42 protein-coding genes and 1 riboswitch (2 of these 43 running past the window's edge) are annotated in these 57,671 nt (G+C 55.2%); of the genes, 15 read left to right on the forward strand and 27 right to left on the reverse strand.

All coding sequences use genetic code 11. The features are described 5' to 3' along the window. Window positions 1–1,176, forward strand: partial view of a DEAD/DEAH box helicase gene (locus J2Z18_RS04750; RefSeq protein ID WP_210094243.1) — the 3' end only. It extends 1,785 nt beyond the left edge of the window; the window shows 1,176 of its 2,961 coding nt (coding positions 1,786–2,961); its start codon lies beyond the left edge, outside the window; the stop codon is at window positions 1,174–1,176. Between the two features lie 356 nt (window positions 1,177–1,532). Here J2Z18_RS04750 and J2Z18_RS04755 read toward each other — a convergent pair whose 3' ends face one another. Next, window positions 1,533–2,378, reverse strand: coding sequence for a helix-turn-helix transcriptional regulator (locus J2Z18_RS04755; protein ID WP_210094244.1), 846 nt, complete (start codon window positions 2,376–2,378; stop codon window positions 1,533–1,535). Window positions 2,379–2,516: 138 nt separating this feature from the next. Between J2Z18_RS04755 and fabF the strand changes: the two genes are divergently transcribed. From fabF to J2Z18_RS04775, 4 genes are all read left to right on the forward strand, one after another. Then, window positions 2,517–3,761 (forward strand): beta-ketoacyl-ACP synthase II, encoded by a 1,245-nt coding sequence (gene fabF, locus J2Z18_RS04760; protein ID WP_210094245.1) that lies wholly within the window; start codon window positions 2,517–2,519, stop codon window positions 3,759–3,761. A gap of 201 nt (window positions 3,762–3,962) precedes the next feature. Further along, window positions 3,963–4,475, forward strand: a complete 513-nt coding sequence (gene sigV, locus J2Z18_RS04765; RefSeq protein WP_210094246.1) for an RNA polymerase sigma factor SigV — start codon at window positions 3,963–3,965, stop codon at window positions 4,473–4,475. Beyond that, window positions 4,475–5,359: an anti-sigma-V factor RsiV gene (gene rsiV, locus J2Z18_RS04770; protein WP_210094247.1), complete on the forward strand. Its 885-nt coding sequence runs from the start codon at window positions 4,475–4,477 to the stop codon at window positions 5,357–5,359. The genes sigV and rsiV overlap by 1 nt, the downstream gene beginning before the upstream one ends. Window positions 5,360–5,561: 202 nt before the next feature. After that, complete coding sequence (locus J2Z18_RS04775) at window positions 5,562–6,686, forward strand: stalk domain-containing protein (RefSeq protein WP_210094248.1); 1,125 nt, start codon at window positions 5,562–5,564, stop codon at window positions 6,684–6,686. A gap of 194 nt (window positions 6,687–6,880) precedes the next feature. Here J2Z18_RS04775 and J2Z18_RS04780 read toward each other — a convergent pair whose 3' ends face one another. Then, window positions 6,881–7,300: a hypothetical protein gene (locus J2Z18_RS04780; RefSeq protein ID WP_144869610.1), complete on the reverse strand. Its 420-nt coding sequence runs from the start codon at window positions 7,298–7,300 to the stop codon at window positions 6,881–6,883. A 65-nt stretch (window positions 7,301–7,365) separates the two neighbouring features. Continuing rightward, entirely contained in the window at window positions 7,366–7,995 is a 630-nt protein-coding gene (locus tag J2Z18_RS04785) for a carbohydrate-binding family 9-like protein (protein ID WP_210094249.1), read from the reverse strand. A gap of 198 nt (window positions 7,996–8,193) precedes the next feature. Here J2Z18_RS04785 and udk point away from each other — a divergent pair, with 198 nt between their 5' ends. Continuing rightward, the gene (udk, locus tag J2Z18_RS04790; protein WP_007130673.1) at window positions 8,194–8,829 is read left to right on the forward strand and encodes a uridine kinase; all 636 of its coding nucleotides are present in this window, start codon (window positions 8,194–8,196) and stop codon (window positions 8,827–8,829) included. A 158-nt stretch (window positions 8,830–8,987) separates the two neighbouring features. Here the strand turns inward: udk and J2Z18_RS04795 are convergent, their stop codons facing one another. The 17 genes from J2Z18_RS04795 to J2Z18_RS04875 form a co-directional block, all read right to left on the reverse strand. Continuing rightward, complete coding sequence (locus tag J2Z18_RS04795) at window positions 8,988–11,306, reverse strand: histidine kinase (RefSeq protein WP_210094250.1); 2,319 nt, start codon at window positions 11,304–11,306, stop codon at window positions 8,988–8,990. Continuing rightward, window positions 11,303–11,932, reverse strand: coding sequence for a potassium-transporting ATPase subunit KdpC (gene kdpC / locus J2Z18_RS04800; protein WP_373872012.1), 630 nt, complete (start codon window positions 11,930–11,932; stop codon window positions 11,303–11,305). The genes J2Z18_RS04795 and kdpC overlap by 4 nt, the downstream gene beginning before the upstream one ends. A gap of 95 nt (window positions 11,933–12,027) precedes the next feature. Further along, window positions 12,028–14,061 (reverse strand): potassium-transporting ATPase subunit KdpB, encoded by a 2,034-nt coding sequence (kdpB, locus tag J2Z18_RS04805; protein WP_210094252.1) that lies wholly within the window; start codon window positions 14,059–14,061, stop codon window positions 12,028–12,030. A 23-nt stretch (window positions 14,062–14,084) separates the two neighbouring features. Continuing rightward, entirely contained in the window at window positions 14,085–15,764 is a 1,680-nt protein-coding gene (gene kdpA, locus J2Z18_RS04810; RefSeq protein ID WP_210094253.1) for a potassium-transporting ATPase subunit KdpA, read from the reverse strand. A 31-nt stretch (window positions 15,765–15,795) separates the two neighbouring features. Next, window positions 15,796–15,873 carry a K(+)-transporting ATPase subunit F gene (kdpF, locus tag J2Z18_RS30990; RefSeq protein WP_083832632.1) on the reverse strand — a complete coding sequence of 26 codons (78 nt, stop codon included), beginning with the start codon at window positions 15,871–15,873 and terminating at the stop codon, window positions 15,796–15,798. 155 nt (window positions 15,874–16,028) lie between these two features. After that, window positions 16,029–16,439 carry a hypothetical protein gene (locus tag J2Z18_RS04820; RefSeq protein ID WP_007130680.1) on the reverse strand — a complete coding sequence of 137 codons (411 nt, stop codon included), beginning with the start codon at window positions 16,437–16,439 and terminating at the stop codon, window positions 16,029–16,031. A 129-nt stretch (window positions 16,440–16,568) separates the two neighbouring features. Further along, window positions 16,569–16,743: riboswitch (cyclic di-AMP (ydaO/yuaA leader) on the reverse strand. A 568-nt stretch (window positions 16,744–17,311) separates the two neighbouring features. Next, window positions 17,312–18,232 carry a proline dehydrogenase family protein gene (locus tag J2Z18_RS04825; RefSeq protein ID WP_007130681.1) on the reverse strand — a complete coding sequence of 307 codons (921 nt, stop codon included), beginning with the start codon at window positions 18,230–18,232 and terminating at the stop codon, window positions 17,312–17,314. Window positions 18,233–18,507: 275 nt separating this feature from the next. Beyond that, window positions 18,508–19,947, reverse strand: a complete 1,440-nt coding sequence (locus J2Z18_RS04830) for a serine hydrolase domain-containing protein (RefSeq protein WP_007130682.1) — start codon at window positions 19,945–19,947, stop codon at window positions 18,508–18,510. A gap of 54 nt (window positions 19,948–20,001) precedes the next feature. Further along, on the reverse strand, window positions 20,002–20,763 hold the full coding sequence (locus J2Z18_RS04835) for a ChbG/HpnK family deacetylase (RefSeq protein ID WP_007130683.1): 762 nt from the start codon (window positions 20,761–20,763) through the stop codon (window positions 20,002–20,004). Continuing rightward, window positions 20,760–21,596, reverse strand: a complete 837-nt coding sequence (locus tag J2Z18_RS04840) for a carbohydrate ABC transporter permease (protein ID WP_007130684.1) — start codon at window positions 21,594–21,596, stop codon at window positions 20,760–20,762. Before J2Z18_RS04840 ends, J2Z18_RS04835 begins: the two co-directional genes overlap by 4 nt. Then, on the reverse strand, window positions 21,596–22,471 hold the full coding sequence (locus tag J2Z18_RS04845; RefSeq protein ID WP_007130685.1) for a carbohydrate ABC transporter permease: 876 nt from the start codon (window positions 22,469–22,471) through the stop codon (window positions 21,596–21,598). Before J2Z18_RS04845 ends, J2Z18_RS04840 begins: the two co-directional genes overlap by 1 nt. Window positions 22,472–22,763: 292 nt before the next feature. Next, window positions 22,764–24,026, reverse strand: a complete 1,263-nt coding sequence (locus tag J2Z18_RS04850; RefSeq protein ID WP_007130686.1) for an ABC transporter substrate-binding protein — start codon at window positions 24,024–24,026, stop codon at window positions 22,764–22,766. Between the two features lie 164 nt (window positions 24,027–24,190). Continuing rightward, the gene (locus J2Z18_RS04855) at window positions 24,191–25,150 is read right to left on the reverse strand and encodes a LacI family DNA-binding transcriptional regulator (RefSeq protein WP_007130687.1); all 960 of its coding nucleotides are present in this window, start codon (window positions 25,148–25,150) and stop codon (window positions 24,191–24,193) included. Window positions 25,151–25,419: 269 nt separating this feature from the next. Continuing rightward, the gene (locus J2Z18_RS04860) at window positions 25,420–26,244 is read right to left on the reverse strand and encodes an alpha/beta fold hydrolase (RefSeq protein ID WP_007130688.1); all 825 of its coding nucleotides are present in this window, start codon (window positions 26,242–26,244) and stop codon (window positions 25,420–25,422) included. A 15-nt stretch (window positions 26,245–26,259) separates the two neighbouring features. Further along, entirely contained in the window at window positions 26,260–26,769 is a 510-nt protein-coding gene (locus tag J2Z18_RS04865; protein WP_007130689.1) for an SRPBCC family protein, read from the reverse strand. 69 nt (window positions 26,770–26,838) lie between these two features. Beyond that, the gene (locus J2Z18_RS04870; protein ID WP_100085238.1) at window positions 26,839–27,171 is read right to left on the reverse strand and encodes an ArsR/SmtB family transcription factor; all 333 of its coding nucleotides are present in this window, start codon (window positions 27,169–27,171) and stop codon (window positions 26,839–26,841) included. 265 nt (window positions 27,172–27,436) lie between these two features. Next, window positions 27,437–29,104: a glutathione ABC transporter substrate-binding protein gene (locus J2Z18_RS04875; protein ID WP_210094254.1), complete on the reverse strand. Its 1,668-nt coding sequence runs from the start codon at window positions 29,102–29,104 to the stop codon at window positions 27,437–27,439. A 227-nt stretch (window positions 29,105–29,331) separates the two neighbouring features. On the opposite strand from J2Z18_RS04875, the gene nikC reads away from it, so the two are divergent. From nikC to J2Z18_RS04895, 4 genes are read left to right on the forward strand one after another with little or no spacing between them, the layout of a single operon-like run. Further along, on the forward strand, window positions 29,332–30,234 hold the full coding sequence (nikC, locus tag J2Z18_RS04880; protein WP_007130692.1) for a nickel transporter permease: 903 nt from the start codon (window positions 29,332–29,334) through the stop codon (window positions 30,232–30,234). Window positions 30,235–30,250: 16 nt separating this feature from the next. Next, window positions 30,251–31,174 (forward strand): ABC transporter permease, encoded by a 924-nt coding sequence (locus J2Z18_RS04885; RefSeq protein ID WP_028404120.1) that lies wholly within the window; start codon window positions 30,251–30,253, stop codon window positions 31,172–31,174. A 33-nt stretch (window positions 31,175–31,207) separates the two neighbouring features. Next, window positions 31,208–32,224 (forward strand): ABC transporter ATP-binding protein, encoded by a 1,017-nt coding sequence (locus J2Z18_RS04890; protein ID WP_210094255.1) that lies wholly within the window; start codon window positions 31,208–31,210, stop codon window positions 32,222–32,224. Next, window positions 32,214–33,239 (forward strand): ABC transporter ATP-binding protein, encoded by a 1,026-nt coding sequence (locus J2Z18_RS04895; RefSeq protein WP_007130695.1) that lies wholly within the window; start codon window positions 32,214–32,216, stop codon window positions 33,237–33,239. Before J2Z18_RS04890 ends, J2Z18_RS04895 begins: the two co-directional genes overlap by 11 nt. A 256-nt stretch (window positions 33,240–33,495) precedes the next feature. Here J2Z18_RS04895 and J2Z18_RS04900 read toward each other — a convergent pair whose 3' ends face one another. Together J2Z18_RS04900 and J2Z18_RS04905 are read right to left on the reverse strand one after the other, a co-directional pair. After that, window positions 33,496–34,815 carry an FtsW/RodA/SpoVE family cell cycle protein gene (locus J2Z18_RS04900; protein WP_007130696.1) on the reverse strand — a complete coding sequence of 440 codons (1,320 nt, stop codon included), beginning with the start codon at window positions 34,813–34,815 and terminating at the stop codon, window positions 33,496–33,498. Between the two features lie 2 nt (window positions 34,816–34,817). After that, a complete protein-coding gene (locus tag J2Z18_RS04905; protein WP_210094257.1) occupies window positions 34,818–35,147 on the reverse strand; it encodes a PadR family transcriptional regulator in 330 nt (109 codons plus the stop codon). 254 nt (window positions 35,148–35,401) lie between these two features. On the opposite strand from J2Z18_RS04905, the gene J2Z18_RS04910 reads away from it, so the two are divergent. The 4 genes from J2Z18_RS04910 to J2Z18_RS04925 all read left to right on the forward strand — a co-directional run bounded on the left by J2Z18_RS04910 (window position 35,402) and on the right by J2Z18_RS04925 (window position 41,499). After that, on the forward strand, window positions 35,402–38,197 hold the full coding sequence (locus J2Z18_RS04910) for a glycoside hydrolase family 3 protein (RefSeq protein WP_210094258.1): 2,796 nt from the start codon (window positions 35,402–35,404) through the stop codon (window positions 38,195–38,197). Window positions 38,198–38,413: 216 nt separating this feature from the next. Then, window positions 38,414–38,947, forward strand: a complete 534-nt coding sequence (locus J2Z18_RS04915) for an RNA polymerase sigma factor (RefSeq protein ID WP_210094259.1) — start codon at window positions 38,414–38,416, stop codon at window positions 38,945–38,947. After that, entirely contained in the window at window positions 38,934–40,589 is a 1,656-nt protein-coding gene (locus tag J2Z18_RS04920) for a DUF4179 domain-containing protein (protein WP_210094260.1), read from the forward strand. The genes J2Z18_RS04915 and J2Z18_RS04920 overlap by 14 nt, the downstream gene beginning before the upstream one ends. Window positions 40,590–41,052: 463 nt before the next feature. Beyond that, the gene (locus tag J2Z18_RS04925) at window positions 41,053–41,499 is read left to right on the forward strand and encodes a carboxymuconolactone decarboxylase family protein (RefSeq protein ID WP_210094261.1); all 447 of its coding nucleotides are present in this window, start codon (window positions 41,053–41,055) and stop codon (window positions 41,497–41,499) included. Here J2Z18_RS04925 and J2Z18_RS04930 read toward each other — a convergent pair. Then, window positions 41,468–42,367, reverse strand: coding sequence for a sigma-70 family RNA polymerase sigma factor (locus tag J2Z18_RS04930; RefSeq protein ID WP_210094262.1), 900 nt, complete (start codon window positions 42,365–42,367; stop codon window positions 41,468–41,470). The two genes, J2Z18_RS04925 and J2Z18_RS04930, sit on opposite strands and share 32 nt — an antisense overlap. Before the next feature lie 143 nt (window positions 42,368–42,510). Next, window positions 42,511–43,830 carry an APC family permease gene (locus tag J2Z18_RS04935; RefSeq protein WP_210094263.1) on the reverse strand — a complete coding sequence of 440 codons (1,320 nt, stop codon included), beginning with the start codon at window positions 43,828–43,830 and terminating at the stop codon, window positions 42,511–42,513. A 397-nt stretch (window positions 43,831–44,227) separates the two neighbouring features. On the opposite strand from J2Z18_RS04935, the gene J2Z18_RS04940 reads away from it, so the two are divergent. After that, complete coding sequence (locus J2Z18_RS04940) at window positions 44,228–45,580, forward strand: sodium-dependent transporter (RefSeq protein WP_210094264.1); 1,353 nt, start codon at window positions 44,228–44,230, stop codon at window positions 45,578–45,580. A gap of 383 nt (window positions 45,581–45,963) precedes the next feature. Here J2Z18_RS04940 and J2Z18_RS04945 read toward each other — a convergent pair whose 3' ends face one another. The 3 genes from J2Z18_RS04945 to J2Z18_RS04955 all read right to left on the reverse strand — a co-directional run. Continuing rightward, window positions 45,964–50,958: a pullulanase gene (locus J2Z18_RS04945; protein ID WP_245255847.1), complete on the reverse strand. Its 4,995-nt coding sequence runs from the start codon at window positions 50,956–50,958 to the stop codon at window positions 45,964–45,966. Window positions 50,959–51,471: 513 nt separating this feature from the next. Further along, window positions 51,472–54,159: an alpha-L-rhamnosidase gene (locus J2Z18_RS04950; protein ID WP_210094265.1), complete on the reverse strand. Its 2,688-nt coding sequence runs from the start codon at window positions 54,157–54,159 to the stop codon at window positions 51,472–51,474. 45 nt (window positions 54,160–54,204) lie between these two features. Continuing rightward, on the reverse strand, window positions 54,205–57,671 hold the 3' portion of the coding sequence (locus J2Z18_RS04955) for a DUF5722 domain-containing protein (RefSeq protein ID WP_276824972.1). 358 nt of this gene lie beyond the right edge of the window; only the last 3,467 of its 3,825 coding nucleotides appear in the window; the start codon falls outside the window, past its right edge — the gene reads right to left on this strand; it ends in the stop codon at window positions 54,205–54,207.

The raw sequence follows: 57,671 nt of genomic DNA on the forward strand, positions 1-57,671 counted from the left end.
ATCGTGCTGACCTCCTATGCGACCGCCACGCTCGACCAGGAGCTGTTAAGGGACGTCAAGTGGGAGTCCATCGGCATCGACGAGGCCCAGAACATCAAAAACGCAGACACCAAGCAATCCGCCGCTGTCCGCAGCTTTCCCGCAAGGCACCGCGTCGCCTTGACCGGTACGCCGATCGAGAACCGCCTCTCGGAGCTGTGGTCGATCTACGATTTCATCAATCCGGGATATCTCGGCAGTCTCCGCGGATTTACCGTGCGGTTCATTCAACCAATCGAGAAGGACAAGAACGAGCAGCGCATGGCGGAGCTGCAGAAGCTGATCAAGCCGTTCATGCTCCGGCGCAAGAAGAAGGATCCGGCCATTCAGCTCGACCTGCCGGAGAAGAACGAGATGAAGACCTATATTCATCTGACCGCCGAGCAGGGCGCCCTGTACGATCAGACGGTAAGCGGACTGCTGGAGCGGATGCAAAAGCTCGAAGGCATCGAGCGCAAAGGCGCGATCTTGGCCGCCTTGACGCAGTTCAAGCAGCTCTGCGACCATCCTGCTCTGCTGACGAAGGAGCCGCTTCCCGAATTGCCGGGAACGGGCGGGCTTCTCGACACCGAAGCGATCGTGAGCAGATCTGCGAAGCTGGAGCGGCTGCTGTCCATGGTGAAGGAGCTGCGGGAAGAAGACGAGCGCTGCCTGATCTTCACCCAATATATCGGCATGGGCGATATGATGCGCCAGGTGCTGGAGCAAGAGCTTGGCGAGCCGGTGCTGTACCTGAACGGAAGCACGACCAAGCGGGCCCGGGACAGCATGATCGAGCGGTTCCAATCCCGGTCGCTGCCCCCAAATGAACAGCCGAATGTGATGATCCTGTCGATTAAGGCGGGCGGCGTCGGTCTCAACCTGACCGCCGCCAACCACGTGTTCCACTTCGACCGCTGGTGGAACCCGGCCGTTGAGAATCAGGCAACGGACCGGGCCTACCGGATGGGCCAGACCAAGGATGTCCAGGTGTACAAGTTCATCTCTATGGGAACGCTCGAGGAACGGATCGATGAGATGCTGGAGAGCAAGCAGATGCTCAGCGATCAGGTCATCTCAAGCAGCGAAGGCTGGATTACCGAGCTCTCCACCGATGAATTGAAGGAGCTGTTCACGCTGCGGCGGGACTGGGTGTAGGCGAGCAGGAAGTTTGGGGTGTGATCGACTGACCTAAACTATAGTACACCGTTTGTCGCAGATTATTGGAATTTACTGGGACAAGCGTTTTATTATGATGCTATACTCATCTACAAGGACAAAGTGCGGTGGAGTGATCACGGCGTTAGCCTCTTGTTAAAGGGGATGATGCCATGATCACCCTTGTGGAGCTGCTGAACATTCTCAAAGGTGTTGCCGCCGTGTTAAGCATTCTGCTTAGTGCACGGAAGCTGTACCGCTGAACTGCACCCCTAATGTTGGACACCATCTAACATATTGGGGGTGCAGTTTTTGTATGGCTAAATTTAATGCCGAAAACAGACCCAGACCCTAACTCACCCCCCCATCTCCTCCATCAGCTGCCGCAGCTTCGCTTCCGTATTCGTGTCCTGTGCAGGCGTGTAGATGCTGCAGCGCAGGTCGGCATTCCCGTACACCTTCAGCGAGGTGAGCTCGTACACCATTTTTCCGGCCTTCGCATGCCTGAATTCCAGATGCACCTCCGGCGCGTAGCTGACCTGGCTCTCCTCCCACATCCGGGTAAAATCCGGATTCTTCCGTTTCATTTCTTCCAGAAATCGGTCATACCATTCATCTCCGACATATTGTCCGTAGTAGGACCGGAACATCGCCAGATAACCGCTGGCGAACTGCTCCCAGTTCACGGCCAGCCGCCGGAATTCGCGGCGTGTGAACAGCAGGCGGATCATATTCCGTTCCTCCGGCGGAATCCGGTCGAAATCCAGGAATACGAAGGCTGCGGCCCGGTTCCACCCGACGATGTTGCACATCCGGTCGGAGATCACGACAGGGCACAGCTTGAGCTCTGTCATGATCTTCTGCAGCGAAGGACTGATCTGAACGGCTTCCTGCTGAACGGGGTACACTTCCCCACCCCCCTCAAATGCCAAAGAGTACAAATACCGCCGCTCATCCGCATTCAGCTGCAGCGCATTCGCAACGCAATCCAGCACGGACGAGGACACCTGAATGTCCCGTCCCTGCTCCAGCCATGTATACCAGGTGGTGCTAACGCCGGCCAGCTGTGCCACTTCTTCCCGGCGCAACCCCGGCGTTCTTCTGCGCGTACCTGGCGGCAAGCCGACGGATTCCGGCGATATTTTGGCCCGCTGGCCTTTCAGGAACGCCGACAGCGCCTGCAGCCTGACTTGAGAGTTCATACCTGTCCCCCCTCGCTATCCAGCTCAGGATAGCAGTAATTATACTAGGATAAACACTATCTTGTAATAGGATATAACTAGTGACATTATAGCCTTAAGCAAGACAAGATATAAAGTCTTAGAGGAGGCTGACATCTTATGGAAAGAGTTGTGATTACGGGCATGGGCGTCATTTCGCCGCTCGGCAATGACACCGAAACCTTCTGGGCGAGGCTGTCCCGGGGCGAGTCCGGCGTTTCGCCTATCGATACATTTGATACCTTAAAGCATAAAGTGAAAATAGCAGGCACCGTCAAAGAATTCGATCCAAACGAGCGATTCGGCGCGAAAGAAGCCCGCCGCATGGACCGCTTCTGCCAGTTTGCCCTGGCAGCGGCCGATCAAGCCGTGTCCAGCTCCGGGCTGGACCTGACCCAGGTCAACCGGGAACGCATGGGCGTCTACGTCGGCTCCGGCATCGGCGGCATCCAGACACTCATGAATCAAAGCGAAACGTTGGCCTCACGGGGGCCGGAGCGAATAAGTCCTACGCTCGTGCCGATGATGATCCCCAACATGGCTGCCGCCATGATCAGCATTCGGTACGGGACGTTAGGGCCGACGCTCGCTCCGGTGACCGCCTGCTCGATCGGGAACACCGCCATCGGCGAGGCCTTTTATCACATCCAGGCTGGCCGCTCGGATGTCATCATTGCAGGTGGTACGGAAGCGGCTCTGACCGGCATATCCGTCGCCAGCTTCGCGAACGCAACCGCCCTCTCTACCCGGGAAGGCGATCCCGCCCGCGCCAGCCGTCCGTTCGACGCGGATCGCGACGGCTTCGTCATGGCGGAGGGCGCCGGCATCCTGATCCTGGAGTCGCTTACGCATGCCAAGCGCAGAGGCGCTCCCATCCTTGGCGAAGTGATCGGCTACGGCGCCAGCTCGGACGCCTATCATATGGTTGCTACTCCTGCGGATGGCGAAGGAGCTGCCCGGGCGATGAGAGCTGCGCTTGCCGAGGCACGGCTGTCGCCAGCCGATATCGATGTCATCAGCGCCCATGCCACGAGCACCGTCATTGGCGACCGTTCGGAAACAGCGGCCATTAAGCAGGTATTCGGGGAGCATGCGTACCGGATTCCGGTGACGGCCAACAAATCGATGACCGGCCATATGCTTGGCGCCTCGGGCGGCATCGAGGCGATCGCGCTCGTCAAATCACTGCAAGAGGGCGTCATTCCGCCCACCATCAATCTGGAAACGCCAGACCCCGAGTGCGATCTCGATTATGTACCGAACCGGGCCAGACGCTCCGATGGTCTGCGGATCGGCATCTCCAATTCGTTCGGCTTCGGCGGGCATAATTCCGCGATTATTATCCAAAAATGTGAAGGTGAATAGAAGTTAGCGTCAGGACCCCGGTGAAGCTGGGGTCTTTTGCTTGTTGCGCGGCTTTCTCTGCCTGCTAAATCGTGGACGGTCGCAGCAGACCAAAATTTTTTTTAAGCTAATCAAACTTTTCAAACCACTCGCACGTCTTGCTTCCGTAAGGCAATTGCAATTGATGGTTACCCGCGCGGGCCCAAAGGAGTGTCTGATTACATGAGAGGCGGCCGGAAGCTGGAGAAGCTTCTAATCCAATGCATCACCGAAAACCAGGAAAGGGCGTATCGACTGGCTTACAGCTATGTCCGCAACAAAGAGGATGCCCTCGACATCGTACAGGACGCCATCCACAAAGCGTTCATGTCCATGGAAAACCTAAAGTATACGGGTTCATTAAAAAGCTGGTTTTTCCGGATCGTTGTGACAACATCCCTGGATTTCATACGAAAACAGAAAAAAGTCCAAATCATGGACGATGAAAAACTGGAGGTCGTGCTGCCAAGCAGTCAAGACCATTATCCGAATCTGGACCTGGCAAGATCACTGGATGAACTGCCGGACAAATACCGGATCGTGATTATCCTCCGCTTTTTTGAAGATATGAAGATCGAAGAAATTGCCGAAGTGCTCCATGAGAATCTCAGTACCGTGAAAACAAGGCTCTATCAAGGACTGCAGAAGCTTCGGGTGAACATGAGCGAGGAAGACCAAGAGGAGGAGCGACGATAATGCATGACAAGCTGAATAGGATGAAGCAGGAGTATGAGTCCATTCCTATTCCCGATGAATTAAACGAGATGGTGAACAGAACGATCGCCTCCCGGCGAAAAAAAATAAAGGCCATGCCCTGGCTCGCCAGCGCCGCGGCTGCATGCATCCTGCTGTTTGCCGGCGTAAACGCCAGCCCGGCCTTCGCCCAGGCGCTGTCTGAAGTGCCGGTGCTCGGGAAGATCGTCAAGGTGATCACCATCCGGGAATATGCCGAGCAGAACGAAAACACCGATGTGCATCTTAAAACGCCCGGCATTGCCGGCACCGGCGATCCTGAGCTGGAGCAGTCCCTAAATACCAAGTATTTGGAGGAAAACAGGAGGCTGTACGAGGACTTTAAGGATGAAGTGGCTCAGCTGGAAAAAGGCGGGGGCGGACATCTCGGGCTGGAAAGCGGCTATGAAGTCGTCACCGATACGGATCGGCTGCTGACCCTCTCCCGTTATGTCGTCGAATCGGCCGGATCATCCGCCGAATCCCGCAAATACGATACGATCGATAAAATCAATCACATCGTCATCACGCTGCCGAGCCTCTTCAGCGACGACCGCTATATCCAAGCGATCAGCGACAATATTAAAGAGCAAATGCGTCAGCAGATGAAGGACGACCCTAACAAGGTCTACTGGGTTCAGCAGCCGGGCATCGAACCCGATATGCCGGAAGAGGAGATGTTCCGAAGCATCGCGAAGGATCAGAACTTCTACATTAATCAGGACGGCAAGCTGGTCATCAGCTTCGATGAATATGACGTAGCGCCGGGCTACATGGGCGTTGTGGAATTCACGATTCCGACGGAGGCGATCCAGGACTTGCTCGTCAGCAACGAGTATATCAACTAACTAATAAGAAGCCGTTTTGTACCGCGCAATAGCTCCACAGTGTACGGTGTGGCGTCACATGTCGGGAAATCAACCACATGAATGGCGCCGCGTAAGGGAGCAGGAAATCGCCTCGGGCGAGCCCGGCTGGGCATGATTCCAATGTAACAACTAACAACTACTGTACGACTATATCCTTTTTTAACACCAGGAGGTAATTACGATGAAAACGATGCAGCATACAACAAAATGGACCAAAACCTTGGTTGCGGCCGGCTTGGCAGGCATTCTGATGGTGTCCGCTTCCGGGCTTCCTTTCGCTCATGTCCATGCACAGGCCCAGGCCGCTTCCGGCAACGGACGGATCACGGCTCCCGCGCTTGCCGCGCCGCTGGTTACCAGCAAGACGCTCCAATCCACCGAGAAATGGCTCGAGGCCGATATCACCATTCCCGTATTCCAAGGGCTCGCCGACACCAAATATCAGGATCAGCTGAACGATATCATTGAATCCCATGCCTTCAAGGATCTCGCAATATGGGAACAGGAGGCCGCGGCATCCGCAGCTCTGGCCCAAAAGAACGGCTACGCCATGCATCCCTACCAGCTGCTGATTCAATATGAGCTGACATCAGACGGCTCGGACAACGGTCTGGTCTCCCTGAAAATCACGACGGAGGGGACCGGCATGAACAATCCGGATACCCGTATCGATACGTACAACTTCACGAATGAGGCCGAAGCGAAGCGCGTAACGCTTGCGGACCTGTTCGGCAGTAAGTACCCATCCATTCTGGATGCGCATATTAAATCCGCGATCGCTGCAGATCAAGAGCGCTATTTTGAAGGGGAGGACGGCTTTCAGGGTGTAGATCCCGAGCAGAGCTTTTACGTGAAGGACGGCAAAGCGTACATCGTGTTCCAAGAATACAGCATCGCCCCGGGATCGACCGGCACGCCCGAATTTGCCGTGAAGCTTCCGGACCGTAAGGAGGAAGTGCACGGAGCTGTCCAATCGATCATTCCTTCCGGCAAGCATTACATCGGCAAAGACGGCAAGATCATGGTGCCGTTGGCAAGCGCCCTGCGCCAGCTGCAGTTCGACGTTGCATGGAACGGCAAGCGCAAAGCCGCCGACATTTCGAAGGGTGCCCTTTGGAGCTCCATCAGCTTGAACAAGGACAGCTACTTCCTTGGAAAAAAAGCCCCCCGCAAGCTCGGTGCAGCACCGGAGATGAGAAACGGACACGTATACGTGCCGCTTGAGTTCCTGTCCGACATTCTGAATTTGAAGGTCAGCCAAGATAATAAGAACGGTCAGATCACAATCTCCGTCGCAGGAAAATAAAAAAACGCGCTTCAGTCCTTCTACACGCCCTCATATTACAGTACATTAAGAGACCGCCCGCATTCATTTGCGCGAGCGGTCTCTTTTTCACAGCCAAAATGCCTATTCTCTCGTCGAAGCGACGATGTTTAAGGCACCTTCCGAACCGTCATCATTATAAACATACAGATGGTATTCGCCCCATGACTGCTTCCCTACGCCCTTTTCAAATACTCCCGGTAGCCCCACAGGGCTTCATCCAGCTGGCCTTCGCCTTCCAGCAGCACCATGACCGCATAAGAGATCATGTCAATCCATTCCTCGATTGTTTCCTCTTGGTCGGCCGTCAAGAGCCCATTCCTCCGCAGCATCCCCTCCGGATACACCGCCCAGGCCGTTGCCAGTTGGCAGATGCTCCAGAAGCAAGCGATGATCTCCCGATCCAGCGCCGGTTGGCCAAGGTCATCAGCCAGCACCTCGATGATCTGCATCAACTCGTGAAAGTTCTCCTCCACCAGCTCGCCGTTGAACGGGCGCAGCATGCCGAGAAACCCGCGCTGCATCTTCGGATGCTCGAGGTCTTCATGCACGAAAGCGTGACATTTCAGAAGGAATACGGCATGCTCTCGATCCATTTTGTTTCACCCCATGTTGTTTATGTATAAAGGAGAGCCTTTTATCCGCTGAACCATTTAAGCCTCTATTCCTCAAATACGAGCTTGCCGAACCGGGACGGAATATGGTAATTCACCTCTCCCGTCGGGCTCCACGCCTGAAATTCCTGCAAGCCCTGGGGATCCTCGTCTATACGGTAAAAGTTGACGTTCCAGCTCCCGCCCGCACGAGGCGGATTCCCGAAATTGACGGCCGGGATCGCGATGTCGTATATTCTTCGACCTTTGTCATCCTGCGTTACGGTAGTTTCAAGTCCGGCCAAATCCCACGCCACATCACTGGCGGTAATCGACTTCATGCCGTCGTTTTGGATCCGGGCGTCAAAAACAACATTATGCGGGCTGACCTCAAGCTCGATATATTCGCGCCCCGCTCCCGTCTCATCAATGAACAGCTCGACCACATCCTGCTCGTACAGCGGATCATCCCTGTGCCGATATCGGGATACAACATGAGAGTCTTTGCAGATAAACCGGACATGAAACCATTCCGGGCTCCAACAGGCCTGGACGCTTGTCTGTTCCTTCACAGGCTTTCCCGTCACGGTATCGGTCAGCTCCACCGCTTCACAGCGCTCCCAATCGATTGCGGCGCCGTCCTCTCCTGCCCCCCTGTAAACCGCGCGCTTGCAAGGATAAATCGGTACTGATGCCATCCTTCATCTCTCCTGTCCATATGAGCATTTAGCTTTATGATAATCGATCCAGATTCTGTTAACCATTCCTTGGTTAGAATAATGATGAGAAAAATTCGAAAATCCCAGCTTTTACTCTGCGTCCTCATAGTGAAAAAAGGCGCATGCTGTGCTACAATAATGAAATTGTAAACTTCTAGGGAGGGTTATGGATTCGCCATGCTCATTATAGGTATCGCCGGCGGCACGGGGTCGGGCAAAACAACGGTTGCCCGCTCAGTCATCGACCGACTCGGCTCAGATAAAGTGACGTTCATTTCTCAAGATAATTATTACAAGGATCACCCGGAGCTCAGCTTCGAGGAGCGCGAAGCGATCAATTACGATCATCCGTTTGCCTTCGATAACGACCTGCTCATCGAGCATCTGGGCATCCTCAAGCAGGGCTTGCCGGCACAGGCGCCCGTGTATGACTTTACCAAGCATGCCCGCTTCAAGGATCAGACCGTAGAGCTTAAGCCCAACAACATTGTCATCATCGAGGGACTGCATGTGCTGTCCGATGAGAACCTTCGCAAGCTGCTGCACATTAAAGTATTCGTGGACACCGATCCCGATGTGCGCCTCCTCCGCCGGGTCGTCCGGGATATCGAGGACCGCGGCCGGACGATTCAGTCCATCCATAATCAATACCTGTCGACCGTAAAACCGATGCACGAAGCGTTTATCGAGCCTTCGAAAAAATACGCCGACCTGATTATTCCGGAAGGCGGACAGAATGAAGTCGGCATCCAGCTGCTATCCACCCTGACGGAAAAATATTTGACCGGCGACCGCTCGCTGTCCGGCGAATAGAAGCCCTTAAAAACGCATAACTGACCGTAGCTTTGCATAACAACAACGCCCGCATTTCCTATACAGGAAGGCGGGCGTTCTGATAACTGGAACACTATCGGCGGGTCATTGAGCGTATAGGGCATCATCGGCTATCTATCGCCTGAAGCAACCGCCCTTTACTGGCCGGTGTCGGCAATGACCAGCACATCCATATGCCTGGCCCGTCTCAGCAATTGCTTCACAAACCGCATTTGGGAGGAGCCAGGGAACCCTTTGCCCGGCGGCTGAGCAATAATAAGCTGGGTAGCCTTCACTTCATCAGCCGCCGCGATCAGAAGCGCAGGCAAGTCGTACGCTTGCTTTCCCTGCAGCTCCAGCGGACGAAAAATCCCCCCAAGCCGCTCCGTCATCGCCTGAAATGGATCCCTTCGTGCCGGCATGGACAGCTTGCCGTCTTCAGATCTATCCGGCAGCGGCGTTACATACCAGGCCGCCTTCAGCCGGTAGGCGATTCGAAAGCCGCGGCGAATGATTCGCTCCGACTCGGGACCGCTGCCGACGAGAACATAGATCACTTCCTCCCGTCGCCACGGTCCCCGCAGCGAGGCGCTTCGCTCAAGGGATTCCAACCGCTCATCCACGTCGTCGGCGATTTCCCTTAGCGCTAGTTCCCGCAGCGCAATCAGGTTTCCGGTCTTGAAGAAGGAGCCGAGCGCTTGCTGAATGTTCTCGGACGCATAGATTTTGCCCTCCCGCATCCTCTGCTGCAGGGTCTCGGGGGTGACGTCGATCAGTTGAACCTCGTCAGCCAGCTGCAGAATGCGATCAGGCACAGTTTCCCTGACGCGGACGCCGGTAACCTGCAGGACCGCATCGTTCAGGCTCTCCAGATGCTGCACATTCACGGTCGTAATGACGGAGATTCCGGCAGACAAGATATCAAGCACATCCTCATACCGCTTTTTGTTCCGGCTGCCGGGCACATTCGTATGGGCCAGCTCGTCGACCAGCACGACATCGGGCTTTCGCCGCAGGATCTCGTCGGTATCCATCTCTTCCAATCGCGTCCCGCGGTATTGCTTCGTCTTCCGCGGCATTACTTCCAGCTCGCCAACTTGAGATTGGGTTTCGGCGCGGCCGTGGGTCTCGAGGAGACCGACGATCACGTCCAGACCTTTTCGGCGCAGGTCGCCGCCTTCCCGCAGCATCGCATACGTTTTTCCAACGCCGGGGGCCGCGCCGATATACATCTTGAACCGCCCCCGCTTTGCCTGCTCGATCCGCTCATCGAGCTCGGTCCCGCTAAGCCGTTGAAACGCCCCTGCCCTCGGCGGATTCGGTTGAATCCGGGCGGGAATGATGCGCTCGCCGTTATTGGCTGTCCGGTCAGCCACCACGAGCAGGTCCACCCCTCGCATTTGCCGGAGCAGATCATGAATGACCGAGCCCTGCCACAGCTCTTGACTTCGGGTCTGCTTCGAATGTCCCAGCACGATCCGGGTGACATGCCGATCCAGTGCATACGTCAGGATCGCTCCTGCGAGTTTGCGCCGGGAGCGTAACGGAAGCTCCTCCAGGGTCGCTCCGATTCGCTCTGCCAGCTTCTGAAGGGAACTTCTGAAGGCGGCTTGCTCCTTCCCGAGCGTCGATCCGGGCTTCACGAACGTGACGACGAGCAGCTCGCCGTTCAGCCGCTTGGCAATCTGCTGGCCGCGACGCATATAGATGGATCCGTTCCAATGATACTGCGCTGCGACCAGGATCCGCTCGGCGGCGCCGGAAGGGCCTGTCAACCCACGCTCCCTCCGATGCCGCTCCAGCGAGCTGTTAACGCCCTCCGCTACCAGCCGAAGGGTAAGCTCTCTAAGCACGGCCAGATTGCCCCGCTCCCAAGCATCGCCGCCGGCAAGCAGACCGCTTTGCACCCGCTCCAGCATCGTCTCGGGCGTAACGTCGATCAGTACCACTTCGTCGGCGAACTCCAGCGTATCCGCAGGCAGCGAATAACCGGCCGTGACGCCCGTCAATCTGCTCGCGATATCGCCTACGTCCTTCAGCTCATAAGCATTGATCGTCGTAATAACGCTGATGCCGTGGCTAAGAAGAAAACGGATATCCTCTAGCCGGGTCTCGAACCTGGCTCCCTGGCGGTTCCGGTGCGCCAGACCGTCTACCAGCAGCACCTCCGGATTCCGCCGCAGCAGCCGTTCCAGATCCAGGTCCTTACGCTCATTCCCGCTTTCGAACCAGTGGATGCTGGACACCCGCTCCAACTCCCGGGCCTGCTCCACCGTATCAGGCCTCTGCATCGTTGATACGGCGGAGATGACAACATCGATCCCCTGCCGTTTCAGGCTCTGGCCTTCGCGGAGCATGTGATAGGTTTTGCCGGACCCGCTTACAGCTCCGATATAGACCTTGAGACGTCCTTGCCTCAGCTTTAAGATCGATCGCAGGATTTCCTCCGGCGATTTTCTTCGGTAGGGCTCAGTCAATGTTCCAAAAGCTCTTGCAGCGCCAGATTCAGCTTGAGCACATTGACACGGGGCTCGCCAAACACGCCGAAATCCCGCCCTTCCGTATGCTCCTTCACCAGTCGTTTCAACTCCGCTTCGGCAATTCCCGTCCGCTCGCTGACGCGCGGAATTTGAACTTCAGCCGATTTCGGCGTGATATGAGGGTCTAGTCCCGAGCCCGAGTTCGTGACGAGATCGATCGGAAGCTCTTGGACGGGAACGTTCGGGTTGTTCTTCTTCCACGCCTCGATCTCAGCCTTGGTCCGCTCCAGCATTTCCGGGTTTGACGGGGCATAGTTGTTGCTGCCGGATCCCGCCCCGTTATATTCGATGCTGGATAACCTGCCGTGGAAATATTTCGGATCCGGGAAGCTCTGACCGATCAATTCCGAGCCCACCACATTGCCGCTTCGATCCTCGATCAAGCTGCCATTGGCCTGCTTCGGCATCAGCAGCTGCGCGGCGCCTGTCGTTACGAGCGGGTACAGTAAGCCGCACAGAACAATAAAGACAAGGCTCGTTCTCACCGCAATCCCGACCGGAACGCGGGTCGCCTCGGTTTGAGCGGAAACACGTCCAAAGGCTTTTTGCACAGGATGCTTCATCATGGTTCTTCGATCCCTTCTGATTAGGTTCATCGCGATATTGCGACCGGCGGGCAAACTCTTCATCCCTTGATAGGACCACCAAGACGCTCGCCTTAAATCCATAGATGGACAATCATATCTATCAGCTTGATGCCGACGAACGGGACGATAACCCCGCCCAATCCGTAGACCAGCACATTGCGCTGCAGCAGCTTGGATGAGCTCATCGGCTTGTAGGACACGCCCTTCATCGCAAGCGGAATCAGCACTGGTATGATGATCGCATTGAAAATCAGCTCCGATAAAATCGCCGACATCGGGGAGCCGAGCCCCATAACATTAAGTGCGCCCATGCTTGGGATAGCCGCTGTGAACATGGCCGGAATAATTGCGAAATATTTGGCCACGTCATTAGCCACGCTGAACGTGGTCAAGGCACCGCGCGTCATCAGCAGCTGCTTGCCAATCGCAACCACCTCGATGATTTTCGACGGATCGGAATCGAGATCCACCATGTTGGCCGCTTCCTTCGCGGCAACCGTGCCGCTGTTCATGGCGAGGCCAACATCGGCCTGCGCCAGCGCCGGAGCGTCGTTCGTCCCGTCGCCGGTCATGGCAACCAGCTTGCCCTCCGCCTGCTCCCGTCGGATGACCGCAATCTTATCCTCCGGTTTGCTCTCCGCTATGAAATCATCGACGCCCGCCTCGCGGGCGATCGTCGCTGCGGTCAACGGATTGTCGCCGGTGCACATAATCGTCTTGATGCCCATCCGGCGCAGCTGCTCGAACCGCTCCTTCATGCCCGGCTTCACCGTATCCTTAAGATAGATCAAGCCGTAGAGCCGGTCGTCGACGGCGACAGCCAGCGGCGTGCCGCCCTCGGTGGCGATAGCATCGCTGCTTGGGATCAGATCTGCGGGGATTTCTCCTCCTTGTGCCTGCACCCAGGCTTTCACCGCATCCACCGCTCCCTTACGAACCTTCCGGCCATCCTTCAGGTCCATGCCGCTCATCCGCGTCTCGGCCTTGAATTCAATGCACTCGCCGCCGGACGCCGTCTCTTCATCGAAGGCATACCCTTCCCTCTTCATCAGCTCCAGCACGGAACGGCCCTCGGGCGTCTCATCCAGCAGGGAGCTGACGGCCGCCCACTGGGCAACGGAAGCCAGCGGTTCGCCGCCCACCGGGATGAACCGGCTAGCCATCCGGTTCCCGAATGTGATCGTCCCTGTCTTATCGAGAATCATCGTGTTGATATCTCCGGCCGCCTCCACCGCCTTCCCCGACATTGCCAGCACATTGAACCGGGTGACCCGGTCCATCCCCGCAATGCCGATCGCCGACAGCAGGCCGCCGATCGTCGTCGGAATGAGGCAAACAAGCAGCGAAATGAGCACGGGAACCGACAGCTCGATGCCTAGATACTTCGCAATCGGCGCCAGTGTCACCACCACGATCAGGAAGATGAGCGTCAGTACCGTCAGAAGCGTGTTCAGCGCAATTTCGTTAGGCGTCTTCTGACGGGAGGCTCCTTCAACAAGCGAGATCATTCGGTCGAGAAACGATTCTCCCGGATCGCTCGTAATCCGAATTTTGATCGTATCGCTGACCACGCGGGTGCCCCCGGTAACCGAGCTGAAGTCGCCGCCGGCCTCTTTGATGACCGGCGCCGATTCGCCAGTAATGGCCGATTCGTCGACGGATGCCAATCCCGCGATGACCTCGCCGTCGCCGGGTATCATTTCGCCTTGGGACACGATGACGATATCCCCTTTGCGCAGCTCGGTCGACGGAACCGCCGTGACGCCGCCTCCTTCCGTTACTTTATTGGCCGTCATCTCCTTCTTGGACTGCTTCAGGGAATCGGCCTGCGCTTTGCCGCGCCCTTCCGCCATCGCCTCCGCGAAATTCGCGAACAGCAGCGTAAAGAGCAGGATCAGGAACACGGTCAGATTGAAGCCGATGCTGCTCTCCGTCCCGAAATAGGACGGAAACAGCATCATCAGCAGCACCACGATCGTTCCGGCCTCCACCACGAACATGACCGGATTTTTCAGCATCAATACAGGATTCAGCTTCACAACGCTGTCCTTCAGCGCCTGACCGACCATCGCTTTGGTCATTAAACGTTGTTTGGGATTATTCATTTGTCTTAATTCACCTCTTCTATTTAACGGATCGTAAGATGCTCGGCAACCGGCCCGAGAACCAGTACAGGCAAAAAGGTCAGCGCGCCGATAATCAGCACGACGGCAATCAGGATGCCGGCGAACAGTCCGTTATCGGTCCGGAACGTTCCCGGCGTCTCCGGCACCCGCTGCTTCCGCGACAGCGATCCGCCGACCGCCAGCAATGCGATCATCGAAATATAACGGCCCAGCAGCATGACCAGTCCGGTTGTCACGTTCCAAAACGGCGTGTTATCGGCAAGCCCTTCAAACCCGGACCCGTTGTTCGCTGCCGAAGACGTATACTCATACAACACCTGGGAGATGCCGTGGAACCCTGCGTTCGTAATGCCTGATTGACCCGCATTCGTCATCAACGCGAGCGCTGTCGGTGCCAGGATGATGAACGGGTGCACCAGGATCACGACGGCGATCAGCTTCATTTCCTTCGCTTCGATCTTCCTGCCAAGAAATTCGGGTGTTCGTCCGACCATCAGCCCGGCCAGGAATACGGCCAGAATCGCGTACATGAGCATGTTCATCAAGCCGACGCCCTTCCCGCCGAAGACGGAATTAAGCATCATTAGCGCTAGCGGCGTGATGCCCCCAAGCGGGGTCAGGGTATCGTGCATGTTGTTGACCGATCCGGTCGTGGCCGCCGTCGTGACGGTCGTAAACAAGGAGGATTGCGGAATGCCGAAGCGGACCTCTTTGCCTTCCATGCTGCCTTGGGACGAATCAATCCCGAGCCGGTTCAGCGCTGGATTCCCGCTTGATTCGGCCGCATAGTTCAGGGATAGAAAACCGATGAACAGCGTCATCATGACAGAGAACACGATCCAGCCCTGCTTGCGGCTCTTGGCGAACAATCCGAACGTATAGGGCAGGGCAGCCCCGAGGCTCCACATGCACAATATTTCGATCACGTTCGTCAACGGGGATGGATTCTCGAACGGATGCGCGGAATTGGCTCCCATATGGCCGCCTCCGTTCGTTCCCAAGTGCTTGATCGATTCAAGCGCGGCTACCGGGCCGACCGCAATCTGCTGCTCTGATCCCGAAAGGGTCGTTACGCTCATGGTCGGCTTTAACGTCTGCGGCACCTGCAGTGCCACCAGCAGCATGGCAATAAGGAAGGCCGCCGGGATAAACACCCGGGTCATGGCCTTCACGAAGTCTTCGAAGAAGTTGCCGACCGTAGCGCCTTTCGTCGTCACGGCCCGGATAAAGGCGATGGCAACGCACAGCCCGGTGGCGGCGGACGTGAACATCATCATCATGATCACGGCCATCTGGGAAAAGTAAGAGAGGCCCGACTCCCCGCTATAGTGCTGCAAGTTCGTATTGGTCATGAAGCTGATCATTGTATTGAGCGACAACGTCGACTCCATGTTCTCGATGCCGTTCGGATTCCACGGCAGCACCTGTTGAAAACGGAGGATGGCATACCCTGCTCCGACCAGGATGATATTGGTGAGCAGGAAGCTGAGCGCATAGCCCTTCCAGCTCATCCCCCTGCGTTCCTTGAGTCCGATGAGGGCAAATATCGGGCGTTCCGCCCAGGAGAACCATTTGTCCGTGCCGCCGGGTTCATTGCGAAACACGAGATAGAGGTAGGTTCCAAGCGGCTTGACGAGCAGCAGCAGAACCAGGATGACGATGGCGATTTGTACGATGCCCATGATAAGCGGCTTCCTCCTTTATGTTGGAATCCTAAAATTTTTCCGGATGAATCAGCGCATAAACCAAATATAAAAATATCGCAGCGGTCAATATCAAAATCAGCGTCATGGCCTGTCACCCTCCGATTCTTGAATAACGCGGCCGCACCAGCTTATGAACAGCCGGAACAGCCCGTAGGCTGCACCTAGCAGAAGCAGCATATATACATCCTGCATTGTTATCCCTCCTTGGCGGTAAGCCGTAAAAACAGCTCTTTCCGGTAGCTAGTCTAAAAGCGCGGCGATCAGGAAATCGACGCGGTCATGATTCGTATGCAGCACGACATCCGCGCCAAGCCCTCTGTAAATCAGTCTCGGATTGCCGGAATTTGTAATAACATAGATCGAAGCCGAGGTCCATGTCCGGCATATTCGCAAGTAGCGGCAGCAGAGGTTCAAACTGTTCTCGAACAGAAACACCTTGCCGATCGGCCGTTCGGGAAGCACCCAGGTCTGCTCGTCTCTCGTGTCGATCATGATGACATCCTTGCATCCGAGCCTGCTCGCCCTCTCCCCCTCTGCAGGGTTGTTTGCCAGAACGGCGAACGGGATCTCCCTTAAGAGCAATTGGCGGATGAATGCCTCTCCGGCCTTGGTCGGCGCGGATATCAGAATCGTGTCTTGCTGTTTTTCCATACGTTCTCCTCCTCGTGTCCGTCGGAGAAGGCAACAAAAAAGAAGCCTCGGGAGGAGAAGAACTCTTCCCGCGGCTTCTTCCTAAAAGCGCGGCGAAAAACACCGCGGCTTCGTCAAGTCACGACAATCGTTGCCTCTCTCGATACGCTTACGAGGTTAGCTGACGGATTCGGGCGTGAGAGTCGCCCTACCCATAGACCGTTATCTTGTCTATGGGATTCACCCCGGAGAGAACGCGCGAAATCGCGTCTCCCGATTGGTTCCCCCGCTCCTTTTTCATTCAAGGACTCAGCGAAAATGAATCTAGCGAGCTGCATGTATTCGGTTAATGGTTGACCCTGATGTTTTCGAAAACTGTCAAAGCGGCCCGGCCGAGGGTCAAGCGGTGAGAGGCACTTGACGCAAGTACGAGCCGAAGGACCCCATGGCGGTCTCCGGCATACGCGCTTTTTTCCGATGGAAGGCCGCAGCTCCCACACTGGCCGGCTTCCACTGCGGTATCAGGCCGCCCTGCCAGCTTCCGGAAATCATCCGGTCAATTCATAGTTCGTATCATACGACCGGCGATTCGGGAAGTAAATGCAGACGAAAACCCGTGTAACGTATTATGGAACAGGTGCAATCCGGAAAGTCCTCTTCATCCCCGATTATCTTCTCCATACTCGATATCCCTCTCTATTTCGCCATTTCTTAGCAATAAAGCGATATAAGGCGATGGAATGGCAATAATGAATGCCATTCCCAAATGTACGCGCTTTCCTTCGCTGTTTTCACGTTTTTTCAGAAAATAACGGCCACAAATCGGAATTTACTTTTTCCGACCTTTCGTACCGTTTCCCTACCGAAATCGCCAGCGGTATTTCGCTTCCCAATCACTTGAACATATTCCTCAGCACCATCATCAGATTGGCCGGCTTCTCTGCAATGCGGCGGGTAAAATACGGGTACCACATCGTGCCGTACGGCATGTAGCATCTTATTCGATAACCGTCCTGCGCTAGCCGGGCCTGGTCCTTCATGCGCAGCCCATACAGCATTTGAAACTCGAACGCATCCTTCTTGATCCGGTTCTGCTCTGCAAATACTTTGACCCAATCGATGATGTTGTTATCGTGGGTCGCGACAGCGGTATAGGCTCCTTGGTCCAGCTGAAGCTTGATTAAATTTTTATAATTGCCGATGATCTCCTGCTTCTTCTGATACGCAATCGTTCCCGGCTCCTTATAAGCTCCCTTGACCAGCCGGAGTTTCACCCCTTCCTTCATTAGCATCCGGACGTCCTCCTCCGACCGGTACAAATAGGCCTGGATGACCGTTCCCACATTGGTCAGCCCCTCCTTATGAAGCCGCAGCGTCATATCGATCGTGGCCTGCGTGAATGGCGAGTCCTCCATGTCCAGCCGTACGAAGTTGCCATGCCTTTGGGCCGCCCGGACCACCGTTCTAATGTTCTCGTATGCTGCCTGCGGGTCGAGCGCCAAGCCCATCTGCGTCGGCTTCAGGGATACGTTCGATTGCACTCCCCGGTTGGCGATGCCCTCCACAAGCCGAATATATTCCTCCCGGTAGGCCGAAGCCTCCGTCAGCGAAGTAATGCCCTCTCCCAGATGGTCCAGCGTTACCAGGATTCCCTTCCCGTTCAGCCTTTCGATCTCATCGAGTGCCTCTTCCAGCGTATCTCCCGCAATGAATCTGCCCGCTAGTTTCTTGCCGTAACGAATCGAAAGCCATTTCACCAGCCGGTTCCCCGACACCGTCAACACGACTTTCCGGTAAAGCTCGGTCCCGTCCATGCATGCCTCACCCTCTTCTCGGAGTAAAATGCGCTCTACCTTAACTCATATGCAAAAAAGGTCGCATCATGCGAAGAGGACATTCCTTCGGCTTGGTGGGAGTTTCCGCTAAAATGGAAAAGCGACTTCGGAAGGGAAAGAAACACACGTTAAAAAACGCTCGGAGAAATCTCCGAGCGTCCAAGCGCGTTTCTTCATTGCTGACGTTACGGCTGTGCTTCAAGCAATTCTATGGTTCACGCCCCAATCTGCACTTGAGGGAGCGCCTAGCCTCATTACTGCCCTTCCCTTGCCTGACCCGTAATCGGCTTCAGCCCCGGGTCTCCAAAGGATACATTGAACGATTGGGCCAAATGAAGCCCGCCGTCCGTAAAGTCAGCCTCCATAGTCAAGCAGAACGGCGTCTCGACCGCTCGAAGCGTGATCACCAGGTTGCCCTTATCATTCCACGTCATGGAGGAGCATACCTTGCCTTCCTCCATCCGGAACAGTCTCGTCGTGCCTTCCACCCATGCGTTCCGGCCAAGCGTGAGCGATTCGAGGCCGTAGTGCGCTTCGATCTCCAGCAAGGCTTCTTCCTCCGAGAAACGAACGCAGAAGGTACGAAGCTTCTGCTCATTCTCCTCGAGCTCGAACACGATTCCGGAAACTTCCGGCTCCCGAGTGGAGGAAGCCTGGAGTTTCGGCGGCTGCACGTTCAGCGCTCCAAGCGTTTCGGTGAGCGAGACCGCCGCCCCTTCATTCTCCGGTAAAGCCTCCGGCTCAAAGGCCGGCAACAGATGCTCCCATACGCTGTTCAGGACGGCCTGCATATCATTCAAGCCCGAGGTGATGGCGATAACCGCCTCCAGCTCGGGGTGAACGATGCAGTATTGGCCGAATGCGCCATCGCCGCGATAGGCGCCGTGCCGGCATCTCCAGAACTGGTAGCCGTATCCTTCCGTCCAATCGGAGGAGCCGTCTGCCGGCCCGTTCGAAATCTGCTTCGACGTCGCTTCGAGGACCCACGCCTCCGGAATGAGGCGCTTGTCTCCCCAAACGCCCTTCTGCAGATACAGCTGACCGAATTTCGCAATATCCTCCGTCTTCAGCTTGAGTCCCCAGCCGCCGGCATTGATGCCCCGCGGACAACTCTCCCATGTGGCTCCGTGAATGGCGAGCGGTTCGAAGAGCCGGGGCTCCAAATACTCCAGCAGCGTCTTGCCGGTAATCTTCTGCAGGATCGCCGAGAGCATATACGTCGCCGCGCTGTTGTACACGAAGTGGGTTCCCGGCTCATGCTCTACGGGCTGCTTGAAGAAGTCGGCTACCCAGTCCTCGGATTCCAGCGCCGGTTCCGCCGCATGGCCGGTCCCCATCACGAGCAAATCCCGCACAGTCATCGCCGCCAGATTTTCAGATGGAGCCTCCGGCGCATATTCCGGAAAGAAGCCGATCACTGGATCCGTCAAGGCGATGCGGCCTTCCTCTGCGAGGAGTCCGATCGCAGTCGAGGTAAAGCTCTTGCTTAACGAGAACAGCATGTGCGGAAGCTCGGGCCCGTACGGATCCCACCAGCCTTCCGCAATGACATGGCCGCGGCGAAGCAGCATAAAGCTGTGCAGCTCTAGCCCTTGATCCTGGACCGAACCGATAAAGCGCTCGATCGCCCGCGAGGAAATGCCTTGGCGTTCGGGGGTGCTTCTTGACAATGATTGAACCGTGTCCATACTCATAAGAATCCGCCTCTCCCTGTATATTGCAAGTAATCGATCATCCTGTCAGAACCATTATACACCAGATCCTGAAACCGCTTCATCATATCGAACCGGTCGAAAGCCATGGCGCTCGCTGATCTCGATCAAGTTCTCCTGCATCAGAAAGGCAGCCTCGGCATCACGCCCGCGCGCAAGCTCTTCGCCGTCGACCCGGGCGTTGCCGCATTGCGTCATCTCCTCCGAATAGAGTGCCGGATGGGACAGAAAGAAATATTGCTCGTCTGTGAGCCTGCTGAGCACAGCCTCGAATTGCGGGATGGAAGATGGAACGCCGTCAGGGAAAAAGTTATAGTAATACCGGTGATTGATCAGTCCTTTGCTTGCGATCCAGCGGTCCAGCTCTTCCTGAAGTCCGGGGACGAAGCGCTCCGGCATCATATGCGAATCCGCATACGTTATGCGAAAGCCTAGCGCCGTCAGCTTATCCAGCTGCGCGCTGCACTCGGCCACAATCTCCTCCAAGGCCGGAGGAGATTGCTGGAACATCGACGGATCCTGATAGAAATATCCGCTTGGGTCCACAAGCGAAGGAACCTGTTCCTTCGCCGAAACAGGTCCCCATCTGATGCGGTCCCACTCCGCATTCAGCGTCATGTGGAATCCGAAGCATATGTCATCGCGGCGGGCCAGCAGCTCGGCAGCTTCCGCCACATACGGCCCCGGCGCCATAACGGATACGTTTTTGATAAATCCGGCGTTTACGGTTCTTGCAATCGCCAGATTGGCCGAACGGCTCGAGCCCAGATCATCCGCTCTGGTAATGATCCGCCTCATTTTACCGCACCTGCAGCAATCCCTTTGATGATATACTTTTGCGCGAAAATATAGAAGATGACCACCGGGATAATCGTTAAGGTCAGGCCGGCCATCGCCTGGTTCCATACGATCGTGAATTCCCCGAAGAAGTAGAACGTCGAAAGCGGAATCGTCCGCAGCCCTTTATCCGACAGCGTCAGGGACGGCAGCAGATAGTCATTCCACAGGGCGATCACGTTCAAAATCGCTACCGTTACGGTGATGTTCTTCAGCAGCGGAAATACGATTCTCCAGAATACGCCCAGCTTGGAGCAGCCGTCCAGCGTCGCGGCCTCTTCCAGAGCGACCGGTACCGACTTGATAAAGCCATGGTATAGGAAGACCGCCATGCTCGAGGTAAAACCGACATTCATATAGATCAAGCCCTCATGCGTGTTCAGCATCGGAATATGCAGATTGCTGCGAATCCAGTCCATGACCTGCATGAGCGGCATCATCAGCGTCTGGAACGGAATGAGCATCGTCGCCACGAACGTGAAGAAAATGATTTTGCTCAGCTTGTTATCCGTCCGCACCAGCATCCATGCCGTCATGGAAGCCAGCACGATGACAAGAATCACTGAGACGACCGTCACGTAGAGCGAGTTGCCAAGCGCCGTAAAGAAATTCATCTTCTCCATCGCCGACTTGTAATACTCGAAGCTGAAGGATGACGGAAACGCAAGCGCGTTCTCATACAGCTCCGCACGGTCCTTGAACGAGTTGATCAGCATGATGAAGACGGGAGACAGGAAGACGATCGCGAAGAGAAGCAGCACAATATCGAGCAGCCATTTGCCTGTTTTCTTCATCACATCTGCACCTCTCTTCTCTTCGTAATGATCACTTGGGTCAAGGTAAGTCCGGCTACGATCAGGAAGAAGATGATCGCTTTCGCCTGGCCTATGCCGTAATTGCCGTAAGCGAATATTTCATTGAAAATATTCATCGCAAACATCTCGGTCGCGTTATTCGGACCGCCCTTGGTCAGGGACAGGTTCACGTCGTAGATTTTGAATGCGCCCGACAGGGTCAGGAACAGACAGATCGTGAACGATGGCATCAGGAGCGGGAAGACGATGCTCTTCAGCCGCTGCCACAGGCTCGCGCCGTCGACTTTGGCCGCTTCCATCAATTCATCCGGGATCCCCTGGATGCCGGCAATGTAGATGATCATGGTATAGCCGGCAAGCTGCCAGGTAAATACGACAACGATCGCATAAAGCGAGAACTGCGGATGCAGGAGCCAGTTGAAGAAGATGCTGCCGAGCCCGGTTTTCTCCCCAAGGAAGCTAAAGGCATCGGTGAAAATGAACTGCCAGATATAACCGAGAATAAGGCCGCCGATCAGGTTCGGCATAAAGAACATCGTCCTTGCGGCATTACGCGAGCGAAGCTTGGTCGTCACTAGCAGCGCGAATCCCAGGCCCAGGATATTGACGCATACCAGCGCCAGAAGCGTAAACTGCACGGTGTGCCAAGCCGATGACAGGAAGCGTTCGTCCTGGAAGATCTGGACATAATTGTCCATGCCCACAAATACTTTCGGATTGGCCGGAATTCCGTCCCACTGGACGAAGGAGTAATAAATCCCGATGATGAACGGGATGATGACCACGGTCGTGAAAATAAACAAAAGCGGTACCGTGAACAGGGCAAACCAGGCTTTGTCCTTTCCTTTGCTCATAATCCATACCTTCTTTCTGTCCCGGATGATCCCCGTGGTAAGGCATCACCTTGATACTTGCAATTGCTGTGTTTTTCGTTTAAACGAGCCCGGTCGGGGACGTTTCTGGCCCCTTCCGAAGCCGTTGTGCTATGCATGCTGGTGGGAGTAGATGATGTTCGTTACCCGATACTTCGAGCTTGAAAAAACAAAAGCCTAACGCTCAGAGTCAATTCGGAACGTCAGAGGCTAGGCTTTCGTTATGATGAAATTGTTTAGATCACCGCTCGTTCACGAGCGCTTGCTGTATCCCTTATTTCGAGGCTTTCGCCCAAACCTCATCCAGCTTCTGCAGGAATTGCTCGCCTGTCATATCCTTGTTCATGAAGAATTCCTGAGTAGCCGGCGCCAAGTCGTTCGTGATGATGCCGGACGGGAAGTAGTTCAGCGCCCAAGGAATCGTCTGGCCGCTGTTCGTCGCTTCATGCACGGCCTGGGACAATGGATCCAGGTTGCCTGCCTCGATGTTGGTCAGCGCCGGAATGAACTTGAAGTCGTCGACGATCGCTTTTTTACCGGTATCGCTGGTGAAGAGCCAGTTCAAGAATGCGTTGGCTGCTTTCACTTCGTCCGCATCGGCCTGGTTGTTGATCACCCAGTAGCTCGCAACCCCGACCGCAAGTTTATCGTTGCCTGCCAGCGGGAACGGCATCATGCCGATTTTCGAATCCATATCCCCGAAATCGGCGAGCATGGAATAGCTCCAGTTGCCTTGGTGAACCATCGCCGTTTTGCCTGTTGCGAAATCACCCATTTGGCTGTCGTACTTCACTTCCATCGGGTTTTTGGCATTGGCTTTGATCGCGTCCATGAATTTCGCCCATTCCTGGAATTCCTTCGTATCCGCCATCTTCACTTCGCCTTTGTTCAGCTGGTCGATAAAGGCCAGCGGATCGGACTGAAGCGCGAACGGAGTATTCAGGATATGCCCGATCAGAAAGTAAGCTTCCTGCGACAGGCTCAGCCCGTTCTTGCCTTCTGCCTTCATCTGCTCCAACAGCTTCGTGAACGAATCCAGGTCCTTCACGTTTGCCGGATCGACGAGATCCTTGTTGTACACGAGGCCGAAGCCTTCAACGCCGTAAGGAACGCCGACCGTCTTGTCTTCCACCTTCAGCTCCATGTCAGGCGCGATATTTTTGACGTATTCCTCACCGCTCAAGTCCGTAAAGTAAGATTTCAATTTCTCCGATTCAGGCCCCGGCGCTACGCTGAAAATCGTAGGGCCTTGATTGCTGCCAAGCTTCGCTACCAGCTGCTGCGAATAAGCATCGCCGGCGGCTCCCCATACTTCAACCTCATTGCCGGTTTCTTCTTTATAGGTCTTAACCAGTGCTTCAAGAGGCTCCGTAATTTCAACCTTCGATTGGAAGAGTGTTATTTTCTTTAGTTTGTCTCCTCCGGATGCTGCTCCCGAATCTTTGTCGGCTGTACCGGAAGTGCCGCCGCAGGCCGCCAATGTGGCCACCAAAGCCGTTGCAGTCAGTACGCTTAATACCTTTTTTACTTTTTTCAAGTGACACGCCTCCCCCGTAAGGACTCAATAAAGTAAAACGTTTACAACCCAATCATAGGCCTGTTATGCGCTCATGTCAATAAAAATTGTACGCGTTTTCATAAAATATTAAGTAAAATATTTAGTAAAATATATTACTTTTTACTAGAATAGTTCGTAAAACTTTATTTAACGGTCTTTCTCCACTGAATGGTGGCACTTAATTTAAAAGGCTCCTTGCCAGTCGTCCCCTTAATCATGCCGAGCAGCTCCTTGGCGGCCAAATAACCGCTCTCATAACGCGGGATCGCAATCGTCGTCAGGCCTGCCATGGCCGCCGCGTCCGAGTTGTCAAAGCCGGTAACGGAAATATCCTCCGGCACGCGGAGCCCGTTCTCCTCGAAAGCCTTGATCGCCCCAAGCGCCATATTATCATTCGCGCATACCAGCACTTCCGGAAGCGAGTTCCCGAGAATCAGAATTTTGGCTGCCTGATATCCGCTCTCTTCGCTGTAGTCCCCATGGAAGTAGTTGCGGCGGTCAAAGAGGATCCCATTCTTCTCCAGCGTATCGACGAATCCGGCGTACCTCTCTTTATGGTCAAGCGTAAACTCGAGACCGCCCATAAACCCGAAACTGCGGAACCCCTTATCCACCAACGCCTGCACCATATCGCACATCACCGGATAATTGTCGACAAGGACGCTTTTGGTATTGGCAAATGCATTATCGATAATGCGGTCCATGAGCACGACAGGGAATTGAGGGGTCGCCACGGAGATTAAATAATCGTCCGTCATATGCCGATCCAGGCTTATGGTACCGCTTGCAAATTTGCTGCGCATGAAGTTCGCGCTCGATTTGCTGGTGCAGATGATCAGATCATAGCCGTTCTCCGTCAGGCAGTGGCTGATGCCCTTAATAATTTTCAAATAATAGTCGCGGTCGAAATCGCTGAATACAAAGATGATCGTGTTGCTGTGATCGGATTTGGCCGCCTTGTTCGGAAAATAACCTTGCTCCGAGCAGATCCGAAGCACCCGTTCCCGGGTGTCCTTGCCAACGTTCTTCCGTCCGTTGAGCACATTGGATACCGTCGAAACCGAGACCTCCGCGAGCTTGGCAATTTCCTTTAAACTACTCATGATTCCAGTCCCCCTCCAAACGCTATGTAATTTTAATATAACATGGTTTTATTTTTAATAAAATTTACTTGTTCTGGGTAAACGAATTTTTTTGCCGGAAGCTTCCCCCTGTCACTATATACTTCCGGACCGAACAGCTCCTTTTTTCTCAAGCAAAAAGCAGGCCGTGCCGGGCTGCTTGCAGAAGTCCGATTGAAGTTTTCAATCGGATGCAATAACAAAGAACCGTGGCCCTTTTAGCCACGGTTTCTTTTCACGCTATGCACTTCTTATCTCGAAATATGGCCCGCTGAAGGCTGCAGAAAGTCCACGATCTCCGGGGCCAGCACCTCCGGCGCCATGACGACAGCCGAATGGTCTTGGCCTGGAAGCATGCGGTGTTCACAATGCGGGAGCAAGCCGGCCAAAGCGCTGGCAGCGTTATGGAATAAAGCCCCGCTGTTCGCGCCCGTCATTACCATCACCGGGGCACTGACCTCCCACCGGTCCGTAGGCAATGGTTGACCGGATTGCGTATTTCCCATAATCATTCCGTCGTAAGCCAGCGTATGCGCTAAACCCTCCATCGCCTTCCAGGATGGGTCTGCCTTCATGAATTCGATGTATTCGCCCGGAATTCCCAGTGCGGCTGTCATGTAGTATTCTACCGCTTCGCTTCGTTGGTTCCCGGCCATCAATGCATTCAAGTGCTGCACGTATTCCGGCGGTACCGGAGCACGGCTGTCATCGATGATAAACGGCGGTTCGTATAGAAACAGCTTGCTAACTTTACCGCTGCCGAGGCTGCTGGCTGCATCCAGGGCCAGAACGGCCCCCGATGAGCTCCCGAACACATAGGCGCTGCCGCCTGCCTCCTGGATAAGGGCTTCCAGGTCTTCGATCTCGCGTTCAACTGCATATGGAGCCGTATCCGCGCTGTCGCCGCGCCCTCTCCGATCGTAATTGTAGACGGTGAAATGCTCGGACAGCAGCTCGGCAAGGCGCGATCCGTCGTTGTGATCCGCAGCGGCGGAGGACACAAGCACGATTGCCGGTCCCGTACCCTTTTTCTCATAAAAAATCCGTGTACCGTCTTTCGAAATCACATGGCTCATCCCAATTCCTCCTTGTTATGGTTGATTAATTATGTACTGCATTTGATGCTCGAATCTTTCCAGCGTCTCCTGGTATCCTTCCACCATGCCCATGGGCTCCGCCTGATCCAGATCCTCTGCGCTTGCAAACTGAGTGATAATGCTCAGCCTTGTTCCACCCCTTGCCTCGTCGAATGTGACGGACGTCAGCATATCGCTTCCCTCGACGGGGTTCCACTGCGAGTCTGTAAATGTGTCATTGTAGACAAGCCTCGACCATTCCACCACTTCGGTATAAATCGCCTTGCAGAATGCCGTATCTCCCTCACCGGCCGTATCGGGCGCAATCCGGTAGCGCCAAGCGCCGCCCGGTCTTACATCCATTTCGTACACCGTGGCGGTCCAGTTCCTCGGCCCCCACCAGCGTTCGATGTGCTCAGGCTTGGTCCAGCCTTCCCAGGAAAGCTTCAGGGGGATGGAAACGATGCGTTCCACCGTCAGCTTTCGCTGTTCTCTGTCTTTCGTAATGGTTGTCTTCCTGCCCATGTGAATCCCTCCCGTCTATTCGGCTCTGCCCCGGCAGAGCCCTTCCTGTGGATCTAGCAAAAAAGTCAATTAACTCTCCTTTCCGTTCAAGTCGCTCATATAGTCTTCGAAATTGTCGAGTCTCTCTTCCCACAGGCGGCTGAAGGAGTCGAGCCACTCGTCCAGTTCCTGGAACGGACGGGCTTCAAGACTATAGATGCGCTGCTGCGCATTCTTGCGGACCTTCACCAATCCCGCTTCGTTCAGGATCCGCAAATGCCGGGATACTTGCGGCTGACCGATGTTAAGCAGCTCTACGAGGTCACTTACCGAACGCGGTCCTTGCTTTAATAGCTCGATAATGTTAAAACGGTTCGGTTCCGAGATCGTAGACAGGGTTAATTGCATTGCTGAAGTGTTCATGATTGAAATATACACCAATGTGTATATACGTGTCAACGAATATATTGGCGTAAACATTATTTTTCTTTCAAATGCCTCCCGTCAGCCTCTTCTTCTCAGCATCGTTAACCGGGCGGATCTTCCCTGGTGAGTGCTCAGTGCTCTATCCTATATCAAAGAGAAAAAGACAGCCCGATCGGGCTGCCTCCCCCTAAAATGAACTGCTTACGAGAAATTGAAATCCCGTCGCACCATTACCCTTTTATGCCTCTTTTATGCCTGCACATTAGGGCTGAATGGACACGTCGTGCAGCTGCATTATGCCATTCGGGTGCCTCCAGAATCCTTGCACCTTGCTGCTAACGCCGTTCAAATACTCCTGGTGGTGAATGTAGAGCATCGGTGCGAGTTCGACCAGCTTCTCCTGGGCCTGCTTATAGATCGCCTTGCGTTTCTCCGGATCGTTCTCCTTGCGTCCGGCATCGAGCAGCTGATCCAATTCAGGGTCATTGGTAAAGGTTCGGTTGCCCGGCTCTCCGGCGTTCTTCGAGTGAAACAGCTCATACATTCCGTAGTCGGCATCGGCCGTGACCGTGGACCAACCGAGCACGAACATATCATGCTTGCCCTCTGCCGTTTGGGCGAGGTAAGACCCCCACTCCACCACTTCGATTTTGACGTCGATGTTCAATTCTTTCAGCTTGGACTGGACGTACTCCGCGATCTTGATCCGTTCCGGATTGTCGTTCGTCCAGATGGACGTCGAGAAGCCTTGTTCATAGCCGGCCTCCTTCAGGAGCTCCTTCGCCTTATCCATATTGTATTCAATCGGCTTCACGCTCGGATCATAGCCGTTCACGTCCGGGGCTAGCGGGCCGACGGCCGGAATTCCCGTTCCTTCGTAGATGCCCTGCATAATTTCGTCTTTATTGATGGCCATCGTCAAGGCTTGCCGCACGCGAATATCGTTAAACGGCTTCTTATTGTTGTTGAACCCGATATAAGACAAGCTTAACGACGATTGCCGATTCAGCGACATTCCGTCATTGCTCTCAATCCGGCTGATGCTGCTTGGCGATACCGGATCGATGATATGGGCATATCCGGTCTCCAGCTCCGCAATCCGCGTCCCCTCTTCGCTGACGACCTTGAACGTCACCCGGTCCACCTTCGCCTTGGTTCCCCAGTGGTCCGGGTTGGCCGCAAGCTTCACCTCTGAGCCCGGATTCCAGCTCTCCAGCTTAAAGGTCCCCGTGCCGACCGGATTTTGGGCGAGATAAGCACCGGCCTTTTCGCCGGCATTGACCTTCTCATAATCCAGCTTGATCGCCTCCGCGCTGATTATGCCGACGGCCGGATGGGCGAGATGGGCGAGCAGCGGCGAGTAAGGATACTCGGTTATAAGCTGAACCGTGTGTTCATCCACGACCTTGACCTCTTTAATCATAGCGACGAGCGAAGCCCGCGGCGATGCGACCTTCGGATCCTGCATACGATCCAGATTGGCCTTCACCACTTCGGCATTAAAAGGCGATCCGTCCGTAAATTTCACGCCTTGTCTCAGCTTGAACTCCCACGTTAATTCATCGACAGCCTCCCAGCTCTCGGCAAGCCCCGGCTGGAAGTTCAGGTCTTTATCATGCACCAGCAGCGTGTTATAGATATGCGATGTCACGATGCTGCTTTGCTGGTCTGTCGACATGTGGGGATCCATCGACGCCGGATCCGAAAGCCAGGCTATCACAAGCTCATTAGCTGCCGCCTCCCCGGTATCCTTGCCGGTGTCCGTGCCGGGGTCCTTGTTGTCCGTCCCGGAAGGCGGCGTTGTTGTTCCGCCGCTTGGCGGCGTCTCCGGGTTAGCGCTCTTGCCGCCGCCTGCGCAGGCCGACAGCAGCAGCGTAAAGATGACCAGCATGCAGATCAGCCACCATTTTGTCCTCTTGTTACCTGTCATAGTAAACATCCTCCCCCTTCTTGCGATAAATAGGAAAATATTTCATGCACAGTTAACATATATTTTACTATTTGATATTTATACGAGGATTTTGCAAAAATCCAAAGATCGACTTTCCATCAGCTATATTGCATATTCCTGATACCAGCTAGATATTAATCCAACATCCGCATGCGCATGTTAGCAACAATTCTCAAATTCATATTTTGGAGAAAGGATGATTCCCCATGGATAACCTGACCGCTGATGCTAGAACAACACAGCAGCCCGGCCTGCATGAGGCTCACAGGACTAGATGGAAATCTTTCTATTATCGGTTGAGGAAGAATAAAGCGGCATTATTCGGAGGCTACTTTCTCCTATTCGTCATCCTCGTTGCGATAATCGGTCCGCTATTGACCCAATACGACCCGAGCAAAATCGACTATACGGCCAAATTCCTGAAGCCATCCGCCGATCATTGGTTCGGCACGGACCATAATGGACGAGATATCTTCACCCGCATCATTCACGGCATGCGGCTGACGCTGTCGGTCGGCTTCGTCTCCGTCATCATCGGCGCCGCGTTCGGGATCGTGCTCGGGATTGTTTCGGGGTATTACGGGGGCAAATGGGATACGTTCATCATGCGGATCACCGACGTGATGCTTGCATTCCCCGGCATACTGCTTGCCCTGGCGATCGTCAGCGTTCTTGGCAAAAATCTGTTCAATGTCATCATCGCCGTCAGCATTTTCTCCATCCCCATGTTCGCCAGGGTCGTGCGCGGCTCCACCCTTGCCGTACGCCGGCTGGAGTACATTGATGCCATGCGCTCGCTCGGCGCCAGCGACCGGCGGATTATTTTCGGCCACATACTGCCGAATATCCTGTCGCCGATCATCGTACAGGCTACGCTCCGGATTGCCGTTGCTATTCTGACGGCTAGCGGGCTCTCCTTCCTCGGGCTCGGGGCCCAGCCGCCCACGCCGGAATGGGGGGCCATGCTGAACGACGGCCGCAACTATATTACCGACCATCCGCATGTCGCTTTGTTCCCCGGCTTGTCGATCGTGCTTGTCGTCATTGCCTTCAATCTGCTGGGCGACGGACTGCGGGACGTCCTTGACCCGAAATTAAAAAAATTATGAAGGGAGCTGCCGGGCCATGCTCAAGTATTCCGTTCGGAGACTGATTCAGACGATTCCCGTGATCATCGGCGTCACGATTGTCGTCTTCCTGCTCATGCATCTCATTCCCGGGGACGCGGCACAGGTCATCATCGGGGAAGGCGCGCCGAGAGAGCAAGTCGAACAGATCCGGGAAAATCTCGGACTCAACGATCCGCTGCCGCTTCAGTATTGGAACTATGTCAGCGGGCTGCTTCAGGGGGATCTGGGCGACTCGATCCGCAGCAGCCGGCCGATTGCCGATGAGATTTTCACCAGCCGGTTCTGGATTACGTTAGAGCTCGCCGTGTATAGTACGATTCTGGCCGTGTTTCTCGGCATCCTCGCCGGCATCATCTCCGCCGTCAAGAAAAGCTCCCCCGCCGACATCGGGGTCATGTTCATCGCCCTGTTCGGGCTGTCGATGCCGAATTTCTGGCTCGGTCTGATGCTGATCCAATATTTTGCAGTGGATCTCGGCTGGTTCCGTCCCTCCGGCTGGGGCACCTGGTCGCAGACCGTCCTGCCCGTCATTACCCTTGGGACCGGCGGTGCCGCGATCATTGCGCGGATGACCCGCTCCAGCATGCTGGAGGTGATCAGCCAGGACTATATCCGCACAGCGCGGGCGAAGGGCGTTCGGGAACGCGTCATCATCTACCGGCACGCGCTGAAAAATGCAATGATTCCGGTCATCACCGTCATCGGGCTCGAATTCGGCGGACTGCTTGGCGGCGCCGTGCTAACCGAATCCGTATTCGCGGTCAATGGCATGGGCCGTTATGTGGTCGATTCCATCAGGGGCAGGGATTTCCCGGTCGTGCAGGCTACGGTGCTGGTGCTCTCGGTCATGTTCGTGCTCGTCAACCTGCTCGTGGACATCTCCTATCGGTATTTCAACAAACGCATTGATTTCGATTGATCGACGAATTCGAAGAGAAGGGAGCGAGGGTAGATGAAGTCAGCATCAACGCTGCTGGACATTAAGGATTTGCGGACTTCTTTTTTCACGGAGCAGGGGGAGGGCAAGGCCGTGGACGGGGTCAGCCTGCATGTCCGCAAAGGAGCGACGCTTGGGATCGTAGGCGAATCAGGCTCGGGGAAGAGCATTCTGTCCTTGTCGATTCTCCGTCTCATCTTGAGTCCGGGCCGGATTGTAGGCGGTCAAATTCTATATAACGGCGAGAATCTGCTGGATAAAACGGACCGGCAGATGCGCAAGCTGCGGGGCAATCAAATTTCGATGATCTTTCAGGAGCCGATGACATCGCTGAACCCGGTCTTTACGATCGGTGATCAAATCGCCGAGGTTTATCGCATTCACGAGCAGCTGGGCAACAAACAAGCGCTGGAGAAAGCCGTGCACATGCTGCGGCTTGTCGGCATCCCCTCCCCGGAGAAGCGGATTTCGCAGTACCCGTTCCAGCTGTCCGGCGGGATGCGGCAGCGCGTCATGATTGCGATGGCGCTCGCCTGCAATCCCGACCTCCTGATCGCGGATGAGCCCACGACCGCGCTCGACGTGACGATTCAGGCGCAAATTCTGGAGCTGATGAAAGAGCTGCAGCAGAAGCTGCATATGTCGATTATTTTCATCACGCATGATTTGGGGATTGTCGCCGAAACCTGTGATGATGTGGCGGTGATGTACTGCGGCAAGGTCGTGGAATATGCCGATGTCCGGTCCCTATTCAAGCATCCGAAGCATCCCTACACCATCGGATTGATGAATTCGCTGCCGCGCCATGACGTCGACCAAGAAGCGCTGGAGCCGATCCGGGGCTCGGTGCCGAGCCCATTCGACCTGCAGAAAGGCTGCCGGTTTGCCCCGCGCTGCCCGGATGCCCGGAAGCTCTGCTATGATCAGCAGCCCGAGCTGTCGGCGCTGACGAACCGCCAGCAGGTCAGCTGCTGGAAGTATACCGATCAATGGGATGCCGTAAGCGAGGTGAATGATAACGATGAGCGATAATAGAACCGCAAAGGAATTATTGTCCGTTAAGCATCTGAAGCAGTATTTTCCGATCAAGGGCGGCATCTTTGGACGTACCGTCAATGTCGTGAAGGCCGTAGACGACATTTCCTTCTCCGTTAACGAGGGGGAGACCGTCAGCCTCGTCGGCGAATCGGGATGCGGCAAATCGACGACCGGACGGGCAATTCTGCGCCTGGATGAGCCCACCTCCGGTGAAGTCATGTTCGAGGGCACGAATCTTCTTGCCCTAAGCAAATCGCAGATGAATCGGAAGCGCAAGGACCTGCAGATGATTTTCCAGGACCCGTACGCTTCGTTGAACCCTCGCAAAACCGCGGTTCAAGTGCTGGAGGAAGCGATGGAAATCCAGAACATCGTCCCGAAAAAGGAACGCCGGTCAAGGGCCATCGAGCTGCTCGAAACCGTTGGCCTCTCCGCCTATCAGGCCGATCGCTATCCCCACGAGTTCAGCGGCGGACAGCGGCAGCGGATCGGCATCGCCCGCGCGCTGTCGGTCAATCCCAAGCTCATTATCAGCGACGAGGCCGTGTCTGCCCTTGACGTCTCGATCCAGGCTCAAGTGCTGAACCTGATGAAATCGCTCCAGAAGGAATTCAAGCTGACGTATCTGTTCATCTCCCATGATCTTGGCGTCGTCCGCCACATCTCCGACCGGATCATCGTCATGTACCTTGGCACGATCGTTGAGATTGCGGACAAACAATCGCTGTTCCGGCGGCCGCAGCATCCCTACACCCGAGCGCTGCTGTCTGCGATCCCCACCCTCGATCCCGACCGCAAGAAGGAGCGGATTCTGCTGAAAGGGGACGTCCCTTCCCCGCTCAACCCGCCGTCCGGCTGCCGCTTCCATACCCGCTGTATGTACGCCACGGACCGCTGCAAATCCGAAGCCCCAGTCCTTCGGGAAGCAGGCATGGGCGGCGGCCATCAGGCAGCGTGCCATTACATCGAGGAAATTGCGGAAGGTGCGCTTTATTCTAGGCGGGAGTAATATACCGCAGGCCGGTAATACATCGCTATGCGGAGGAAAGAACCGGGTGCGAAATTATACGGGTGTGAGTGGACGCAGGTGCGGATAGAAACAGGTGCGTAAGAAACAGGTGTGATAGAAATGGTGCGGGTAGAAATGGTGCGGGTAGAAATGGTGCGGATAGAAGTGATGCAATAGAAAGACCGAGCGGCTGTGCCGCTCGGTCTTAATCATGGGCTAGAGCAGAATCAACCGCTACGTGGTAGCTTGTTTTCGCTCACTTCACTCTAACCGCTTCGATTCCTCCGAGGTCGCTCGGAATCATATTTTTCCGCCGGTAAATCGACAGGATCAGGCCGACGACAGCCAAATCTATGAGCTGGTTCGTTCCGCCGTAGGAGATGAAGGGCGGGTCCAGAGAGACGAGCGGGGCAATCCCTATTCCCATAAGTAACGGCCATAACAGCCGGATTCCAAAGACGACCATGATCATCGCTGCCATATGTCTGGCATAAAGATCCCGATGCGTTTTGGAAACTTTCCAGATTCTAATCAGGAATAATATCGTCAAGACTACAACGGCAATACCAAAAATCCAACCGAAGCAATATACGAGATAAGGAAATACGCTATCATTCAAGATATAAGGCAATTTGGGGGATTCTGCTCCGAATCCTTGCCCAAACCACCCGGCATTCTTAATCGCACTTATGCTGTTGCCAACATGCCAGTTATAGCCGGAAAGCGGGTTTAACATATCCCTCCACCGAATAAGCAAAAGCTCCATATGCGTAAAAAGAGAAATCGTTAAGCTCGCAAGTGGAAGCGTCATGATTAGGACAAATTGCCGCGGGTTTTTCTTCGTTCTCCAGGTCAAGACAAGGAATCCGGCCGCGTAAATAAGAGAATACATAACCGAGTTGCTCATGCTGTAAAGCACGATTGGCAGAACGCCCCGATACAGCAGATTCAGCACCATCTCCCATCGCCCCCACTCGAATGCAGGTTTCATTCCAGCCTGTGCAACAAGGAGCGGGAGCAAGGAAAAGGTAATCATATTGACCCCAATAAAGCCGATACCCAAATATCCTGTATTGTATCCATGCAGCTTACCGTAGACTAAAACATATCCAAGTAAGAATAAGACAGAGAAAAATACCATTCCCGCGAATCTTCTTAATTTTCGATAATCCGTAAAATAAAGAACGATAAGCAGGAAAATCCCTATTCCAAAAAACAGTATCTTCCTATCAGGGATTTGCATAAAGCGAATAACATCGGTATAGTAAACGCTCATTGTCCCGAACAGTCCGATTACCGAGAACAATCCTACAATGACAAGCAGCTTCCAATCCAGCTGCGGCCGATGGGCCATGTGCAGACTTCGCCCGATCTCCTCCGGCTCGCCCATCTGCCGTACCGCCTCCAGCACGGCCGGCTCCTCGGCATTCCCCTCCAGCATCAGCAGCTCTGCCCGCTCCTCGATATGGCTTAGCAGCTCTTCCCGGATCTCCGCATGCATGGGCTTTGCCCGAACCTGCTTGCACACGCGGTCCAGAAAATCCTGTACCGTCCTGTACTCTTCAATATACCGCACGGTTAGCTTCCCTCCCCGATGACGGTATCTACAGCGGTGCGGAACGCAATCCATTCTTTGGTCTTCTCATGTAGCTGATCCTTCCCCCGCTCCGTGATCCGATAATACTTCCTCTTGCGTCCATCAACCTGACTCCAATAGGATTCAAGCCACCCTTCCGCCTCAAGCGTATGCAGGATCGGATACAGCGTGCCTTCCTTCATAACGAATACGCCGTCCGAGCTTTGCTCGATCTCCTTGATCAGCTCATACCCGTACATCTCCCGCTTGTTCAAAACGGTCAGCAGTAAAATGACGGTGCTGCCCTTCAGCAGCTCTTTGTTGATGCCCATCCTGCCCTCACCCCTATACCTAGTAAATCTATGTATCGTAATCCTAGGTATGAGTATAAATCATCCTTCCCTGATTCGCAATCCTAAACAGGCTAAATTATCGCATGAAAACAACGCTAATTATGCGTGTATGAAGCGGCCGCCGTCCACGATATGATAGAGTTGATTTCAATTCGGCTGCAACGATGGGAATTGCTCGGCTGTTACTGACAGCGTTTCCATTTCACAATCATGCTAAGAAATGAGGTTATATCATGAATTATCCATTCCAAAATCCCGATCTTCCCTTGGAAGAACGGGTTAACGACCTGGTCTCAAGATTCACGCTGGAGGAGAAAATCGAGCTCATGTGCCAATACCAGGCAGAGATTCCCCGTCTTGGCGTGCAAAAATACAAACACGGCACCGAAGGTGCCCACGGCGTTGCATGGCTTGGCGAAGCGACGGTCTTTCCCCAAAATACCGGGCTTGCCTGCACCTGGAATCCCGAGCTGATGCGTCAGATCGGATCGGTTATCGCCGATGAGGCCCGCGTCTACTACCAGCGCGACAAGGCCGTCAACGGCCTGACCATCTGGGCGCCGACCGTCGATATGGAGCGCGATCCCCGCTGGGGACGCACCGAGGAAGCCTACGGCGAGGACCCCCATCTGACCGGCGAGCTGTCCACCGGACTCGTTCAAGGCATGCAAGGCGACCATCCTTTCTACTACAAAACGGTCGCGACCCTTAAGCATTTCTACGGCAACAACAACGAGGTTGACCGCGGCTGCGCTTCGGTAAGCATCGACCCGCGCAACAAGCGGGAGTACTATTTGAAGGCCTTCGAGTCGGCTTTCCGTAAAGGCGGCGCCAAGTCGATGATGACCGCTTATAACGGCATTAACGGTACGCCGTGCAATCTGAACGATGAGGTAAACCGGATCGTCAAACAGGAATGGGGCATGGACGGATTTGTCGTCGGCGATGCCGGGGACGTGCTCGGCACCGTCATGGACCATCATTACGTCGATTCCTACGCCGAGGCTGTAGCCTGTTCCGTAAAGGCCGGAATTGACAGCATTACCGATGACCAGGAGATCTCCTTCCGCGCCCTCCGCGATGCGCTGGAGCAGGGCCTGCTTACAGAGCAGGATCTCGATCACGCGCTCCGCAACACGTTTCGCGTGCGCTTCCGCCTCGGCGAATTCGATCCGGAGGACCGCAATCCATACAGCCACGTCCCGGAATCGAAGCTGTGCGCACCCGAGCATGCCGAGCTGTCCTTACGGGCAGCTCGTGAATCCGTAGTCCTGTTGAAGAACGACGGCCTGCTGCCGCTGAACAACAATATGCCGTCGGCAGCGGTGATCGGCCCGCTTGCGGATGAAGCCTTTACCGACTGGTACAGCGGCACGCCGCCATACCGGATCACGCCGCTCCAAGGCATTACGGAGAAAATGAACGGCCGCAAGGTGAACTTCCATACCGGGCTGGATCAAGTGCGCCTGCGCAGCGCGGCCAGCGGTCAGTACGTGACGTTGGCGGATGATAACAGGCTTCTCTTCGGAACGAACGAGTCTTCGGAGGCTGCCCTCTTTGAACGCAACGATTGGGGTTGGGGATCCGTTACGCTCCGCCTTGTGAGCAGCGGCAAATTCGTGACGGAGACCGAGAACGGTCTTCAGGCGATCGCTGACGAAGCCCGCGGCTGGTTCGTGAAGGAAGCCTTTGGTCTCGAGACGCTTCCGGACGGTACAACGGTCATGACTTCATGGGAAGGCAAGCCGGTCATTCTGGATGAACAAGGCCGGTTAACCATCGGTGCTGACGGTGCAGAGGCCGCACCGTTTATGGTGGAGACCGTTCAGGATGGCATCGAAGCAGCGGCTGCCGCGGCGAAAGCGGCCGAAACGGCCATCGTTTTTGTGGGCAACAGCCCGTTCATTAACGGCAAGGAAACCATCGACCGTCCTGACATCGTGCTCCCGCCATCCCAGCAGCAGCTGATTCAAGCAGTACATGCAGCGAATCCAAACACGGTTGTTGTCATTGTGGGCAGCTATCCGTTCGCCGTGAACTGGGAGCAGGAGCACGTGCCTTCCATCGTCTTCACGTCGCATGCCGGCCAGGAGCTCGGCCGTGCCGTAGCGGATGTCCTATACGGAGACTACAATCCGGGCGGCCGATTGAACATGACCTGGTATAAATCGGTTGACCAGCTCCCGGACCTGATGGACTACGATATCATTAAAGGGAAGCGTACGTATCAATATTTCGACGGGGATGTGCTTTACCCGTTCGGACATGGTCTTAGCTATACCCGCTTCGCTTACGGCCGGCTGTCCATCAGCGAACCCGTTATGAAAGCGGACGGTCAGGTTACGGTCTCCGTTCAGGTGCGCAATGAAGGCGATCGCGCCGGCGACGAGGTCGTCCAGCTGTACGTCAGCGCGAACAACTCCCGCGTCGTGCGTCCGCTCAAAACGTTAAAGGGCTTCCGCCGGATTCACCTGGACCCGGGCGCCTCGGAAACGGTAAGCTTCGAGCTAGCCGCGGAGGAGCTGGCGTTCTGGGACGTCACGCGCGAGCGTTACTGCATCGAGAGCGGTGAATACAGCGTTATGGTCGGACCTTCCTCTTCACAGGCTGCCGAAACGGCTATCCTGCAAGTGGAAGGAGAAGTCATTCCGCCGCGTTCCTTATCCGGGCGTGTCCGTGCCGTCAATTACGACGATTACAGCGGGGTGTTCATCGACGAATGCCGCGAAGGCGGCGAAAGCATCCGTGTCGCCACGGAAAGCGGATGGATCGCCTTCCATGACGTTGAGTTCAGCGAACCTGTCTCTACGTTCGAGGCCAGAGTGTCCGGCCATATCCGGGGCGGCGAGTTAGTTCTCGCAACAGGCAGCCCAGATGGCCCGATCATCGGAAGCTGCAAGGTGATCCCGACCGGCGGACGCCAAGCCTGGACGACCGTCAAGGCGTCCGTAGAGGCCATATGCGGACGGCATGATGTGTTCCTTATCTTAAAAGGCGAAGTTCAAGTCAGCTGGCTGCGGATGGTTTAATCGGCGAAACTGCTTATATTTTCGGCAATGCCTTCTCCCTATCAATTCCGAGAACATCTGCCCCTCTTTTTTTAGAGCGGGACAGATGTTCTTTTGCTATCTTAGAGTCATAGCTTTAACGGATTGTTCTACCATACTTGGGGCTATTTCGGAAAATGAACCTTTTCCAAGGGTCATTTGTTTATATAGCATAACGCGAAGAAAGGAGTGCCATAATTGACCGAACGTGAGCTGTTTGATTCGTACAACAAGGAAGTGTACCGGACTTGTTATTACATGCTCCGAAACGCGCAGGATGCGGAGGATGTATGCCATGACGTATTCGTCACCGTATTTCGGCAGGACTGGAAGCGTATCGAGAATATCCGGGCATGGATTATGCGCATCACGATGAATCACTGCCTGAATCTGCTTAGGAAAAACCAGACGAAACGTGAGAAGCAGCCCCAGGTTCAGTGGCTCCATGAACACAAGGCCGCATCGATCAAATCGGTCGACGCAGTCGTGCTCGAGAGAGAGACCTCGGCCGAATGGGAGAAACTGCTGAAGCAGCTTCCCGATAAGCTGCTTGCGGTGGTAACCCTCCGCTTTATCGGCGAGCTGTCGGTGGCGGAAATCGCCGATACCTTGCATATTCCGCAAGGAACCGTGAAGTCAAGGCTCCATAAAGCATTGAAGCTGATGCGCAAGAAGCTGGAACAAAATCATTCCGTATGGTTGAAGGGAGAGGAACGACTTGGAACGTCTTGAGAATCAAATGAAAGACCAAATGAAACACTCGAACACGGTGCCTTATCCGGATTTCGACCGGATGTGGAGCAGCATCCAGCAGGGCGAGCTGCGGACAGCCGCCGGAGGAGAATTAGCAGCCCCCCGTTCGCGCAGCCGAAAGCGGACCGCAATTGCAGTCTCGTTGTCTGTCGCCCTTATGGCAACGCCCGTATACGCAGCAGTGACCTATGATTGGTCCAATCTTCTGTCCTTCAGAGCCGGTATTGAGACTGCCCTGGAGCAGGGGCTCGGCCAAACGATCGAGCAATCGGTCACCCGGGACGGCATCACGTTGACGCTGCATACCGCCTTTACGGATGAGAACCGCACCTTCCTCCTGTACAGCCTAGATCCCGGAGCTTCAGGGAAGGGGAAAAATATCGGGTTCCAGAACATAGGACTTCAGGATGCCGACGGCAAGTTAATTAAAGGCCACTACTATCACCAATGGAATGAGGAGCTTCAGGTCTTCCAGGGATATTTCGAAACCGATTGGGTGCTGAATGAGCGCCAAGCCGAGATGGAGTTTGTCGTGGAAAACATCCGTTTTATCGGAGACGGCAGCCAAACCATCGCTTTCCGTCCCGACCATCCGGAGACGCAAACATTCGAGATCCAGAAGGACGGGATCGGCACGGTTACGCTGCAATCCTTCGATCAGCCCGGAGACAAGGTTCTGCTGAATTCCGTCATTACCTTTACCGATCCGGCCGTTCAGTCTAACAGCTGGGTTCGGATCGAAGCAACGGATAAGGAAGGGGCAGGCATAAAGGAGACGGAAACTCCGGTATTCGGCGCACCAGGTGCATCCGGCAACTATACGAGCCAACAGGTGTTTTCCGCAGCCTCCTTAAGCGCCGAAGGAACGACGTTCCAGCTCAAATATGATCGCACGATCGGAAGGGCCGATGGAACTTGGAGCCTGGGCACCTCCCTTTCGAAGAAGCAGCTGGAGGACAGCTCGTTTAAGGAAGAGTTGAATATTCCATTCACCGAGGTACCAGGGGGAACGAAAATCGCAGAAATGATCGTCACGCCAACTCAGGTTCGGCTCGTCTTGACCCATGAAGAGAAATTTACAAGGGCCCACTATATGAACTACAAGCTGGATGTGGGCGGCAAACTTCTCAATGGCAACGTGTGGACTGTGCCGAATCAATCAAACAAAACGGAGCTTCGGTTCGAAATGGCCGGCCTTACGCCTGAAAGCTTGGCCCAACAACCACTAACGCTGATTGCTAACCATCGGGTCGATGAGCACAAGGGCGATGATAATCCGGTGGTTCGGCTAACCGGGATCTCCACAGAGCGGCAAACGGTAAGCTCTAGCATTGGGGGTTATCCGGTCACCTGGACCTACTACATGAAGGACGGCAATCTGTACGTACAATCCAGCAGCACGGATTCTGCGTTCGGCGGAGTGAATCAAACCTATTATCTGGACGGCAAGGATCGGGAATACGGAAGACCTGCCATCCTCGGGGTATTCGGAGACGGAAATAATCAGCATATGGACGTCTATGAGAACTATACCGGAACCGAGCAAGAGCTGTATATCTATAACTATACGACCACCCAGCCTGATGACGAGCTTCGCGTTCCAATTAGACAGGGAAAATAAGTCATGATGATACCACCGGTGCGTTGCTTAGCGTCCACGCTGGTACGACAAGCCATTAACGCACGTCGCAGCCAATTCGTGTGCAGCCAACCATTTAGCAGCTGAGCGAAGCCCACAATCCGGCCGCTCCCTCATTTTTCACGGCTGACAGCCTAAGCGGGCTCTCTCGCCCACAAAAACAGCAGCCCTTCCGGCAGAATCTCTGCCCAGGAGGGGCTGCTGTTTTTCACTGCCGATAATCCGGTTCTGTCGGATGGTTTTCCGAGCTGGCACAGCCAAGCCGCTGATATTATCCTAAACTGCCTTAGATAGGGTAGCGTCAGCTAAGGCCCACAACTCTAAGATCACTGGAAATTGCCGGATTTGCTTGGTCAAAACTTTTTCGGATGGACGTCACAATTCCATGGACCCGGTTGTCATAAGGGTGAACACAAAATAAAACAACCGCAAAGGAGACCCTCCCATGACCCTTAGAATGAATCACAGATCCGTCAATCCAAATGCCTTTAAGTCGCTGCTCGCCTTAGAGCAGTCCGCCAAAAACAGCGGCCTTGACCACAAGCTGTACGAACTGATCAAGCTTCGGGCATCCCAAGTCAACGGCTGCTCGTATTGCGTCGATATGCACGCCAAGGACTTGCTGTCCATGGGGGAAAGCACCGATCGGCTGCTTCTCCTCCCAATGTGGCGGGAAGTACCGATCTATTCCGAGGCTGAGCGCGCCGTTCTGGAGCTGACCGAATGCGTGACGAAGCTCCATGAGGCCGGCGTTCCCGATGACGTCTATGCGCGCGTGCGGGAACATTTCGACGAGAAGGAATACGTCGATCTGATCCTGGCCATCAGCACGATCAATGCCTGGAACCGGATCGGCGTGTCTACCGGCATGTTCCCGGGCTGCTTTGATTAAATCGGAGCAGTTTATCGGGATTTACCATAAGAAAGATCCGTCTGATGCGGGAGACGTCAGGCTCCCACTCTACGGTCAGCACCAGCGTAACCCGGCCGTTCTGTTTCAGCTGAAGCCCGGGCTCCCCATTCACCGCAACCGGCTCAAAGCCTTCACGAAATCTACCCTTTGCCGAAAGCCCCTCGAAAAAGGCGCGTACCCGATCGACCCCCAGAATGGGCTTAAGCGCAGCTCTTGCCTTGCCCCCTCCATCCGAGATGAGCGTTACCTCATCCGTCAAAAATGCCAGCAGAGGTTTGAAATTACCCTCATCGGAAGCTTTCAAGAATGCCTCGACAAAACGCTCCTGCGCTTCTATCCGGTGCTGCCGCGTGTCCGTATTCCATGAGATTCGGCCAATCTTCTGCTTGGCCCTGCTGAAGATTTTCCTGCAGCCGGGCTCCGTCTTGCCAAGCATCTCCGCCAGATCCTTGTATTCCAGCCCTAGCGTTTCCTTGCATACGTACACTGCACGTTCCAGCGGCGTCAGCTGCTGAAGGAGCACCAGGTAAGCATAGCCTATATTTTCACGGCGCTCGGCGGGATCGGCCGGCATTACCGGCCCGTCAATCGGCAGCGGCTCCGGCAGCCAAGGTCCTGTATAAGTCTCGCGCTGACGGCGGGACGAGCGCAGGAGATTGATGCAGCGATTCGTGGTCATTTTTGCCAAGTACGCCTTTACATTCGATACCTCACCTTGGTCCATCGCAACAAATTGGGAAAAGACGTCCTGTACAATATCCTCCGCATCGGCGGCACTTCCCAGCATTCGGTATGCGAGGCTGAACAGAAGCGGTCGATAGGCGGTATAAATTTGTTCCAGCAGCATAAGCTCCCTCCTCGTCACTTCTGCATTTCTCTATCCTTACCTCATAATGAAGACAATTCAGCTGCCGCATTTGTGACGTCACCTGCCGACTGTCATGATTAGGGTGTCCCGAAACTGCGAAATTGCGAAGCTGTGACCAGCTATCACAACTTTGGGGCCTCCCCGTCTTCAGGGGCGGCTATAAAATCTGTGCCCTTCTTCCGTGCAAGCCAACCCGTGTGACGCTTTCTCCAAAACGCCGCAACGGCGACGACGGCAAGCGGATAGACGGCCGGCCATCCCAGGAATGGATAAAGAGCCACCGTCACGACAAGCGATACCCCGGAAGCCAGCCTTCCTATGCGATCGTCCCGCAGCAGCTTGAATCCGGCAAGGCAGCCGCCGACATATGTTGCTATAAATGTCGCATTGGGCAGCGCAATCAATTCGTTTAACGTTACCACACCGCTCCCCAAGACGCACAAAGCGAGAATTCCGCCGGCTGCGATAAAACCAAGTCCGCCGACAGGCGTCCCGTATTTGCCGTTCAACGTACCCATCCACCGCGGTGCGGCCCCTTCCCGAGCCAGCGTTAACGCAATGCGGGAGGCTGCGCTTGAATACGCATTATGTGCAGCGAAGCAAATAAAGAGCGCGGCCGCGGCAACAATCCACCCGCCTGCCGGGCCAAGCGTCAGCTGCACCATGGCGCTCAGGGAAGTTGCCGAGCCCACCTCTTGGCCGTAGCTTCGGGTTGCCACGTTCATGAATGCCACGGCAAAATATATGATCGCTACGATGCCGGCGCTCCATATCACACCGCGAAGAGCATTCCGCTTCGGGTCAACGAACTCGGCCGACAGGTGGGTCACCGCCTCCCAGCCGATAAAGCACCAGAACATTAAAGCAGCTGCCTGAAACACGCTCAGCCCGCCGTGCGGAAGAAAAGGCGTGAAATGAGCGGCGTCATAATGCGGAACCGACGTGCAGATTGCCAGCAGCAGGATGCCGAGGATTAAGGCTACGACGATCATTTGCACCCTCCCGGCTAATTTTAGCCCAAACCCGTTCATAACCAAAGGCAGGATGAATATGAGCAGGGCAAGGATATACGTCTCCATACTGCCCCACCCAAGCAAAACAGCCACGTACTGTGCTCCCGTTACCGCAAGGACCGGTCCCCCGATCGGCACCGACAATAGGAACAGCCAACCGACCAGATTGCCGTAATGGCGGCCAAAGGCCAGCCTGACAAAATGGGATACGCCGCCGGAACTCGGGTGCCTTGACGCCAACAGCCCCATTGTTACGGCCATCGGAACAACCAGGATGGACATGGCCAGCCAGGCTATGAGCGATGCGGGACCTGCCAGCTCTGCCGTTAAGCCGGGGATGAGCAGAATGCCGGACCCGATCACCGAACCGAGATATAACGCAATAATATGCGGAAGCCGAAGCACCTGGCGCAGCTCTTTTCTATCCATTTTGCACCTTCCTTTCGTTCAGTGTGTTTTGTCTCCCCAAATTATCTCCTACTCTAGCTGAGGGCCCATCGCTTTTAAAGGGTCAGTTTTCAATGATTTTTAGCGGATAGTCTTGTAGGGCAATGGCCTGCTTGAAGACATTAGCCGCTCCAAAACCAATAAATCTATCGACAATCAGGCAAATATTCAATAAGATATGGGTTGGCAGGCATGGAACAGGCGGCGCACATGGTACAAAACAAAGCCGTTTCGGGTAACGCGGAGTTGTGACGAAACTCCCAATTTAGCGGCCGTGGCCTGCGCACTCGGACGTATTAGGAAAATTTACTTATGCCTTATAAGCAAACTTGAAATATAATAGAGAAACTTAAATAAAAATTCTACTGGGGGAACATCTATGAAAAAACAGCTAAACGACCCAGCTGCATCCGGAAAACAGGATCGTTTTTCTTCAGCGGGTTTCATACTGGCGGCCATCGGAAGCTCCGTCGGACTCGGCAACATGTGGAAGTTTCCGTATATTACGGGTGAGCATGGCGGCGCCGCATTCTTCTTGCTCTTTATCATCTGTCTCATCCTGATCGGTTTGCCGGTCCTGCTCGCTGAACTCGCCATTGGACGAGCCGGCCGCGGCAGTGCGGCCACTTCCTTCGTGAAAGCTGGAGGAGCCAAAATATTCGGCCATCTCGGATTGCTGCAGGTCATCGCTCCATTCCTGATTCTGACGTTCTATGTCATTGTGGCGGGCTGGACGCTCCATTATGCGGTCATGTCCTTTAGCGGTGCACTGTATGAGAGCACCGATTTTACCGGACAGTTCGGCTCCTTCACGGCAGGCTATATGCCGATTGTATGGCAGGTCGTTGCGATTGCACTCACCGGATGGGTTGTCGCCAAAGGCGTCTCCGGCGGAATTGAGAAATTCAATAAAATTCTGATTCCGGGTCTCGTCATCCTGCTGATCGTATTGATGATACGGGCGGTCACGCTTCCGGGATCCGGCGCGGGGGTATCCTTCTTCCTGAACCCGGACTTCTCGAAGCTGAGTGCAGAGGCTGCACTGGTCGCTCTCGGCCATGCCTTTTTCTCCTTGTCGCTTGGAATGGGAATATTGCTGACTTATGGGGCCTATGTGGACAAGCGGCAGTCGCTTGGACAAGCTACCCTTGCCATTGGCGCCGGGGACCTGATCTATGCGTTTATCGCCGGCCTGATTATTTTTCCAACGACCGCGTCCTTCGGAATCGCACCGGATGCCGGTCCGTCGCTCGTATTTATTGCACTGCCGGCTGCCTTCTCGGCAATGCCGCTCGGCGCATTCTTCGGCGGATTGTTCTTCATCCTTCTTGCTATCGCCGCATTGACCTCGGCCGTCTCCTTGCTCGAGGTGCCCGTGTCGTATGTCATGGACCGCTGGCATTGGGGGCGGACGAAAGCCGTTGCTATCGTAGGCTCGCTAGTGCTGCTGCTGGGCCTTCCATCCGCATTGTCCTTCGGGATCGTACCCGGCCTTGAAGACATCGGCGGCAAAAATTTCTTTGACTGGCTTGATTTCATTACGTCCAATATCCTGCTTCCGGTAGGCGGCTTGATTACAACCTTGTTTGCAGGCTACTTCTGGAAAAAAGCAGCCGATGCCGCCGGCCTCAAAGCAAGATGGTTCCGCGTGTGGCTGTTCATGCTCAGATACATTGCACCGATTCTGGTTGTCCTCGTTCTGCTGCATACGACAGGTGTAATTAAAGTCTAATAAGAAGACTTAAAGCAAGACAACTTAAGGCAACCTGACCCGTCACCGGGGTTAGGTTGCCTTTTTCATGGATTGGGACTAAGCAAGAATTTCCGCGCTATTGCTACGCTCGACAAGCTGAGCATACGAAACCAAGCGCCTTGCCACTCAAAACATGCATGATCGATGATCTTAATGCTCATATATAAGGCCGAAACGGTTGCGGAGTTCCAGCAGTTATTCGATGGGCCGATATCGCCTATTTTGTATGACGAATAGAAACGGACACCCCAAAGGGTGCCCGTTGTTCGTTATTCGCCAGTCTTATTATTACGTCCCCGTGGTCATCGCCAACGCTCCCCTGCATGAGCAGGATTGCTTGAATTCCCCAATTCCAATTCTGCTTATTGCCGTTTGCTCAGCAGGTTCAAGATCGCCTGAGCGCTCTCCGCCCGGGTCGTTGCATCCTTCGGTGCGAAGCTGCCGTCCGTGCGGCCCTTCATCAGGCCGTGCGCCAGCGCCTCTTCCACCATCTCTGCTGCCCACGCCGAGATTTGCTCCTGATCCTTTGGAGCCGGCGCTTTAGGAGCTGTTCCGTTCGCTTCGTAAGCACGCAGGAGCATGGCCGCCATTTCTTGACGGGTCACCGCCGCGTGAGGCGCAAACATCCCGCTGCCCTTGCCATTCACTAGTCCATGCTGGCTCGCGGCGGCGACGGCGGAAGCATACCACGCCGAGCTGTCGACGTCACGGAAGACAACCTCGGTTTGATCGGCTTCCAAATGCAATGCACGTACGAGCATAGCCGCGAATTCCGCCCGTGTCAGCTGCTGCTGCGGGCTGAATGTCGATTCGCTGGTGCCGTTCACGATATGCTTGGCCGCCAGCTCCTTAACCGCCTGCTCCGCCCAGTGGCCGGCAAGGTCGGCAAACGACTTATCGTACTCCCAAGCGGCGAATATGCCAGGTTGATTAAGCTGCGCGGTCAAATAGCCATCACCCGACTTGCCGCCGATATACGTCAAACCTCCATCGGTTGCAATACGGTAGATTCCTGCCCACTTGGCATTGATCCCCGCTTCCAGGGCCAACCCGAACGTAATCGGCGAAGCGAACGCTTCCGGCTTGTATTCCGTGCCGTCGGACAGCTTAACGGCAAGCTGAACGTCGTACATCTTGCCGCCGCGCTTGATCTTGGCCTTCACGGACGATGCCGCCTTAGTCGTCATTGCATCCGCGTTCTGCTGCGCGATCTCCTCCAGCGTGAAGGAGATCACGGCATTCTTCCCCTGGCCTGCCGGTACCAGCTTCTGCAGCGAACTTAGCAGTGAGGCAGGAAGTCGTACCACCAAGCCTTCCCGTTTGAGCTCCAGTGCCTTCGTGCCCAGCAAATCGCCTGCCTGAAGCGGCAGCAGGATCTCCTTGTCCCCTGCTTGCAGTCCGATCGTTACGCTGCCCTGTCCGCTCTTCAGCATGTCCTCGGTAAGGATTCGCTGACCGGTCTCCGGTTGCTGCGGCTTCGCCGGATTCGTCGGCGGAGCAATGCCACCGGCACCTCCATCTCCGTTGCCTGAACCGCCGCCGGAGCCTGCGCCAGGGCTGCCGCCGTCGTTGCCTCCTGGGTTCGTGGCAGGGTTCATCTTAATAACGACCGCGGTCAACGGCTCCAGCGCAATGGAGCCGGATGTCAGCGTGAAGCCCGACTTCGTTGTGACCCCGCTCGTGCCGGCTTCATCGTCGTCCACGAGCACTTGCCCGGAGGTCAAGTCCTCGCTCAGCGTCAGCGAACGCTCCCTATTGTCGGCATTCACGAACACATAATAGGATCCGGTGCCGTCCGTTGCCTTATTTTTGTACGCGATCACCAAGTCCTGCGCCTTTACTTCCGGAATCTGCAGCAGCGTCACATTGGAATCCACCAAGCCGCGATCGCCGAGCCGGAATGCGTCGGTTGATTTCCGAAGCTCAATCAGGCCTGTGGTATACTCCCGCGTCTTGTTGTTCTCCGGAAACTGGACTTCATCCGTCGCCTTCGCCCAGTCGAACATATTGATCGCATCCGAGGAATCGTAGGAGTCATGAATAAAATAGCCGAAGCTCCTGCCGTTCTCATCAAACAATTCGTGATATTTCTGCTCCGGAATCCCCTGCCCCTTCCATTGCTTGGTGCGGCCGTATTCCTGCCCGGCATGGAGGAACGCCGTTCCCTGGGATGTTAACGTGATCAGGTTGCCAAGCCGGATCCGCTTATGGATCTCCAGATCATTCGACGGATCGGAAGGATCCTTCCTGATAGACTGCGCGATGATGTCATATAACGGCAGATTATCATGAGCTTCGATATACTGCACGATATCGCCCGGATCGTCTTCTTTCGTATTGCTTGGCTGTGCCTTGATATTGTTAAAAATCGTCTGAATGTCGCGTGCCCCGCCTGTAATGAATCTAGGCTCCCCTTCATGGCCGAAGCCCGATTTCAGCTCATTGCGGAACTCATCGGAAAATACACCGACATCATCCGTTTTATCCATCCAATTCTGGTCTGCGCCTTTGCCTGCCAGAGATGGATCGGATAGATGCCCGCTGAATGTCACCCAGCCTTCGCCGATGAACAGCGCGTTCGGATTGATTGCAGCTGCAGCGTCATACGCATTCTGGACAGCCTCATATGTGGCATCACCCATCATGTCCCAGCGCATGCCGTCGATTTTGTATTCCTTAAACCAGTATTTCACCGAATCCACCATCAGCTTCTCGGCCATTTTGCGGTTGGTGGCCAGGTTATTGCCGAACCCGCCGATGAAATTGCCGTTGGCATCCTGGAAGGCATAATAATTCGGCACGATATCGTTCAGGAAATCGGCCTTGGCCATATGCGTGTACACGACGTCGAGAACGACGCCCATGTCCGCTTCATGGATCGCATGAATCATCGCTTTCAGCTCTTTGATCCGTAGCTCCGGATCGGCCGGATTCTCCGAGTAAGCGCCGTCCGGCGAGAAATAGCTGTGCGGGTCATAGCCCCAGTTGTATTCGTTGTCCTTCGCGGAGTATTCCAGCTCCCGGTTCTTCATGGCGGCCTCGTCGCCGTAATACCATGCCATGACGGGCAGAAGCTGAACATGCGTCACGCCGAGGGATTTAATGTACTCAAGCTTCTCTTTGAAGGCATCGTAGGACCCCCATGTCGCATGGTTCAGATCGTGCTCGATCGAAGGATCTGACGTGAAATCCCGGACATGGATTTCCCAAATAATCGCATCTTCGCGCTGCTGATACCCCGGGATATTCGCGAAGTCGAAGCCGGCCGGGTCTGTCCCGCTCAAGTCCACTATCGCAGCCTTGCCGACGGTGTCGCCGTCCGGTCCTGCTTCGCCCTTCGTGTTGACCCGAAACTCTGCCATCGATTTGGCGTAAGGATCCAGCACCTTCTTCGTAACGCCTTGGTTGGTCACTTCATACTGGTAGTAATAGCCTCTAAAGTCGGCAATCCCGAGGTCTCCCGGCTTCAGCTCCACCGACCATACGCCGCGATCGCCCTTATGCAGCGGGACGTTTCCAATCAACTTTGTCGCGTCGCCTTTATCGTACACATTCACCGTCACATTATCTGCCGTCGGCGCCCACAGCTTCAGTACAGCACCTCCGCCTTGATAGGTCGCGCCGAGATCATCGCCTTCGTAGGCGTACATCTCGTCCAGCATGCGCCAGCCGGTGGAGGCCGATACGGTCTTCCCGGCATAGGTGACCTGAAGCGGCACCTGGTCCAGCGTAAAATCAGCCTCTACTTCCACCGTCGTGCCATCAAGGATGCTCACCTTGCCGACATTGACCGTGCTGCCGTCTTTGTCGCGGATCTGCAGCTCGGTTTGGACAGCGCCGGCTTCCAGCCCGTCCGTCATTGTAAAGCCAAGACGCAGCTTGCCTGGAGCCAGCACTTCGGCCGAGACCAGCCCGGTTGCAACCTCTCCGTAAGGAGATACATACACCGTATTGTCTCCCTCTTTCAAGAACAGATGCTGGTAACGATCGACTAAAGCAAAGCCGCGATCGCCTCCGTCCTTGCCTGCATCCCCCTTCGACGGATCCAGCACGATCAAGTTAATCTTCTGCGCATCGGCCTTCATCGGAATGTCGACGTAAGCCCCGTAACGGTCTGTCTGACCCGCAGGGAACATGGTTGCGCCGGTAGGCCAGTTCTCCGAAGGCGCGGCCACATCTCCCCACAGCCATAGGCCGTATGAAGAATAGTTACCGTCCTGTCTTTGATAATGAACCCGTACGGTGTCCGCTGGCAGATCCACCGGCTCGAAGAGGTATACCGTATCGGAGCCTTCCTTGAGCCATACCTCGTTCATCTCCGGAGACGTAACGGCGAAGTTTTTGTCCCCGCCGTCCTTGTTGCCGCTGACCCGGTCAACGACCACGATGCCGGCCTTCTTGGCGTCCGCTTTCAGCGGAATGTCCACGAAGGCGCCGTATTCGTCGACTTGCCCGTCAGGAAATGGTGTCGCACCTGCCGGCCAATTTGCAGACGGTGACGCGACATCGCCAAAAATCCACAGCCCCATATTGCGGTAATTGCCGTCCATCCGTTGGTAATGAACCCGAACATGATCGACCGGGATCGGATCCGCCGGGTTGGCCGGCTGCTGCGGAATTTGATAGGTTGCGGATACACTGTGATCCAGCGCGTTGTAAGCAAAGGTGACCGCAGCGTCCTCTGGCAGCTTGAGCGTTTCTTTGCTTGCCGGATAGACCTCGGCGGCTGAATCCGCCCCGAGCGCGATCTGGTATTCATGATCGCCGCCGTAAACATCTGCCGTCACGGTATAAACATCGTCATAATCCGTATCCTGCAGCAAGAGCCGCGAATCTGAAGCAGACCAATCGGCGGCTTCACCAATGCCAGTCTGGAAGCTGCCAATGACCCGCGGAAGCTTGTCCGCGGCAAGCGGCTTGTAATATGTAGAATCGGCAATCCGATGTGTACCGTGATGATAGTAGAAGGTTACCTCGGTCTCCTTATCGAGTGTAATCTCAATGTTATCGCCCTTCTTGACACCATTGCGGTTCGAGTAATTGTCGAATCCGTAGCTTTCGTTCCAATCGCCATTAATCGCGATTTTGTACTCATACGTTCCTGCCGGCAGTACCCCCGTCAGACGGTATTCGCCGTCAGCGGTAGCGGTCATTTCGGTAACCGCCGCCGCAGGGTCCCAATCCTTGTCATGGCCCAGCTTGGTTTGCAGGCTGCCGACGAAGACAACCTTGCTTGGCGCCTGGTTCGCATGTACCGTTGCAGGAGAGATGCCCAGCATGGACAGCACCAAGGATAGAATCACCAGGATGGACCATGCTCGCTTCATTGCCGGATTCATTACGGCCCTACTCATCATCAAAAGCCTCCTTTTTTCGTTAAATGTACAATACTGATTGAGTGCTATCGTTTGCGCAAACGCTTGCATAAATGGGTAAGGGCTTTCAATTCTTCGAAACTGACGACATTCCCCGACAAAGTCTGGTGAAAGATGCTGAACCTTCAGATGCGTTGTCATAGGCTAATTAACCGAAAGCGATTACAATGTAAACGTTTGCATTCTCTATTGTAGTATCGCTCCAAGTTAACGTCAACCACCCTTTTTCCTTCATTTCTCCCTTCTCTTGACTTCATCAACAAAATGTGAGGAGTGCTGGTTTCGTTGGCAGCCTATAACACTTCATAAAAAAGGGAGATCCCGCGACGATAGCGGACCTCTCCCTTCAATTTCCCGTTCCATTCCGGCGTTTAGCCGCTACACCATTTCTGCCGTATTCCAGCGTTTCATGATTTCTCGGTTACCTTATGTCCGAAATCCTACTTTCCGCTTCGCCGTCCAGAGCGTACTCTCTTGGAAAATCGCCAAAAATCGCTACAAGCCCTCACCGGCATATCGAATCATCAGCTCATAGTCCCCCGACAGAAGCTCCAATTCCAGCCGCGTTCCGTAAAGCCGGCACCCCGCGATCCCCGGAACGTCCCGAAGGATGGCCCCATCCTCCCAGACCGGCTCATCCCGGTCCGCTATGCTTGCTATGGGACGATCAGGCCGCGAATCAAGGACAACAAGCCCCTTCATCGTGCAGGGCAGTGTAACTCGCAGCCGAATCCCGCCGCGCAGAACCCGCTCCCAGCGCACATTGATGCTTCCCCTCACAGTTGGCACCGCAGCCTCGGCGAACTCAAGCTCATCCGGGAAAAAGGGACGGATTCGAGCCTCCGCAAATCCCGGCTTGCCGCTCTGGATACCGCATATATATTCTTGCAGCAGTCTGGCGGGATACCCGTTCCACGCATGGCAGTGGGACTCGATGTCGTCCCAGCCCTCCCACAGCGTCTCTGCGCCTTGGGCAATCATATACCCCCAACCTGGGTTATCGGATTTACTAAGCAGCTGATAAGCCAATTCAGACCGTCCTTCCTCAAACAACAAGCGCACCAGCGGCAGCGAAAGCACGGTTCTGCTCTCCCATGGCATACCCGCAACGGCTTCCACCGCAGCTTCCCGGTCCTCCTCCGGCAGCAGTCCGGCATAGATCGCCAATGCATTCACGCCTTGGTGGAAGGCCTGCGAGCCGGAGCTGTCGCGAAGCAGCTTTCGGAACGGATCGTACAGTAAAGTCAGAATACCTGAGCGCAATGCCGCAGCCTGTCGTTCATACATTTCCTGGTCCTCCGCCTTGCCCAGCACATCCGCCGCTTCCGCCGCAATCCGGAGCGCCTGCCAAGCTTTAATCTGCTGCACCGTCAGAAACTCGCCCTCATGCTCAACCGTTGGATATGGCCAATCGCTGATATGCCAGCCATCTCCGACCGGTATTAAGCGGGTCTCCGGCGACGCCCCGGAGATGTAGGCGTCAATCATTTGCCGCATCGGCCCGTAATGGCGGAGAAGCAGCTGCCGATCCCCGGTAAAACGGTACAGCTTCCAAAGCAGCGTCGCATAATGCAAATCCCACTCCGGAATACGAAGATTAAAGTCCGGATGCAAGTAGTTCGACGGGAACACGAACGGAAAGGTGCCATCCGGAAGCTGCCCGTCCGCGAAATCCCCCAGCGTTTTGTCCAGCACCGGAACCGCTTCGAAATTATACAGCAAGGCCTCGGCCTGCAGATCGGTATCGGCCAAATACTGCGCCTGCTCGCGATGCGGGCAGTCCACGACCTGGCCCAGCACGTTGTTGCGCTGGGTTTGCATGCAAACGTCATACAGCTTGTTGATGAAAGCGGAGGAACAGCGGAAATGTCCCGTTCGCTCCATGTCCGTTCCCGCTGCGCAGATGGTCAGCTGCCCCTTCTCCAGAGGAGCTGGATATCCGCTCACCTCGACATAGCGAAAGGCCTTGTAGCTGAAATCCGGCTGCCAGCACTCGGGACCTCCCCGGCCGTGCATCGTATAACGGTCGAAATAGCTATGCGAGATTTCATTGCAGACCTGATGCGGCACCCGGCCGTCCGGGTCCAGCGATTCCGCGTAACGCAGCTGCACCGTCACCCCGGCCTTGCCGGGAAGCGTGATCCGCGGCCAACCGGAGACGATTTTCCCCGCATCGAACACCTGAACCCAGCCTTCTGCCCCCTTCCTCGGCTGCCCTGCGGCGGTCGGCTGGATTAGCTCCAGCTCCGCGCCTTCCGGAAGCCGCTGCCACATCAGCGGCCACGCTCGGCAATCCGGGCTGGCCGCCACGGCAGGATCGCATAATGAATCGTCGTAAGCCGGAGTAAGCCACCTCGGATCCAGCTGGCCCCCGTCGTAATCCTCCACGGCGGACAGACGGCGGTTCTGTTGATAAGAAGTCCCGATCCGATGCGGGATGCGCCGAAGCGTCCGCCAGCTCCGATCGGAGGCGACGAGCGACTCGCTGCCGTCCGCATGCTCCGCATGAAGCTGCAGCAGAAGTCCCGGGGAGCCGTCGACATAGTTCTGGCCGCTGCCCCCCAGATAATGGACGCATGCCCCGATACAATTGGCGCCATGGGACAACAAGGAGGTGACGTCATACGCCAGGTAAAACTTGCGGCGGGGAACTCCCGTCGGCGCAGGCGACCCGAAGCCGCTTACCCGCTGCCCATTTACATACAACTGCACAATATGATGAGCCGAGACGAATAATTTTGCGCGAACGACCGGTGCGCCAAGCTCGAAGGTTTTGCGGAAATAGACGAAATCATTGATCACAATGTCGCCTGCTCGCCAGATCCACTCCGCCTGCCAGTCGCCAGAGAATAGTCCCGTCTCCCACCAGGCAGGTTCCATCGCATAACGGCTCCCGTCGCAGTCCCACACCTCGGCCTGCCACCAATAGCGCCGGTTTCCGCGAAGCGCGGGTCCTTCATAAGACAGGGACAGCTCATGACCGCAGCGCTTCCCGCTATCCCATAAGACTTCCCCATCCTCGCTGCGAAGACCCGCCTTCGTTGAGGCTACCTTCACCCGGCAGGCAGCCGGCTCCTCTCCCCGCCTAGTGCCGGTCAACTGCCAGGAGAATACAGGAACCCGCTCATCCAGCCCCGGCGGCGCATTGAGCCCGTTGACCCTTGGATTTTGTATCCTAAGCATGTCGTCCATCCCCTATTCATTCGACCTCTGCCAAACCACTCTCTTTCATCTTGGGACCTGTACTTCAGCCGTGACCACCGTCTCATTGCCTGCCTGATCGGTAACGGTATACGTTATCGTGTAGATTCGGCCGGAGCCCTGGCCTGACCTTGCTGCCCGCAGCAGGAAGGCGGTATCGGGCGTGCCGTAGTCCGCATCCTGAATATCCTCAGGCTGCAGTTCTTCATTGCTCGTAATCGACGTGAGAACAACCGAGTCGATATCCGAAGCTTCGTCGCTTGCTTCCACGACCACATTCACCTGCGCGAGCTTCTGATTCGGCGGCCACAGCACCGCTTGATCAAGCGTAACATTCACGCTCGGCGCAGTCCGGTCGATCGGAATGGCCAGCAATGTGGACTTTCCAGTTTCACCCGAAGTATGGACGGCGCGGTATTCGACCGTATTGACACCGTCCGTATCGATCGTAAATGCGGCGTCGTAAGCCTGCCACTCTCCGCCGTTGACGCGATATTGAATGCTCAAGCCTTCAGGTACGCCGCCTTCCGCCTCGATGGACACGTTCACCGGCTGAAGGTACCAGTCCCCGCGTCCATCCGGCTGCTCGGGCGATACAGCTGCGGCAAGCTTCACCCGTTCGATGCTGTCCGCAAGACCGATGCCGTCGACATGGAAGGAACCGCCAGACCAAGGAATCCGGTTCTCCGGGGCAATCCAGATTTTAATTTTCGTTATGCGGTCCTTATGCGCCCATTCTCCAAGATCGACTGCCACTTGGGTCCACTGCTTCGCCGGGACATTCTCTTCCGCTTCAAGTATATGCTGATCGCTGTAGATCTTCACCCGTACAGTATAAGCTTCGGCCGACGCCGGACCTTGCGAAGGATGAATGCCGAAGAACAGGTACCGCTTGCCTTCGGCGCTCCATGGCTGATCGAACGTCTTGGCAATCCCTTTGCTGTCGCCCAGCTGTGCTCTCCCCATCACGGATGCCTTCAGTGACCGGCTGCCGCTGGCGGCGATGGAATCATCCATTCCGACCTGGGAGACGTATTCCGCTTTGGTCCAGCCTTGATCGTCTTGTTCGAAATCAAACCTGACCTCGGCCCCTTCCAGCTGGCCGACCTGAATCGCCTCGGCCTGGGCTGCATCCGGCATTTCCCGCCGCGCGAGCTTGCTGGCATCAAAAGCCGGCGCGATCTCCGTCCAATCGCCGATGCCGATGATCGGTTTTGCGAATTCCGTCACCTCGAGCGAGCGCTCGGTATCGATATATTTGAACACATCGTATACGAGCTTGTGCTCGTCAGGGATGTTTAAGCCTTTACTCGTGTCTGGATCATGCGTCCACAGACCGAGGTTCAAGCCGTATTCTCCGGCATGATCCACATGCCTGTGCAAGATGAAGGAGTCAATCCCGTCCAGAAAATCGGTAATGTAATAGGCATACGCATAAGCGGCCGCCTGCACCCGCTGGCTCTCCGGCGAATTGTCGCCGCTATGAAAGCCCTGCTCCGAAAGGATGATCCGGCGCGCCTCATCACCGTACAGGAACTTCGGCTGGTTCATGTATTCTACAAGGACGTGCAGGTTCTTGAACGTGATTTTTGGCGTATCGAATTGCTCCAGCGACTGGGGTGCAATCCATGCCCGCGGATCGAACAGGTTCTCCGGGTATGGGTGATAAGCGATATGCCATGGAATATCGCCTTCCGCAGCAATCTCCGCCTGCAGCGTGTCGATAATCGAGCGGCCGTCAAACGAGCCGATCTGTGTCGGCGGCAGCTGCTGGTCCCAGTTATGCGTGAGCGAGATGTATACCCTGGCGTTGCTGTAGTAGCTTTTTACGATCGTATTCGTCAGACGCACCGTCCGGGCATAGTCCGATACGAACTCTCGCACCGTCTTGTCATTGCCCATGTTGTACCATGTCTCGCCCGCGTCCACCTCGTTGCCGACGATGTAGTTCACGGCCCTTCCGTATTTCTCGTCCTCGCGCGTGTAGCGTTCCGCCAGGAAGGCGGTAATCGCTTTATAGTACTTCATGCCGAGCTCATCCGTTGTATTGAAGGCATACACAATGCCGTCGGTCGCATCCGGATGGAGGAGATACCGGTTTGGCGTTGTGGCGTCCATCCCGGTCTTATACATCAACAGGATCAGGGATACCGTCACCCCGTTATCCGACAAGCTCTTAATGGAATTATCCCTCTCTTCGATCCAATCCTTCTTGAAGTAAAAGGTCTCTCCCTCATGCACGTACTCGAACGTATTGGCCGGGTTAACCGTGCCATCGATATATAAGGCGTTATTGTAGTCCACGTTCAGCGCCGCGTGACTGATGCCCAAATCCTCCGCATCGCCCACCATTTGCACCTGGAGCCCCTTTTTGCTCTTCGCAACCGGGAACGGATAAGTTCCGAGCGCGAGCGCATCCGGATTGCTCACATACTTGGCTCGGTCTACAAGGTCGATCGTCCCGTCCTGCCGGACGATGGCAACGGCGAATTTGGAATATATCCGGGTATGGCCCGCGTCGTCCGCCAAGCCGATGTCGAACGTGAATCTTTCGGACAAATCCTGCTCGGCTAACGGCGCCCGGTTCTGCAGGTCTCGATCCGATTCGTAAGGCTGGAGCTGAAACAATTGTAGCTTTGCGCTCTCATAGGAATCGACCGTTTCCGGGTCGAGCACTCCTTCGATGATGATCCGGTCGAGAGAGGAGGCGATCTCATGCCTGGTCAGCTCTCCCGGGAAACGCTCGATCGGCGCCAGCTGCTTGAACCGGATCTGATCGATGCCGATCTGTCCCCCGCTTGCTCCGTCCTCGCTTATGAACGACAGCCTGAACTGTTTTAAGGTACCGGTCCAGTCGGGACTCAGCGACAGATTGAACTCATACTCGGCGGACGAGGCGTGATTAGCCGCAATATCGAATTCCTCCGATTTGGCGGTGTCCCAGGCCGGGCTCTCCTCCGTCACCCATTCGACCCTTACTTTATGGAACGAAGCATCATTCCGAAGCTTTACGCTGAGCGTATTGTAATGCTCGATGTCCTGAATGATCATGGGAGACTGCAGCACCGGAGCAGCATCCGACACATCCAGCAGCAGCTCGCCGCCGGCCGCGCTCACGGCCGCCCCCTGCGCGGTAAATCCTTCCGTTTCACCGTCGATGCTGAAGTCCATGCCGATCGCGTTCGACCCGCTGAGATAATCGATTTGATAATTGCCTCCCCAATATTCATAGCCGGGATCTCCTGGCTTCAAGCCGCCGTGGTCAAAATTGAGCATGAACGCGAATTCGATCTTCGTGATCGCATCCCGATGCGCCCAATCCTCGATGGATACCGCGATTTTGTTCCAGCTGTTCGGGTTGATCTTGGCAATGCTCTCGTAGGCTTCGTCTCCGTTAAACAACGTCGCCTTAATGAGATAATCCTCCGTCTGCCAGCCATAGCTGTTTGCCGCAAACGTTAAATAGTTTACTCCCGATAAGTCAATGGGCTGTT

This window comes from Paenibacillus lactis, assembly GCF_017873605.1.
Lineage (GTDB): Bacteria > Bacillota > Bacilli > Paenibacillales > Paenibacillaceae > Paenibacillus_AQ > Paenibacillus_AQ lactis.

Bases quoted from the DNA above. Each gene is read 5' to 3' on its own strand.
- J2Z18_RS04755 (WP_210094244.1), bottom strand. From the start codon at position 2,378: ATGAACTCTCAAGTCAGGCTGCAGGCGCTGTCGGCGTTCCTGAAAGGC.
- fabF (WP_210094245.1), top strand. From the start codon at position 2,517: ATGGAAAGAGTTGTGATTACGGGCATGGGCGTCATTTCGCCGCTCGGC.
- sigV (WP_210094246.1), top strand. From the start codon at position 3,963: ATGAGAGGCGGCCGGAAGCTGGAGAAGCTTCTAATCCAATGCATCACC.
- rsiV (WP_210094247.1), top strand. From the start codon at position 4,475: ATGCATGACAAGCTGAATAGGATGAAGCAGGAGTATGAGTCCATTCCT.
- J2Z18_RS04775 (WP_210094248.1), top strand. From the start codon at position 5,562: ATGAAAACGATGCAGCATACAACAAAATGGACCAAAACCTTGGTTGCG.
- J2Z18_RS04780 (WP_144869610.1), bottom strand. From the start codon at position 7,300: ATGGATCGAGAGCATGCCGTATTCCTTCTGAAATGTCACGCTTTCGTG.
- J2Z18_RS04785 (WP_210094249.1), bottom strand. From the start codon at position 7,995: ATGGCATCAGTACCGATTTATCCTTGCAAGCGCGCGGTTTACAGGGGG.
- udk (WP_007130673.1), top strand. From the start codon at position 8,194: ATGCTCATTATAGGTATCGCCGGCGGCACGGGGTCGGGCAAAACAACG.
- kdpC (WP_373872012.1), bottom strand. From the start codon at position 11,932: ATGAAGCATCCTGTGCAAAAAGCCTTTGGACGTGTTTCCGCTCAAACC.
- kdpB (WP_210094252.1), bottom strand. From the start codon at position 14,061: ATGAATAATCCCAAACAACGTTTAATGACCAAAGCGATGGTCGGTCAG.
- kdpA (WP_210094253.1), bottom strand. From the start codon at position 15,764: ATGGGCATCGTACAAATCGCCATCGTCATCCTGGTTCTGCTGCTGCTC.
- kdpF (WP_083832632.1), bottom strand. From the start codon at position 15,873: ATGACGCTGATTTTGATATTGACCGCTGCGATATTTTTATATTTGGTT.
- J2Z18_RS04820 (WP_007130680.1), bottom strand. From the start codon at position 16,439: ATGGAAAAACAGCAAGACACGATTCTGATATCCGCGCCGACCAAGGCC.
- J2Z18_RS04825 (WP_007130681.1), bottom strand. From the start codon at position 18,232: ATGGACGGGACCGAGCTTTACCGGAAAGTCGTGTTGACGGTGTCGGGG.
- J2Z18_RS04830 (WP_007130682.1), bottom strand. From the start codon at position 19,947: ATGAGTATGGACACGGTTCAATCATTGTCAAGAAGCACCCCCGAACGC.
- J2Z18_RS04835 (WP_007130683.1), bottom strand. From the start codon at position 20,763: ATGAGGCGGATCATTACCAGAGCGGATGATCTGGGCTCGAGCCGTTCG.
- J2Z18_RS04840 (WP_007130684.1), bottom strand. From the start codon at position 21,596: ATGAAGAAAACAGGCAAATGGCTGCTCGATATTGTGCTGCTTCTCTTC.
- J2Z18_RS04845 (WP_007130685.1), bottom strand. From the start codon at position 22,471: ATGAGCAAAGGAAAGGACAAAGCCTGGTTTGCCCTGTTCACGGTACCG.
- J2Z18_RS04855 (WP_007130687.1), bottom strand. From the start codon at position 25,150: ATGAGTAGTTTAAAGGAAATTGCCAAGCTCGCGGAGGTCTCGGTTTCG.
- J2Z18_RS04860 (WP_007130688.1), bottom strand. From the start codon at position 26,244: ATGAGCCATGTGATTTCGAAAGACGGTACACGGATTTTTTATGAGAAA.
- J2Z18_RS04865 (WP_007130689.1), bottom strand. From the start codon at position 26,769: ATGGGCAGGAAGACAACCATTACGAAAGACAGAGAACAGCGAAAGCTG.
- J2Z18_RS04870 (WP_100085238.1), bottom strand. From the start codon at position 27,171: ATGAACACTTCAGCAATGCAATTAACCCTGTCTACGATCTCGGAACCG.
- J2Z18_RS04875 (WP_210094254.1), bottom strand. From the start codon at position 29,104: ATGACAGGTAACAAGAGGACAAAATGGTGGCTGATCTGCATGCTGGTC.
- nikC (WP_007130692.1), top strand. From the start codon at position 29,332: ATGGATAACCTGACCGCTGATGCTAGAACAACACAGCAGCCCGGCCTG.
- J2Z18_RS04885 (WP_028404120.1), top strand. From the start codon at position 30,251: ATGCTCAAGTATTCCGTTCGGAGACTGATTCAGACGATTCCCGTGATC.
- J2Z18_RS04890 (WP_210094255.1), top strand. From the start codon at position 31,208: ATGAAGTCAGCATCAACGCTGCTGGACATTAAGGATTTGCGGACTTCT.
- J2Z18_RS04895 (WP_007130695.1), top strand. From the start codon at position 32,214: ATGAGCGATAATAGAACCGCAAAGGAATTATTGTCCGTTAAGCATCTG.
- J2Z18_RS04905 (WP_210094257.1), bottom strand. From the start codon at position 35,147: ATGGGCATCAACAAAGAGCTGCTGAAGGGCAGCACCGTCATTTTACTG.
- J2Z18_RS04910 (WP_210094258.1), top strand. From the start codon at position 35,402: ATGAATTATCCATTCCAAAATCCCGATCTTCCCTTGGAAGAACGGGTT.
- J2Z18_RS04925 (WP_210094261.1), top strand. From the start codon at position 41,053: ATGACCCTTAGAATGAATCACAGATCCGTCAATCCAAATGCCTTTAAG.
- J2Z18_RS04930 (WP_210094262.1), bottom strand. From the start codon at position 42,367: ATGCTGCTGGAACAAATTTATACCGCCTATCGACCGCTTCTGTTCAGC.
- J2Z18_RS04935 (WP_210094263.1), bottom strand. From the start codon at position 43,830: ATGGATAGAAAAGAGCTGCGCCAGGTGCTTCGGCTTCCGCATATTATT.
- J2Z18_RS04940 (WP_210094264.1), top strand. From the start codon at position 44,228: ATGAAAAAACAGCTAAACGACCCAGCTGCATCCGGAAAACAGGATCGT.
- J2Z18_RS04945 (WP_245255847.1), bottom strand. From the start codon at position 50,958: ATGATGAGTAGGGCCGTAATGAATCCGGCAATGAAGCGAGCATGGTCC.
- J2Z18_RS04950 (WP_210094265.1), bottom strand. From the start codon at position 54,159: ATGCTTAGGATACAAAATCCAAGGGTCAACGGGCTCAATGCGCCGCCG.